The following is a 57,671-nucleotide window of genomic DNA, read 5'->3' on the forward strand; positions in this document are numbered from 1 at the left end:
CTTTGATTTGTCTCACGTTACGGGGTCAGTCCCCAAAGGAGAGGCCGGTTTTTAGTTCAAGCTATCCAAAATAATCTCCGACATATATTTGAGCAGTTGGTCACGAAGCTCGGGGTTTTCGAGGGCGTAGTGGATTGATGTCTTGATGAAACCTAATTTCTCGCCGACGTCGTGGCGGGTGCCTTCGAAGTGATAGGCTAATACCCGTTCCTTTTCACCTAGGCGCGATATGGCGTCGGTCAACTGGATTTCCCCGTTGACGCCGATGCGTTGGTTTTCCAGGATATCAAAAATAGCCGGCGTTAAAATGTAACGACCCATAATAGCCAGGTTGGACGGTGCTTTGCCGACTTCCGGTTTCTCCACCAACTGCTTTGCCTGGTAAACGCGGTCCCGAATCCCCACGGGATCAACGATCCCGTATCGGGATACTTCATCCCAGCCCACCGGTTGAACCCCTACGATGGAAGCTTGTTGTTCGTCGTACACCTCGATCATTTGCTTGAGGCATGGCTTGCCGGATTCAACGATATCATCGCCGAGCAGCACCGCAAACGGCTCATCGCCGATAAACTTTCGCGCGCACCAAATGGCGTGGCCGAGACCCTTGGGTTCTTTTTGTCGTATATAATGGATGTCCGCCATTTCCGAGGATTTGCGCACCTCTTCCAGCAGCTGATATTTCCCTTTTTCGTTCAGATTGTATTCCAGTTCAAAAGAGGTGTCGAAATGGTCCTCGATCGCCCGTTTGCCTTTCCCCGTCACGATAATGATATCCTCGATGCCGGAAGCGACCGCTTCCTCCACGATATATTGAATCGTCGGCTTGTCGACGATCGGCAGCATCTCTTTGGGCATCGCCTTCGTTGCTGGCAGGAAACGCGTCCCTAGCCCGGCTGCGGGGATGATCGCTTTGCGGATTTTCATGAAAGCATGACTCCCTCGTTCCAAGAATAATTTCACTGGTTCATTATACCATATCCCTGCCGGTGGTTAGCAAAAAGGACCCCGAGGTTCACCCCCGAAGTCCGACTGAAGTTATAGGTAAGTTAACAACGATTTAGTACATCGGATTTATTGGATCCAGAATTTCCGCCATGTGAAGCGCTGAGGAAGTTTTTCCTCGTTGCGGATCCGATTACCCGGTTCTGGCGTGTGCAGGAAACGTTCGGTGCCGAACTCGATTCTACGATATTCTTGTTCGCCGCCGAGTTCCAGCCGTCCTTGTACACGGGTCACGACCGACTGCATCTCGAGGAATCCTTCAAACATCACTTTCACCCTCCTAAAAGTTTGTGAGCGAAGCTAAAAACAGGTATTTTTGTCGATATCCCTTGCACTAACAAACCCGCTTCGCATCTCATTTGTTTACGCTTTCATTATAGCATATCAGCGATTTTTTGATAACCGATAAAGATCGGTTATCGCCCCTATCCATAACGAGTTCACAAACCTTCCACAAGTTGTATTTGATAGGAAAACAGGTGTCTTTATGGGGTGTAGTCGTCCTTCCGGGGAGGACATTTGTAAGCAGGTTTTGTTCTTTATAAAGAAGAGGATGGGCGGGGCATAGGGAGGATGGTGTGGTAACGGACCTGAGAGGCGTTATTTGCTTAAAGTATGGGGCTGCGGATTTGTAACGGACCCCAGAGACCTTATTTGACACGATATGGACTGAAATTCAACCTTTTGTACTGAATAAGGTCATCTGGGTCCGTTAGGATGGGAAATGTCCGGGAAATCGACGAATAGCGTCGATACAGTCCGTTAGAAGTGGGTGCGATGGCGGTGACGGTCATTGCATTGCACACAATGCAAAAAGAGAGCCCCCACGGCAAATCACTGACGTAAGGGCTCCCTTTGATCTTATTTCACCAGCTGTCCGCGCGTAACGCCGAGTTGGTTGGTCGCTTTGAGTGTTTTCCAGACCTGCGTGCCGCTGATTTCTCCGCGAAGCGCCTTGTTGTAGAGGTCGATGACCTCGTGCACCTGCTCCGGCGTTTCCTCGAGGAATTCGACGCGGTATTTCGCTACGCCGAGCTCGAGAAAATGGCTCAGGTACTCCGCGCCCGACTGCTCGATGGCGTTGTACACCGTGTTGCGGCAGCCTTCGTCTACGCGGACGGGATGCGACATGCCGATCCGGTCCTGCAAGGAAGCGCGATGCTCCTCGCACGGCCGCCCGCAGTTAGTGTAGTCGGTCCCCTCGCTGAGGAAGGTGCAGTACACGCAGTGCTCGGTGTGGAACATCGGCAGATGCTGGTGGATGACAACCTCCATGTCAGCCGTAGGGCTGACCCTGAGCAGATCGACCATCTGCTGGATGTTCAGGTCGTAGGACGGCGTTACCACGTCGCAGCCGACCTCCAGGAACAGCTCGGCCGTCTTGTGATTGGCGATGTTCAGCGAGAAATCGCCGATCAATTGCGGATGCACGGCCGACGGGTTCTCTTGCCGGTGGCGCAAGTAGTAATACAGCGCCCCGGTGTTGCGCACCAGCACCGCGTCGGGCTGGAGGCGCAGGATGTTGTTGTGGTAGCCGTTTTCGCCCGGCATGTGGATGCGCGGCGTCGCCAGCGCAATCCAGGCTCCGGCTGCGCGAACGGCGTCCACCGCTGCCGGGAACTGCTTGATAAACTCGAAGTCGGCGTAGATGTGTGTTACGCCGGCTTCCAGGGCAGCCTGCACCTGCGGCAGGCTGCGGCACAACGCGGCGAGCTGCGCCTCGCCGCGCTTCACAGGCGCTGCGGGCCCGCGGCCCTGCGCCTGCTGCGCCGAAGACGCCCCGCCCGTGGCAGGGGCGTCAACCCCCGCCGCCGCCCGTGCCCATACGGGCGGCTTCGGCCGCTCGGCGGCGAGCAGCTCCACCGCCCGCCGGCGGATGCTGTTCAGCTCTCGCATCGGCAGGATCACGTCGCCATAGAGCTCCGCATCCAGCTTCTCGAGCTGGAACAACGTGCCGCCGAGACGCCCGAACTGCTCTTCGAGCAGAGCGGCGTCCATCGGACGTTTTTGCGCGACCTCGAGCTCGAGCTCCGAGTCGACTTGCACCATCGTCCCCTTCTGCACATCGGTCCAGAAGGTCGAGAGCAGCCCGCCGGCGTGGCCCACCGCCCGCACCTGCACCGGGAAGACGCGGTACGGCTTCTCGGTCTCGTACGTTTGGCGCAGCCGCTTGTCGAGCGCCGGATCATTGGTCTTCCAGATCCGGTCGCCGACATGCACACGGCGCAAATCGACGTCATTCCGGCCCGGCACGATATCGACGATCCAGCCTTCCCCGGCTTCACCCTCCTGCTTCACGCCTTGACGGCGCAGGTCGTAGACGCGTCCGCCTTCTTCTTTTTGCGTCGGATCCCCGGCATCAAAGACGATCCCGTCCCCGCGTTTTAATGGGGCATCCAGCTTGCAGACCACACCGTCGCGCAGCACTTTCTCAACGCGGCCCAGGTACACGCCCCGGCTTTTCGGGAACGTCCCATCCAGCAGCTTCTTATTGTTTGTCCCCTCCAGGAAGCCATGCGTGAAGCCGCGCGAGAAGCTTTGCTGCAGCTCACGGATCTCTTCCTTCGACGGACGGGTATCATCCCCGTCAAAATAACGGTCAATCGCCTTGCGATATTTGCTCACCACGTTAGCGACGTACTCCGGACTTTTCATACGGCCTTCGATTTTAAAAGACGTCACCCCCGCCTCAATCAACTCCGGCATGATGTCGATCGCCGCCAAATCCTTCGGCGACAACAGGTAGGCTACATCGCCCATCGGCTTCTGTTCCCCGTCGACCATCAGGTCGTACGGCAAGCGACAAGCCTGCGCACATTCGCCGCGGTTCGCCGAGCGCCCGCCCCACATCTCCGACGTCAAACATTGACCCGAATAGGACACGCACAGCGCCCCATGCACGAATACCTCCATCGGCAGCTTGGCTTGCTCCCCGATCACCTTGATTTGCTTGAGGTTATTTTCCCGCCCCAGCACCACGCGTTCCATATTCCAAGGCTTCACGAACTCCACCGCTTCCGGAGATGTGATCGTCATCTGCGTCGAGCCATGAATCGGAAAATCCGGGGACAATTCACGAATCAGCTTCACTAGCCCCAGATCCTGCACAATGACCGCATTCACGCCACCGTTAATGCACGCCTCGATCAGTTCCTGCGCATCCCGCAGCTCGTCTTCAAATACGAGAATGTTGAACGTCAGGAAACCTTTGACCCCATAACTGTGTAGAAACGCCATGATTTCCGGCAACTCGTCCATGCGAAAATTATTCGCCCGCGCCCGGGCATTAAACTTCTCCACGCCAAAAAAGATCGCGTCCGCCCCGTTCGCCACCGCCGCCCGCATGCAATCCCAATCGCCAGCCGGCGCCAACAGCTCAACATCCTGCCGCGTTAACGTTGTTTTGCTCATATATGTCCTCCCAAGCCAGCTTCAGCCAGCGTCTATTCTACTTGATTCGGAAATTTCAAAATTAAAGTGTCAACCAACTTATATATTCTAGCAGACATTGCCCGTGCACTCTAGCTTTTCCATCCATTCGCAAGGAAAAACATGGGGTAACCTCATTCTCACTGTCCTCAAGCCCTCTTACGCTTCTTTCCGCGATTATCCCTTTCGTTCAGGAGGGGCCTAACATTCAATTTTCGAGTCGTCCATGACCTGATGCAACGGGATAATCGTCATAAGAGTTGGAACAGCTAGCCTGCCTGTCAAAAAAAGAAGCCGACCAGACCCACAAAGGTCCCATCGGCTTCTCCATGCATTATTTGCCCCGCTGTACCCGCGAAGTCTGAATGATCTCCGCCGCCTGGCGGATGATCTCGTCGAGCGATGCCTCGTCCGTTGCATCGTAATCATCGATGTTCAGTCTTAGCACCGGACAAGCATTAAACTCGTTGATCCAGTTCGCGTACCGTTCATGCATATGCTCCCAGTAGGAGACATCGGTTTGAATCTCCATTTCCCGGCCTCGCAACTGGATCCGGTTCAGGATGGACGTCAGATTCCCTTCCAGGTAGATCAACACATCCGGATGCGGAAAATACGGCGTCATCACCATCGCATCAAACAAACTGGTATACGTTTCGTAATCCGTCTTCGACATCGTGCCTTGATCGGCGTGCATTTTGGCAAAAATTCCGGTATCCTCATAGATCGAACGGTCCTGAACATATCCGCCGCCCGCTTCGACGATCGCTTTTTGCTCTTTAAACCGCTCCGCCAGAAAATAAATTTGCAGATGGAAGCTCCATCGCTCGAAATCGTGGTAGAACTTCTCCAGATACGGATTGGTATCGACCTTTTCCAGCGAGGTGCGAAAGCCGAGTCGGGAGGCCAGCGCGGTGGTCAACGTGGATTTGCCGACGCCGACGGTACCCGCTACCGTAATCAGAGCGTCCTGGGGGATGCGAAATTCATGATTCATCTCTATAAGTGCTCCTTTATTTTGGCAACGATCTGCTCGAAATGCTCCGGATGTTCAACAAAATCCAGCTCATTTCCGTCAATCGTAATAATGACCGTATCCGGTTCCTGCGTTCGAAGCTGCGTAATCGCCGTTTCATAATCCTCAATCAACCGCTCCAGATAACCTGGATCGATGTCCTGCTCAAAGCCGCGCCCGCGTTTTTCAATTCTTTTCAGCAGGGTGGCCAGCTCCGTTTGGATGTACACAATCACATTCGGTTTGGGAAGATCGTCGGTCAGAAGATGATAGATCTGCCGATATTTTTCCCGTTTGTCCCCATGCAGCGTGCGTTGAGCAAAAATCCAGTTTTTATAAATATGATAGTCCGACACGACCGGCAAACCCCGGGACACGTAATTTTGCACCGTATCCTCCAATTGCTTGTACCGGTTGCACAAAAAGAACATTTCCAGTTGGAAGGCCCATTCCTCAATATTTTGATAGAACTTGTCCAGGAACGGGTTCTCGTCCACGATCTCCTTCAACAGGGGATAATCAAACCGCTCAGCGAGCATCGTAGCTAGCGTGGTTTTTCCGGCTCCGATGGCGCCTTCCACGGCGATAAACGGGCATGGCTTCTTCACTTGATGGTCCTCCCACATCTCTCTTGCCTGAAAAAATAGACTTAAACATTGTAACATAGAACCGGCTTCATGGCCTTTTCATTTTTTGATGATAACGGTGGATCTGCGACGATTCGAAATAAGGGATAAACAGGTATTTTTAACTTTTTTTACAGGAATTTCTGGTATTGTGCCGAATTACTGAAAGGATCAGCTTAGTCGATGGGAGGTAAACCGATGAGAAGAAGAGGTATCGTTCGAGCATTGGATGAACTGGGGCGAATCGTATTGCCCATTGAATGGAGAAGAGTATTGGAAATCGAGGAGAAGGACCCCATGGAGTTCTTTATTGACCCCGAATCCCGATGGATCATGATTCGTAAATATCAGTCGCAGATCTGTATGTTCTGCCAGACGATGGATAACCTAATCTATTTCCATGAGAAGTTTATTTGTTCCTCTTGTATTCAGAACCTTCGGCTTCAGGTTGCCTTAGAGCTCAGCCCCTCACCTTTTACGCCGGGAACAGAGGAAGTGGCGGTAGCAGCTACCACCCCCACAAAGGACGTCGCATCCGGTCAATCCAACGACACCCCTCCTTTAAGGAGACGAGGCCGCAGACGTAGTAATGCCTATGAACTGTTGCTAGAAGCCATTCGCACCCATCCCAACTACACCCAAACCGAATGGGCTGGATTGATTGGCATCTCCCAAAGCCGGGTAAGTCAACTTCTCCAAGAAATAAGGGAATCCGAAAAAAACTCCTCCCCCATCAAGGGAAGGAGTAAATAATGCGATGGGCGGGGTTAGTGCGTCACCAGCGGCCGAAAATCATCCCGGCTCGACAGATCCGCATGATAAAATACTACATCCCCGTCTTTCAGCGCGTAGCGGCGCCCGTAAGGGTCCATCACGCTCCGCGCAAAACCTTCCATCCCGGCCCACTGGTTCATCAGCGGTGCACGGATGTATTGGAGATACGGCTTCCCGGTATCCCCGTTCCGAACGGTTTCGATGTTGAAGTTAACGACGATATAACCTTTTTTCAAAAAGATCGCCGAGCGATCCGTCAGCCCCCCATGCGTCCGTCCGTACTCAGCCACGTTCGTGCCCGCCGGAACGGCGTACAATTCGGCCGGAAGGCTGTATTCACCGTACCATCTTTGTACTGCGGCATTCACCCGCGCCGGATCTACGGCGAAGGGAATCCCCGTCTTCGGACCGATCAGTGTGCGTACCCCCGCCGGTAAACGCAGCAGGCTGAAGCTGCCGACCGGCGTTTTTTGCATCGAAGGCTTGTGGATAAACCACTGCACGAATTGACTGCGACCGATCCCGCCCACTTGGTCAAACGTATAGTCGTGATCGTATTGATAGAGCGCCGTATCCGTCAACTCCTCGACAGGCACGTTTCTTAGCCGCTCGTTCAAAATCACGTACCGCTGCACCTGGTCCGATGCCGAACCGATCCGCACGTAACTTTGGCTCCCGGTATGGTAATACAGATCAACGGGCTGCCGCGTTCCACTCGCTGCATCAATGAAATCAAATGAAGGAGTAATCGCGATTTGATCTAAAGGGCTAAACATATTCCCTTTCGTTTTGAGGTCGAATTTGAAATGGTACCCCGTTTTAATGACGGCGTTTTTGTACAGCGGGTGGCTCCCCGGGCGAATCGGCAACGTGTATTGCGTTGGATTGCCTCTTGGCGCCCCATCGATTCCGTTTAACCCGACCCAGTAAGAAGCTCCCGTAGGCGTTCGACTTCCGGTTGCTGACCGAAACACGCCTTCCCAATTGTAATCGACGATATCGGTTACCTGAAAATCATATACCCGCCCGATCACGTCAACCGGCACTGTGCCGTAGGCAATATGATGGCTGAGGTTCAAGTTGGCATTGGTTTGCTCCGTGGCTCCGGGCGGCGCGTTATGCGCTATGCTGCGAAACTCCACGGCATAAAACCCTTCATCCACCCAAACAGGCAGGTAGAAGGCAAATTGCTCCCGAGACTTGTCCACTTCAATCCAGGTGTTTTTGGGATGAAACGCCGCTTTCGTCCCCTCGTACACATCAAACGGGAAGCGAACCTGCTTGCTATCGATGTATTTGAGATAGTCGCGGTTGCCATACCCCAAATCATTCGTATGCTGGCCGCTGTTGGGCATCATCACCGTAAAAGGCCGGTCCAAAATAATCGCCGACCGTCCCGCCGCCGGAGTCGTCTTCTGATTATGAGCCCGATCGTCGGAAACGCCGGGGTACATGACCACGGGTGTATGTACGGTAACGCTGTTGATGCCGTAGATGGGGAAGCTTTTGTCAGATCCGCCATTGATATTGCCGCTCATGAGCCCATAATAAATCGTCCCGGTGCTCGGCTGATCCGCTTTGTTCGTCTTGCTGGTGGGAATGACATGTCCCGGACTGTAAAGCACGTTGTTGGAGATTTGCGTTGCCGTGGGGATCTGCCCCGGGCGTTGTCCAGCACGTTCCGTCTGGGAGCCGTTCATTACCGCACTTCCGTTGAAGGTGAGGCTGTCGTTTTTAACCTTGACCTCATCAACGGCGTCCTCGGCATAGGAATTCAGGTTTTCTCCGCTGACGTCCGGTTTCGTCTTCCCGCCCGACCTGCTTCCGGACGGCGCTTCTACTGTGCTCGGCGGCGATGGTGGAGTATATCCGCTGGATTTCGATGTAGCGTAGCTTGGCGGCGAGTACCCGCTGGGTGAAATCCGAATGCCGTTTCCTTCAAACGCATAGTTTTGCAGCGCTGCCTCGTTGATTTTGTAAACCTCCAGGTTATCAATAACCCAGAAGGAATACTTTCGCTCGATCGTATACGACTTCGTCACCGTTTCGCTGGCCGACTGCGGATCAGGTTCGGTGTGCTTATTCCCCTTCTCGTCCGTGACTTCCTTCCCGGGATCCCAGGTCAGTTCATACGTACGGTTCACCGTAATATCAAAGCTGCACGTCCCGCTCATTTCCACGAATTTATTTTTGGATAAGTAGCTTTTCGCAAGTACGTTTCCATACAAACTCTCCGTCGTCGGAATCCCGTCCAACACATTAAACCTCTCACTCCCTCGGCTGTCCGCCCGTATGACCGCGCTAACAGAGGGATCATTCAGCGGAACGTCGATGGAGTTGCCGCTGGGGGCGGGGGAGGTGCATTGGCTGGTAGGGTTACCCGGATCTCCGCCAGGCGGCGATCCCTGCTTATCATAATAGTAGTAGACGTAATAAGTTGAGAAATTCCCCTCATACTTGAACCCTTGCGGGTCCCCCTCATCCTCCGTTGGGCCTCCCTCCGGTTCTTTATCAATCCTTTTTTGATAGCCCATGTAGGTATAGTTTGGTGGAGGGGGATCCAGATGTTCGGCTTGAAAAGGCTGTTTCATAACGAGTTTATGCGTTTCATTCTTAAAGCCATCAACCCCGTCCAGCGGCGACCCGGTGGTGGTGAAGTATTTGATTACAGCTTGTCCTTCCTCCGGTTCTAAAGTGAACTCGAAGAGAATCGGGAAGTAGTAGCGGTAGGCTTTAACTCCGGCTCCAAATTCGCCAGGGCTGTGTTCTAGGGCTATTACGTCGTATATGTCTGGTGAATAAAGCCGGCCTGTAACACCTAAGCGAAAGGAAATATTACTTGTTCCTCTCCCCTCTATACCCTCAGCTGCTCCCACTGAGATGACTTGAGAAAAATAGTTTTCTAAATCATTCATATTTCCAGCTCTTGAGTTAGCAAAATACTCATTATGTTTCGGATTACTTGGCGAAAACTTTTGAATTTTTACATCCAATACTTTTCGTCCGGGAAAAGGAAAGTTATAGTTGTGAAACAACTCATCGCTACCGACGGTTTCCCCGGGGGCCTTAGTAATCCATTGCCCTGCGGAATTAGACCATATTTCGTAAGACATAAATCCGACGGCATATCGTTTGTTCGGATCACCTGATGGGTCTTTATATGGTGTAATGTGAGCATTACCGAAATCCGAACTTGATGCAGATTCAGCTCGTTCGGAAGAATTAAATATTGCGATCATTATAAATGTAAAAACAAAGCAAATAGCTTTCCAACCTATTTGCTTGAACAATATATAACACCACCTTAATTAGTTCCCAAATTCATTTTTGACAAAAACAGCAGCGTCCGAGTCGACATCTAGCCCAACATAATCTATATTTTTCAGCTTCAACTTTAAATAATTTTTTTCTCCAAGCAAATCTTCATCTTTTCTAGCTATAATTTGATGATATTTAATCCTTAAATCATTATCTTGGGTAGTTCTCTCCCGAAGTCTAACAACCTCCCCCCTATACTTTAGAGGCTCACCTTTTTGCAATAGATAATAATTAGTGCCTATTTGTGACTTGCTATCCGAAATCGAACGAATAAATTCTGTTTTATCAGTTAACTGAGCATAATCAATCCGATAAATAATTTCATTTTCGAACTGTATCGGAAAATCATCTTTACTTAGAATGCGAACCTGAGAGTAAGTGATATTGCCGAATTTCAGAACATATTCGCCCTTCTTAAACAAATCCAAATAAGGCTCAATAGACACCGGCTTTGCCACATCCTCCAATTTAGGGACTTCTGTGCTGCCGATCCATATGTACTGATTTACGCCATCCCATTTTATGGTTTCACCTAACGCCTGGCTGACAAAACGAAGCGGTACCAGCGTCCGCCCGTTGACGGCAACCGATGGAGTATCCAAGGTAACGGTTTCCCCGTTAACGGTCGCTGTTCTCCCTCCAATCGTCATGGCGATTTGGCGGTCACCTTTTTCTATCGATATGTTCTTTCCGGTTAACGTCAACTTACCGCCAAGTTTATCCGTTACAAATCGCAATGGTATTAGGGTAGTTCCATTATTGATTTGCGGACGGACATCCGGGAAGGCAACTCTGCGAGCATCAACCAGCACCTCAATGGACATGTTTTTTACTTTTGGAATATCTGCGGAAGCCGCATTAGTGACTTGTCCAAAGTTCAACCCTAAAAGAATGAAGCTACACAAACCTATTATTAGCTTTTTCTTCACTTCCATCACTCCCATGAAATTTTATTTCTTCACCCACTTCATAGTAATAGTCCCTATCACACTCCCCATTGCTCGCATAATTTTCCTGAGATACAATAAGGATAAAGAAGGGACGAGGCACATTCGCCCCTCCCGGAAAAGGATGTTGCCCTAACGTTTGCGGCGGTGGGAGCCATCCTTTTTTTTCTTTTGTCCGCAAACAGCATCTATTTAGGAAAAATATGCCTCCTCACTTATTCGCTACCCTCTTCTATACACCTCCTTTGTTCTTGCTTTTCTGATAAATTCATCCATTTAAGAAAACAAAAAAACACACCTCGCCATCGGATTGATGTCAAGGTGTGCTTCACCTGCCCTTTATTATAATCCATATCCTGTAAATTGAAAAGACACTCCATCCCTCCAAAAGGAATAAAGTGTCCTGGCTTATTTCATAGGATGAAATATGTATCCCTCGTTCTGGCTTAACTAAACCAAGTTTTGATCATAATTGCATCGGACGCCAAAAAGACCAACAGGCTGATGATCCCGAAAGCGATCGCGAACAAGTTCTTCTTCGGGCGCTGGGTCACCAAGCGGATGACGCCGATCAAAATGATGATCGTAAACAAAATCATAAAAATATCAAACCCGTTAAATGTCGTTGTTTTTGCCGTTTCTTGCGCTGCTTCGAGCAACATCGCGAAACCTCCTCTTGAAATCCACGAAATCACAACTCTTCTTCTATGTTATCTTCCCTCCGGTTCGGATGCAAGAGGAAAGACAAGTTTTTGTCAAACTTTTCGCTAAAAACATGCATTCGCCGTCGGTTTTAACCCTTATTTTGTGTTAGAGGTCATTGACATATGTATTATCATCAGATCTTTAGTTGTTCATAAGTAAGTTTTATGTCCAGAAGTCCCTTTCATTATTTACGCTATATCTCAACTATGGTACCATGAAAATTAACATTATTCATAGTTTTGTTGTCGGAATTAACAAGCTCAAGGAATCAAAGGGAGGTTATCGCATGGCGTATGAACCGATATGGACCGCAGAGCCGGAGAAACTCAACAAATTTGAATTCGTCAAATTGGAAAAAGACGGCCTGGACGTGATCCGTACGATAATTGAAGAGTATGCGGTTAAAGGGTTCGACTCCATTCCAGCGGACGATATGGACCGTTTCAAATGGGCCGGCGTATATCAGCAAAAGCCGAAAGACGGACATTTCATGATGCGCGTGCGCATTAATACAGGGATCATGACCACCGCGCAGGCGCGTGCCCTGACGGACATTGCCCGCTTATACGGACGTGACCTGGTGGACGTGACGACACGTCAAGCCATTCAATTCCATTGGCTGCGCGTGGAGCATTTACCGGATATTTTTAAGCGGCTAGATGAGGTTGGCTTGTATTCCTACGAGGCTTGCGGTGACTGCCCGCGTACGATCGTCGGCAACCCGCTCGCCGGAATCGACAAGGATGAATTGATCGATACGACGGAGATCGTCGAAGAGGTCAACCGATTTTTCCTGTTGAATCGGGACTTCTCTAATTTGCCGCGAAAATATAAGATGTCGATCTCCGCAAACGTCTATAATAACGCACAAGCGGAAATCAACGATTTGGCCTTAACACCGGCGATTAAAGTGATTGATGGCAAGGAAGTTATCGGGTTTCATGCCTTGGTTGGCGGCGGTTTATCCGCAAAGCCACATTTGGCCAAAACGCTGGACATATTCGTAAGACCGGAGGAAGTGCTAAAGGTAGCGATCGGGGTCACCACGATATTCCGTGATTACGGATACCGGGAGAAACGCCATCAAGCCCGCCTGAAATATCTGGTTGCCGACTGGGGACCGGAGAAATTCAAAGATAAACTAGTCGAGTTGGTTGGCGAGCTGGAATCTCGCGGGGAAGACAAAACCGTCGGCTGGCAAGCAGCCTACTTTGACGGAGTACATCCACAGAAGCAAGAAGGGCTTAACTATATCGGTCTCAACGTACCGGTGGGGCGGTTAAATGCCGATGAGCTGGAGCAATTGGCCGACGTGGCTGATCAATACGGTGACGGCAAAATCCGTACCACCATGTCTCAAAATATTTTGCTTAGCGGTATCCCTGACGACAAAGTGGAGGAAGCCCTTCAGGCACCGGTACTGCAACGGTTAACGCCGTTTCCGAAGCACTTTATGAGCCGGACCGTCTCCTGCACGGGCAATGAATTTTGCAACCTGGCCATCGTGGAAACGAAGCAACGCGCGGTCGAAGTGGCGGAGTATCTGGACGCACATGTGGCTTTGGACGAGAAGGTTCGAATCCACTTTATCGGCTGCCCGAATGCCTGCGGACAGAAGCACATCGCCGATATCGGATTGCAAGGCTCTTTGGTTAAAACGCCGGAGGGCATGGTCGATGCGTTCGACATTGCAGTAGGCGGTACCTTGGGTGGTGGAGCAAATGGTCCACAAGCCCAGTTTAACCAAGCACTGAAAGGACGCGTTAAAGGCGATCAAGTTGCCTATGTCCTTGAGCAGTTGCTGCTGTTCTACAAAACGAATCGGAATGCCTCCGAGTCCTTCCATGATTTCGTCCTTCGTGTTGGAGTCCCGGCGTTCCAAGAGCAATTAAGCCAGATCTTGGAGGCGGGAATCGCCTCGTAAACCATTTTAATTCATGCTGAATTTGTGATATTATGGGAATTAGAAGGATACATTAAAAAAGAGCGGAGATGCGCGAACATCTCCACTCGGCAACAGCCGCTTTTAAGGGCGGTTGACTGTGAACGGTTTTGTCTACTGAAATAGACCGGTACCTTGTTCGGGGCGGTCTATTTCTTTTTGCTTTGGTTCAGTGCCATGACGATCGTAACGATCAGCCCGATCAGTGCAACATGAAGCGCACCAAAGCTAATCATTAACGCCAAAGCATCTTTTACCTCCACAGGCATCACCTCCTTTACAGGAGACTAGCCGACCGCCCTTGCAGCCATTCTGTTGTTAGTGTAATTATACCATTATTGGAATATATTAATAGCCAAAGAAGCAGCCTCAATTTAAAGAGACTGCTTCTTTTTATCTTCTATACGACTTCCCGATCCTTCTCTTCCATTAAGCTTAATCCCGCGGTGCGCTTGGCATCCCGCTTAAGAATTGGAGCCAGGTAACGTCCGGTGTAGGAATTTTCGACCTTTACAATGTCCTCCGGCGTACCGGTGGCAATTATCGTTCCGCCGCCGCTGCCGCCTTCTGGGCCTAAGTCGATCAGGTAGTCGGCCGTCTTGATCACGTCCAGGTTATGCTCAATGACAAGGACCGTTTCCCCGGAATCAACGAGGCGATGAAGCACGTTGAGCAAACGATCGATGTCATCGACATGCAAGCCGGTCGTAGGCTCGTCAAGGATGTAAATCGTTTTGCCCGTGCTGCGTCGATATAATTCCGAAGCCAATTTCACGCGCTGGGCTTCCCCACCAGACAACGTTGTAGCCGGTTGCCCCAGGGTGACGTAACCCAAACCAACGTCCAGCAGCGTTTGCAGCTTACGATGAATCTTCGGAATGTTTTGGAAGAAGTCTGTGGCATCCTCGATCGTCATCTCGAGCACGTCGGCAATACTCTTGTTCTTATACTTCACTTCCAACGTCTCCCGGTTATACCGTTTGCCTTTGCAGACTTCACAAGGAACGTACACGTCGGGCAGGAAATGCATTTCAATCTTGATGATCCCGTCCCCTTTGCAAGCTTCGCAGCGGCCGCCTTTGATGTTGAAGCTGAAGCGTCCTTTCTTATAGCCGCGCACCTTCGCTTCGGTCGTTTGGGAGAACAGATCGCGAATGTCGTCGAACACCCCGGTGTACGTTGCCGGATTGGAACGTGGCGTACGACCGATTGGAGATTGGTCGATATCGACGACCTTATCCACATGATCAAGCCCTTTGATCTCCTTGTATTGCCCCGGACGTACTCTCGCTCGATTTAAATCACGAGCCAATGTTTTATACAAGATTTCGTTGACGAGGGTCGACTTGCCGGAACCAGACACCCCGGTCACTGCCGAAAATACGCCGATCGGGAATTTCACATTGATGTTCTTCAGATTGTTCTCCTTGGCCCCTTTGACCTCCAACCAGCGGCCGTCCGGTTTGCGCCGCGATGCCGGCACCGGAATAAACTTCTTGCCACTTAAATACTGGCCGGTCAGGGAACGTGGGTCATCCATGACTTCCTGCGGTGTACCTTGCGAAATCACTTGGCCGCCGTGGATACCGGCTCCAGGTCCGATATCGATAATATGATCCGCTGCCAGCATCGTATCTTCATCGTGTTCAACGACAATCAACGTGTTGCCGAGGTCACGCATGTGGTTCAGTGTGGAAATCAACTTATCGTTGTCCCGTTGGTGCAGCCCGATGCTCGGTTCGTCAAGGATATACAGGACGCCCATCAGACTGGATCCGATCTGCGTAGCCAGCCGGATACGCTGCGCTTCGCCGCCGGATAACGTGCCAGCCGCCCGGCTGAGCGTCAGGTATTCCAGACCAACGTTCACCAAGAACCCGAGCCGACTATTGATTTCCTTCAAGATCAGATTGGCGATGGATTTTTCCTTTTCCGTGAGCTCCAGTTTATCAAAAAACTCTCTTGCATCGCCAATCGACAAGGACGTCACGTGCGCGATGTTTTGGTTGTTGACCGTGACTGCGAGGACTTCCTTCTTCAACCGATCACCATGACAGGTACTGCAAGGTTTAGAGCCCATAAACTCCTCAATGAACTCACGAATGCCCTCCGAAGCGGTATCGCGATAACGCCGTTCCAGGTTTGGAATGACCCCTTCAAATGTCACATAGGCATCTCTACTCATACCGAAGTCATTCTCATAACGGAACCGAACCTTCGTATCGCCGGTTCCATACAGCAGCTTGTCCATCTGCTCCGCCGTTAGCTCGGAAACCGGAACATTTTGCGGAATATGAAAATGCTCGCAAACCGATCTCAAAAACTGTGGATAGTAGTTGGAGGTGCCACCCGCCCACGCTTCAAAAGCGCCCTCCTCAATGGATTTGGACGGATTGGAGACAAGCAAGTCCTTATCGATGATCATCTTCACGCCAAGTCCATCACACTCCGGACAAGCCCCAAACGGGCTGTTGAACGAAAACATCCGCGGCGACAGCTCCTCCATGCTAAACCCGCAAATCGGGCAAGCATAGTTGGAGCTAAAGCGAAGCTCCTCTTGGCCGATTATATCGACGAGGATTTGTCCGCCGGACATCTTAAGCGCGGTTTCGATGGAATCCGCTAGTCGGCTGCGTGCATCTTCCTTCACGACAATCCGGTCGACGATGACCTCGATCGTGTGCTTCTTATTCTTCTCGAGTTCAATATCCTCCGACAAGTCGCGTTGTTCGCCATCCACCCGAACCCGAACGAAACCTTGTTTGGCGATTTCACTGAATAAGCTTTTGTGCTCACCCTTTTTGCCGGAAATCACCGGAGCTAGAATCTGCAATCTCGTCCGTTCCGGATATTGCATAATACGATCAACCATTTGCTCTACGGTCTGCGACGTGATCTCAATGCCGTGCTCCGGACAGTGCGGATGGCCAATCCGAGCAAACAAGAGACGGAGATAGTCATAAATTTCCGTGACCGTACCCACCGTTGAACGGGGGTTACGACTTGTCGTTTTCTGGTCGATGGAAATGGCCGGGGACAATCCTTCGATCGAATCCACGTCCGGCTTATCCATTTGCCCCAAGAACTGCCGCGCATACGCGGATAGCGACTCAACGTAACGACGTTGTCCCTCCGCATAAATGGTATCAAAAGCAAGCGAGGACTTGCCGGAGCCGCTCAGCCCCGTAAGCACGACAAATTTGTCGCGCGGTATCGTGATATCTATGTTTTTCAGATTATGCGCTCTGGCGCCTTTAATGACGATACTCTCACTACCCAACAACTTCATCTCCCTTTTTTAGATGATGTTTAAAAATCGGCTTCCCATCACGATGTTATTCGTAGGAGCGTATTCGGCATCGAATCTTGAATTCAGTCGGTCGCTCCGTTGCTCACGTAGGTCTGTCTACGCTCCGCTACTCCCTCTCTCCTTCATCCAACCTTCTCGGTGCTGATAACCCGATTTTTAAACTTGATTGAACTTTTTCAAACCAACTTCCCATCACGATGTTATTCGTAGGAGCGTATTCGGCATCGAATCTTGAATTCAGTCGGTCGCTCCGTTGCTCACGTAGGTCTGCCTACGCTCCGCTACTCCCTCTCTCCTTCATCCAACCTTCTCGGTGCTGATAACCCGATTTTTAAACTATGATTGAACTTTCTCAAACCAACTTCCCATCACGATGTTATTCGTAGGAGCTATTCGGCATCGAATCTTGAATTCAGTCGGTCGCTCCGTTGCTCACGTAGGTCTGCCTACGCTCCGCTACTCCCTCTCTCCTTCATCCAACCTTCTCGGTGCTGAAAACCCGATTTTTAAACTATTATAGTAACCTAACGGAACGTAGAGACGTTATTCGATCATTTCCCGGATATTTCCCGGTTTAACGGAATACAGAGACCTTATTGGGCGTATATCTCTGCGTTTACGGTCAGCTCGAGTAAATAGCGTCTCCTCGTTCCGTTAGAATGAAAAACGGTAGTTCTTAGAGCTAATAAGGTCGCTCAGTTCCTTTACAATGGTTCGTGCCCCCTGGTCGAAGCCAACAACGGCGGAAGACGGCGACGACAGGATCCGGTCCGAGCGATCAAGGCCGGCCTTCCCCGCTCGAATCCGGTCAACGATGCTACCTACAGCAACCGGCTCGCGGCCAATAGTCACCCCCATTTAGAGGGGCAGCACTCTGACAGCCATCACTCAGCCCGCAGCTCTAAAATCGCGTCACGCAGCTCCGCGGCGCGCTCGAATTGCAGATTCTTGGCCGCTTCCTTCATCTCGACTTCCAGACGACCGATCATCGCTTCGCGGTCGCGTTTGGACATCTTGCCTTTGGCGTCGGCCAGATAATCGGCTTTGCTCTCCGCCACCTTAGTCGCCTCGATCACGTCGCGGACCTTCTTGCGAATCGTCTGCGGCGTGATACCGTGCTCCTCGTTGTAAGCGATCTGAATGCTGCGCCGCCGTTCGGTCTCCTTGATCGCCCGATCCATCGACTCCGTGATCGAGTCGCCGTACATTAGCACTCGGCCGTCCGAGTTCCGCGCGGCCCGACCAATGGTCTGGATCAGCGATCGCTCCGAGCGCAGGAAACCTTCCTTGTCGGCGTCCAAAATCGCCACCAGCGACACCTCCGGCAAGTCGAGACCTTCCCGCAGCAGGTTGATCCCAATCAGTACATGGAACGTCCCCAGCCGCAGGTCGCGCAAAATCGTCATCCGTTCCAACGTTTTGATATCGGAATGGAGATACCTGACTTTGATGCCGACTTCCTTCAGGTAATCGGTCAAATCCTCCGACATCTTCTTGGTCAGTGTTGTTACCAGTACGCGTTCATCTTTAGCGATACGGTCGCGGATTTCCCCGATCAAATCGTCGATCTGTCCCTTGGTCGGCCGTACCTCGATAATTGGATCCAGCAGACCCGTCGGACGGATGATCTGCTGCACCATCGTAGGGCAATGCTCCAGCTCGTAAGGCCCCGGCGTTGCCGATACGTAGATCAGCTGCGACGCTTTCTCTTCAAACTCCTCAAACCGCAGCGGGCGGTTATCCAGCGCCGACGGCAAGCGGAAACCGTGGTCCACCAGCACATTTTTACGCGCTTGGTCACCATTGTACATCGCTCGGATCTGCGGCAGCGTAACGTGGGATTCGTCGATGACGATCAGCATATCATCCGGAAAATAATCCATCAACGTATACGGCGTCGCCCCCCGCTCCCGGAAAGTTAACGGTCCTGAATAGTTCTCGATCCCGGAGCAGAAGCCGACCTCCTTCATCATTTCGATGTCGTAGCGCGTCCGCTGCTCCAGCCGCTGGGCTTCCAGCAGTTTCCCCTGCGCACGGAACACCTCCAGCCGTTCTTCCAGTTCACGTTCGATGTTCGTGATGGCGATCTTCATCGTCTCTTCTTGAGTAACGAAGTGAGACGCCGGGAAAATCGCGATATGCTCGCGTTCGCCAACCAGCTCTCCGGTCAACACATCAATTTCCGTGATCCGCTCAATCTCGTCGCCAAAAAACTCCACGCGTACCGCCTGCTCGCCCCGGGATGCCGGGAATATCTCCAGCACATCGCCGCGCACCCGAAACGTCCCGCGCACAAAGTTCAAATCGTTCCGTTGATATTGGATATCCACCAGCCGGCTCAAAATCTGGTTGCGCGGCTTCTCCATCCCTACTCGCAGCGACAGCACCAAATTACGGTATTCCATCGGCGAACCGAGACCGTAAATACACGAAACGCTCGCCACGATGATAACGTCCCGCCGCTCAAACAACGAACTCGTCGCCGAGTGACGTAATTTATCGATTTCTTCATTAATGCTGGAATCTTTCTCGATATAGGTGTCGGAGGAAGGAATGTAGGCTTCCGGCTGGTAGTAATCGTAGTAACTAACGAAGTAGTCAACCGAGTTATTGGGGAAAAATTCGCGAAACTCGCTGGCCAGCTGCGCCGCCAAAGTCTTGTTATGCGCGATGACGAGGGTGGGCCGTCCGAGCTTCGCGATCGTATGCGCGATCGTAAACGTCTTTCCTGTCCCGGTCGCCCCGAGTAACGTCTGGTGCTTCTTTCCAGCGAGTGTACCCTCTACCAGTTGTCGCACCGCCTCCGGTTGGTCCCCTTGTGGTGTATATTCGGAGATCAGCTCGAATTTATTGTCGCTAACCACGATTTCACTCATTGTCCAACATCACCCTATCGTCTAAAATGGAATACTAGAGGCGTCTCCGGTATTCGTTCTATCTATGCATGAGAGGTTTCCTCAAGATGTTCGTTTCTTCATCTAAACTAGGATCGTCATCATTCCGATGAATAAACCAAGCTTAACCTTTAAGCCCTTCCTAAATTTATCAAAATAGGAATGGGTGTTCCCATGTATTATACCTTTTTCATCCTATAGATGCAAACGGTAAGTCGAGAATAGGAGTTGTACACAATCCATGGATATTGCAACGCTGATAGGCATCATTGTCGGAATAGCCGCCTTGGTTGGCGGATTTATGCTGGAAGGCGGTCAATTGGGTGGTTTGCTGCAGATTACCGCCGCTTTGATCGTGTTTGGCGGCACCTTCGCCGCAGTGTTGATCAGCTTCCCCGTCGCCAAGCTGCGTACGGTGCCGAAGGCGTTGGCGCTGGCGTTTATGAGCAAATCTCCTGCACAGGATGACGTAATCGAGGATATTGTCGGGATGTCATCGATCTCCCGTCGCGAAGGCGTATTGGCCTTGGAAAAAAAGGCCGCTGAGCATCGGGATCCTTTTCTGCGCGAAGGCATTCAGCTTGTGGTGGACGGTACAGACCGCGCGATGGTACGGCAAATCATGGAGCTTGAAATCGATGCTGTATCGAAAAAATATGACGGCTACGCCAAAATATTCGAATCGGCCGGCGGGTACGCTCCAACGATGGGGATTATCGGCACCGTGATGGGGCTCATCCACGTGCTCGGCAGCTTGTCCGAACCGACCGCGCTGGGTCCTTCAATTGCGCTTGCTTTTACGGCGACGTTATACGGGGTGGCCAGTGCCAACCTGATCTTCCTTCCGATCGCCTCCAAAATCAAAGCGCGCTGCGATGACGAGATCGACCGGATGGATATGATGCTTGAAGGGATTTTGTCGATCCAAAACGGCGACCATCCTTTGCTCGTGCGACGAAAGCTGGAGTCTTTTACCGCGGAAACCACACGGCTTCTGCCTGATAGCGAACCGGAGAAACCGGCTGGATTCGAAATCGGCTCCCGCATTCGCGGCTCTGAGGAGAATGAGCGATGAGACCGTCCAGCAAATCGGGCAAGAATTCGGGACCGGAACGTTTACTGCGAGAACCCCGCAGGCGCGGACGCCGTGCGGAGCGCAACGAAACGAAGGACCGCTGGTTGATCACCTATGCGGATTTGATTACGTTGTTGTTGATTTTTTTCGTGATGATGTATGCCATGAGCCGATTAGACGTGGAAAAATATGAAGTCGTGACCTCCTCCCTCCAGCAGACATTCAAAGGCGGGGATTCCATCCTGGAGCTGGGCAGCGGGATTACCGGGATGGAGGGAAGGTACAACCACAAGAATCCGCCGGCTTCAGCCGATAACGGCAGCAAGCAAGGCGAAGGGAAAGGCACTACGGGGCAAGCGGACAGTACGGGCCAAGGGCCGTTGACGGAGCGGGAGCTCGCTTTTCGCAAACAAGAGGAAGAACTCGCGAATTTAATGAAACTGATCGAGGCTTATGTCAAGGACAATTCGCTCGAGGATCAAATCCGTGTGACCGACTTGCCGAAAGGCATCTCGATCACGTTAAGCGACCGGTTCCTGTTCGACACCGGACAAGCCGATCTGAAGAGCGGTTCGGCCAAAACGCTAGCCAAGCTGGCCAGCTTGTTCCGGCAGCTCAATACGGTGATCAGCATCGAAGGCCATACCGATAGCCTGCCGATCGTGTACGCGTCGGAATTCAAGGACAACTGGGAGCTGTCGGGGGCCAGAGCGCTCTCGGTGCTGCGGTTCTTCGTGGATAAGGAGAAGCTGGACCCGCAGCATTTCCAATACGCCGGTTACGCCGACACTCGCCCAGCCGCCGATAACGACACCCCCGAGGGCCGCCAGAAGAACCGCCGGGTGGAGATCACGGTGTTACGGCAGTTGCAGAAGTAGGGGGCGCGTCGTCGGGTGTGTATCCGCGCCGATGGCCCGGGCCCTTTCCCGCGAGCCTAGCTCTAACGGACCTCAGTGACGTTATTCGCTATTTCCCGGCCTATTTCCCCAGCTAACGGACTGAAGAAGCCTTATTGGCTAGTTCATCGGCGCTAATGCTCGAATTTGCACCATATAACGTCTCTGGGGTCCGTTAAAATCTACAACTGATGTTTACGGACTAAATAAGGGCCACTCGGTCTGTTAGCAGTAACAATTGGTAAGGAACAGCCTACTGAACCATTGCCAGCAGACACTAAAAGCGATAAACTATGCTCAAACAGGCCGTGAAGCACACGCCGTCTTGATCCTTCTACCCTTTATTGGTGGAATGGGATCGGGGCGGCGTTTTTGTTTTCACCATATGGAGGAAGGATGAGTTGAAATGAAATTTGATCAAGCCTTTAATGCGTGGATGGCACGCCAAATGGAGGAAGAGAAGAACCCTAGACGGTTGGAGCTCCTCACAAAGGGATTGGGACACGGCACCATGGAATTTTTGCGGCTCGTCTGGTACCCTGCCGTAGGTCAATTCGATTTCTTATACGCGGAATGGGAGGTGCGGGACTTCAACAACGGTTACCGATACTTGGACCTCGCTTATATCCCTGGGTCAGGATCGGTGAAAGGGGCTATTGAAATTCAGGGCTACGGCCCCCATGCAAGAGATCTGGACGTACGGCGCTTCAAGGATTTATGCTGGCGGCACAGCTTACTGGCGTTAGATGGCTGGACGTTACTCCCCATCGCTTATTTGTCTATCGTGGAGGAGCCGAAGCAATGTCAGCAGTTGGTCTTGTCGTTTATCGGAAGGTTTATGACTACAGCGATACAACCCGACTTGGATTGGCTGGAGGCGGAAACGGTACGATTTGCACGGCGGACAGTACGGCCCTTTAGCCCACTCGAGCTGTCGGAGCATTTACGGATTACGGACCGTCACGCCAGACGTATTTTGCATGGGTTGGCTCACAAACAGCAACTAGTTGTTGCCAGCGGAACGAGTCGTTATCGGACTTATCGTCTTGCTCGTTAGGGTCTTGGAAATTCCCGCACTTTCCCGCACTTTCCCGCACTTTCCCGCACTTTCCCGCACTTTCTCGCACTCCCGACCCAGGTTCTAACGGACCCCAGTGACCTTATTTGCTATTTCCCACATCATTTCCCGCTCTAACGGACTGAGGAGCCCTTATTTCAGGTAAAATGGCATAGTTAGACCGGAATCTAGTCAAATAAGAGCATCTGGGTCCGTTAAATCCCCCATAGCTGCGTATCCCATGTAAATAGCGGCATCTAGGTCCGTTAAGCAACCAAAAACCCGCCGGGGAGAAAAACTCCCAGGCGGGTTTTGTTATCCGCGCTGCGCCGAGGCGTAGGGTGCCCCCGGCCCGCGCGCTCCCTACGCCTCGGCGGCCGGCCCATCGGCCGCCGCCGGCGCACCGCCGCCCGCCCGCGCTTCGCGCTGCGGCGCGGGCGTGGCGCCCCGAGCGCCACGCACCGCGCGGGCGCTCGTGCGCGGGCGCAGTAGCTGCAGCAGCGATAGCGGCTGCAGCCTTACCGCCGCCGGCGCCAGCTCATCCGGCGCGAGGATCGCGCCGAGCTGGTGGTGATCGCCGGCGTAGATGGCGCGCTGGAGGAATTTACTCTCGCCCGCGAGATTCAGCACCTCCAGCTTGCAAAAAGCCGGGTTGATCCGCAGCGCTGCATGCAGATCCTCCTTGGTTGGCACCGGCACGCCGTTGACCTTCACGATCGACTCGCCAGCCCGGATCCCAAGCTCTTCCGCCGGACTGCCCGGCAGCACCGCAAGCACCTTCAGTCCCCCCTGCGGATGGACGAACAACGGGCTGCGTTGCTGCTCTTCGAAACGGCTCAGCCAAATCAGCGCTTCGTGCAGCACAAACGCCGCGAGTGCGGCTACCGGCAGCAGCGGGCTCCACCACGCCGTTAACAGCGCCAATACCGTGATGACCGCGCCGTAACCTAACAGCCGGCCGGACGAGATGCGGGCTTTGTCTTTTGGCAGCAGCCCCATCGTCATCTCCGAGAACCCAAGCACAATCGGCAGCGCCATCAATCCAAAGCCGCCTTGCCACGCATCCCCGCCGAACAACGGCGTCCACGGCAGCACCCCGCCCGTGGTTTGAGCCGGAATAAGCAGGAATAACGGCACCGGCCACAAGCTTTGCATTTGGTACCCGCCGATCAGCTTGCCCCGCTTCCCTTCGTAAAACAACGGTCCGGCAAACGACGCGCCCTGCCACCGTACCAGCATGCCCTCAACTAGATGCAGCAGCCCAACAAGACAGAGCAGCGCCGGGATGTCCAGCTCTCGGACGATACGCACGACGTCGCCCACGAAGCCGCTGCCCGCAAATCCCGGGAACAAATTCAACCCGAACTGAATTAACCCGAGTATACCCACGGAATAGGCCAGGCATAAATAGCGTATGCGGAACAGCATCAGCACGATCGTAACCGCCCAGAGGCAGAGGATCCCCTCCATCGTCAGATTCATTCCCAGGAATACGAAGACGACGGAAACCGCCAGACCCGCCAACAAGCCGGCAAGAACGGTACGCCAAGTCTGCAAGCCCCAGCTGTGCAGGCGAACATGGAACAGACGGCGCTCCAGCACAACCTGCCTGCGATAGATCAGCAGGACGACGATGATCGAAATATAGTAAAACGGCTGCAGCAACAGCTGCACCCCTGCTTCCGCCAGACTCCATAATCCTTCCAGAATGAGATCCAAGAGGTACTCACGCTCCTTTATGTTAACTTATACACTTCCGCTAATCAGAAAAAAAGAGGGCCGGATTTCAGCCCTCTAAGGGATTCGACAATTATGAGGTGATTTCCTTCCGTACAACCTCGAGTGCGCGATTTAACTGCGCATCGTTTTTCGGATCGCGGATTTGTTTAATGACGCTGCTCTCCAGCGCCTCGGCTGTTTTCGCATCCAGTACGCCGTTCACCGTGAGCTTTTGGTCGGTCTGGAATTTCTTCAACGCCTTCTCGGTATTTTTATCGAAGTAACCGTCCTTCCGGCCCGGAGCGTATCCGAGTCCATCCAGCATCGTTTGGGCGCTTTTGATATCTTCGCCGAGCATATCGTATTTGTACGTTTTTTCTTTATTGATTGGGGCTACCGTAAAATAGTCCGGTTGAGACACCGCAATATCCGGCTTGATCCCCTTCTTGTGAATCCATTCGCCGTTTGGCGTCAGCCACTTGGCGATGGTGATTTTCAGCAGGCTGCCGTCCCCCATCTCCTGGCTATAGCTCGATTGCACTGTACCTTTACCATAGGTGGCTTCGCCAACCAGCTTCGCTCCCGCGGACTCCTGCAACGCTCCCGCTAGGATCTCCGAGGCGCTTGCGCTGCCCTTATTAGTGACGACAACGATCGGATAGGATTTGCCGCTTCCTTTGGAAACCGACTGTTGCCGGCGTTTGTACTTATCTTCGATTTGAACGATGGCTTTGCCCTTCGGCACGAACACCTCGGACATCGCTTCGACGACGTCAAGCACCCCGCCCGGGTTGTTCCGAACGTCGATTACCAGACCCTTCATGCCCTGTTTCTCCAAGGCAGCCAGCTCTTTTTTGAAACGATCGGCCGTATTCAAGGAGAACTCGGTAACCTCGATGACTCCGACCTTTCCTTCCTTCATCTCCGCATACACGGTCTCTAGGGCGATGTCGTCACGAACGATTTTAAATTCCAGCGTGCTGGCTGTTCCAGCCCGTTTGACCTTAACCGTGGCTGTTGTGCCTTTCGGGCCGCGAATTTTGGCCACCGCTTCATTCAAGCTCAATCCCTCGAACGATTCGCCGTTTACCGACAGCAGGATATCCTTCGGCTGAATGCCTGCCTTTTCCGCAGGAGAGCCTTTGATCGGGGACACGACGACCACATTGCCGTTCTCCATGGAGACCTCTGCCCCAATTCCGGTAAAAGAACCCTCAATCTGCTCCGAAAATTGCTGCGCCGTATCAGGCGCCATGTAGGAGGAGAATGGATCCTCCAATGCATTCATCATTCCATCAATTGCGCCATCAATCAATTTGTTCGTATCCACGTCTTCGACGTAGTTTTTCTGGACGAGCTGCAACGCCGTCTCGATTTTTTTGATGTTTTGCTTCGAGCCGGTGCCGGCCGTGTCGGCAAAATTTCCGCTGCGCAGCGGTCCCGTACCGGCAAAGCTCCATTCCCCTGTCAGCGTTAATGTCAACAAGCTGCTAACCAGCATGGCTGCGACAACGAGCAGGGTTACCGTACGACCTTTAAACATCCTAGATCACCGCCTCTGAAAAATAGTCGTTATCAAATTGGTGCTAATAACCCCATTTGATAACTCTCATCTAAACAACGTGCCGGGTCCTACCGGCCCGTCCGATTTTGAACGTCCCATAGTATATGTCCCGCCCATGAGAAATATTTACAATATAAGGTTGTTTTCAAATCGGCTCCTTAGCACGATGTAACTTCATGGGGGTCATTTCGACGTCGAATCTTGAATTCAGCCGAGCCTTCCGTTGCTCACGTAGCCTACGACTACGCTCCGCTACTCAGTCTCTAGCTTCATCCAACCTTCTCGGTGCTAATAACCCAATTTTAAAACTTTCATCCAAGCCAGGTTGTTTTCAAATCGGCTCCTTAGCACGATGTATCTTCATGGAACTAATAACCTTGATCAAACGGGGAAAACGGACCCTTGCCCCAAAAGAGGCGGTATCCGTTTTCGCTCGAACACTATAGCTATTTTATTACAAATAAGGCATCGGGTCCACCGGATTTCCGTTAATCCGGACTTCAAAGTGGCAATGCGGGCCGGTCGAGTTACCGGTGCTTCCCACTTCGGCGATTTTTTCGCCTTTCTTGACTTGCTCGCCTTTTTCTACTTTAATTCCGCCGTTGCGGATATGGCCGTAGAGCGTCCACACGTTGTCGCCGTGGTCGATGATCACCGTATTACCGTACCCACTCCACCATTCTGCAACGATGACGACGCCGTCCTCAGCCGCATGGATATCCGTACCTTGGGGGGCCGCGAAATCCACGCCGGTATGTTTCTTTTTCACGCCGGTAATCGGGTGAATCCGCGTACCGTAACCGGAGGAGATTCGTGCACCGTCCACCGGCAGACCAAACGAACCGCCGTTGCCTTTGAAACCGCCCGAACCGTTAGAACTCTTTTTATATTTATAAACCTGAGCCGCCTTCAGCTTGTTCTTCTCTTGCTCCAAAGCGGCCCGTTTCGTTGCCAGTTCAATGAGGAGCGCTTCCTGCTCTTCGCTAATGTCTTCGGATTGTTCAATGTCGGCGTTGTATTTCGCGATCAGTTGCTGCTTCTCGTTCTCTTTAGATTCCAAATCGCTCTTGCGCGATTCAGCATCCGCGTAAAGCTGTTTCACTTTTGCATAATCTTGCTTCAGCTGTTGCTGCTGCTGCACGATCAGTTCCTTGTCCCGTTTGTGCTCATCCAAAAGAACATGGTCCTGGTTGGCGATCGCCTGTAAGGAGTCTGCCCGTTCCAGGAAGTCGGTAAAGCTAGTGGAGGACAACAGCACGTCCAAATAGGAAACGACGCCATCCGTATACATCAACCGGACACGGGTATCGAGCAAATGTGAGCGTTCCTCGATCCGCGCCTGGGTCTGATCCAATTTCTCCGCGGTCGTCCGCAGGTCCTGCTCGGTCTTATCAATGTCTAGCGAAATTTGGGTCAACTCGTTGCTGACAACTTCGATCTGCCCCATCAATTGTTTCAGGTAATTGGTGTTTTTATTGACGTAATGCTGCGCTTCTTGTTTCTGGTTTGCGGCATTTTCCTGTTGCTTTTTGGCCTGCTTGGCCTGTTCCTGAAGCTGCTTCAGCTCTTTGTCGATCTGGCTGATGGTTTTCGTTTTGGCGAAGCCTTCGGTAGGTTGGAAGATGAAAGCGGCTAATGCAACAACGGTGATCGTGGTTATCCATTTCTTCAACTTCGTTTCCCCATCCTTCGTATAAGGTAGTTAAAAATACGGCTTTTGATCGCGATGTAATTCTCCGAAGCAACTCGACGTCGAATCTTGAATTCACCCAGTCGCTCCGTAGCTCACGTAGCCTCCAGCTACGCTCCGCTACTCACTCCCTAGCTTCATCCAACCTACTTGGCGCTGAAAAGCCGGATTTTTAACCTCATTAAATTTATTAAGTTCAGCTTTTGATCGCGATACACTATACCTTCAGAAACTTCCGGATCGACATCGTGCTTCCCCAAACCCCGATCAAGAATCCCAGCCCAACGAGTAATCCGCCCAATTCCAGGCCAATCTCGCTTAACGGAACCAACTGAAGGGCCAGGGTGACGTCGGCTTTCACCGAGGATACCAGTTCGTTGTAACTGAAGAACAACACGCCAACGGTGATCAGGGAACCGATCAAACCGATCATTGCGCCTTCCACGAAAAACGGCCACCGAATAAAGGTATTCGTCGCGCCGACCAGCTTCATGATACCAATCTCACGGCGACGGGCCAAAATCGTAACTCGGATCGTATTGGAGATGAGGAACATCGCCATCAGCCCTAGGCCAGCCACAAAGGCAAAGCCGATATTGCGGATCGCCCGGGTGATTTTGAATAATTTCTCCACCGTGCCTTGTCCGTAATTGACTTTATAGATCGGCTTCTCCTCGTACTTATCATTTAGCGCGGTAATTTTGCTTGCTACATAAGGCGCGGTCGTCGGCTCGATGACCTGCACTTCGAACGTGTCGGGGATCGGATTCGTCGTTTCGTCGTAACCCTCCAACAAGTCCTTGCCTTCCTCGCCAAGCTTTTCCCGGAAATCCTTCAAGCCTTCGGCTTTGGGGATCAGCGTGACTTTGCTGACTTCTTCCATCGAGCCAATATCGTTATAGACCTGATCGCGTACCGCTTCGGTTACATTTGTGTTCAGATAGGCCTTGATCTGCACTTGGCTGTCCGCCTCATCGGCAAACGAATTGACATTCAGCACAAGCAGGGTAAACACGCCTAAGATCAGCAGCGAAACGATAATCGAGGTCACGGACGCCACCGACATCCAGCCGTTACGGAACACGCTCTTCGCGCCCTCCCGCAAATGCCGCAAGAAGGTGCTAATATTCATAACCGTATTCCCCTCTCAGCTGGTCTCGCACGATATTGCCGTGTTCGATCGCGATGACGCGTTTGCGCATCGTGTTCACAATCTCTTTGTTGTGGGTAGCCATAACGATGGTAGTTCCGCGGAAATTGATTTCATCCAACAGCTGCATGATCCCCCAGGAGGTCTCGGGATCGAGGTTCCCCGTGGGCTCGTCCGCAATAATGACGGACGGATTATTCACGATCGCCCGGGCGATCGCCACACGTTGCTGCTCTCCGCCGGAAAGTTGGGAAGGATCGCGGTTGGCTTTATTTTTCAGCCCGACGAGGTCGAGCACTTCCATCACGCGTTTCTTGATGATCTTCTTGGGGGCTTCGATGACCTCCAAAGCAAAGGCGACATTCTCGTAGGCCGACAGCTTCGGAAGCAGCCGAAAATCCTGAAAAATAACCCCGATATTTCGGCGCACATAGGGAATTTTGCGAGGTTTGAGCTTGCCAATGTTAAAGCCATTGACGGAAATCTGCCCTTTGGTAGGCACTTCTTCCCGGTAAATTAGTTTCATGAAGGTCGATTTCCCTGCACCGGAGGGACCAACTAAATACACGAATTCATTACGGTCGATTTTGATCGAAACGCCTTTAAGGGCGTGGGTTCCATTCGGATACGTCTTCCAGACATCCTGCATTTCTATCACTTAATCACGTCCTAGATCTATGATTCCGTTCTATAGATGACCCTTTTTTACATTCGACATGTTCCTGCCAAATCCTTTAAAACCTGAGTAATTTCCTTGAAGTCCGATTTTTATTGTAACAAAGATGTTACCTTTTGAGTACCCGAAAGTTTCCGACATTTTGATCATACATATGGTTGTACCACGTTCTTTTCTATTAAATATAGGTCTTTAGATAAAGGAGCCGGTTATGAAAAAGAAACATTTGGCAGTGATCTTCCTAGGTGTCGGGCTCCTCGGCACGGCGTTTTGGGGAGCGTTAACTTTATATGTCTCGCAGGACAGCTTGCCGTCAGGTACCCTTGTGGCCGGATTGGAGTTGGGCCGACGCCATCGGGTGGAAGCCTTGCAACTGCTCGACCAGGAAATCGCCGCATTAAGCCGAAAGCAAGTAGTGTTTGCGGTGGACGGCAGTGTAAAAACGATGACCTGGGCGGAGGCTGGGGTTACGTTTGGAACGGAACCGTTTAGGGAGGAGGTGCGTCGGCTGGGAGAGGGATCTTTATGGGAGCGGCTGCAGACCAGAAGGAATTTTGATCGGCAGTCGATGCTTACCTTAACCTTTGATCCTCGGAAACTGCAGGCGGTATTTACCCCTGAATGGGAAAAATCCCAGTTTGGCTCTCCGGTCAACGCCGTGCGGACGATCACCACGGACGATCAGATCCGTTATCAGCCGGGAACCGCTGTGAAACGCATCGATTGGGACCGCTTGTTGGAGATCGTACCGACGCGGCTCGGGGAGGAAGTGCGCCGACTGGAAAGTAATTCATGGCGTAAACCAATACCGACACAGGAAACGTTGTCGTTGTCTTTGTCGAAACAGCTTCCAACTCTGCGATTTACCGTGCCGCTGAAAACCGTGCAGCCCAAGGTCACCTTAGATCTGCTCAAAAAAGAAGGCATCCGCCGCAAAATCGTCCAATTCTCCACCAGTCTGCGGACTAGCGGGGTCGGTCGGGTACATAACGTCGACTCGGCGGCCCGCAGCATCGATGGGACCGTGCTGGCCCCGGACGAGATTTTCGATTATGGCGAAGCGATCGAATATGCCGAGAAGACGTTTGGGTTCCAGGAAGCCCCGGTTATATTTGGGGGCAGGCTGGTGCCCGGGGTCGGGGGCGGGATCTGTCAGGTGTCGAGCACGCTCTACAATGCGGCAGTTCGAGCCGGGCTGTCGATCGTGGAGCGGCGGAACCATTCCCTGCCGGTCAGCTATTTGCCTAAGGGGCAGGACGCGACGTTCGCTAAAGGCTACATTAACTTCCGCTTCAAGAACACCTCCGGCCACCATCTTCTGATCCGCGCCACGGTGGAAAATAGCCAACTCACCGTTAAACTATTCGGCGATATCCCGGGGAACATCAGCTACTCGCTCGAATCCCGTACGACGGAGATCATCCCTCCACCAAACAAATATGTGGCGAATACCTCCCTCCCAGCCGGAAGCCGTCAGGTGCTCGTACATGGAAAACAGGGGTATGTCGTTGAAACGTATCGGATCAAAATGGTGAACGGCCGCGCGGTCGACCGCACGCTGCTCTCCAAGGATACGTACCCGGCTCAGCCGACAGTGATCGCCGTGCGCGATACGAAGGGTGGCGCGGCTGGCGGCGGCAACTCCAACAATAGCAATAGGAGCGGTCATCCCGAGGGTACGCCGTCGGAGCGCCCTCCCAAACAACTTTTAGAGGACGGCGTGAACGGTCCGAATTTTCGGTAAGCTTAGGTGGGGGGCTCTCCCCCCTCCTTTAACCCACTCGAAGAAGGAATAACGTTAAAATATCATCCTATTTTGTCGTTCCTGCGGAATTTGCGTTAAATAGCGTTAATATATAACGCTAATCCACCGTGTTTCAGCAAAATCAGGGGCTTGTGAGGAGAATAGCGACATTTTATCACTTTATTTCCCCGGAAATTGTCTTTCCAACTCAGATAGAGCCAAAAAATCACTCTATTTAATACAAGCTAAAGCGAACTAACCGACGATCTTCCTCCCTCGTTCATCCAATAGGTATGTTCTTACACGTTCTGACCCGCTCGCCGGTTGAATCCACTCTTTGCCCATCAAATGACGGAGCCACTTTCTTGCCGTTTGATTCTTCATCCCCAAACTGCGAGAAACATCAGATGGAGTGATGGGCCCTTCAGCACGTAGAAATAAGCGTAGGATTTCCCTCTCGATGAAATGCACCGCATCGATGTTCTCCCCCTCCCCCAACCATCTTCCCATAAACTGCTGTAGTGTCTGTTGGCAGTAGCGAGGGTTGTCGCTGACGTCATCGTAGGTAAAGCGCAGCACTTTCCAACCATCCAGAATCAGGTCGTTTTGCCGCCGACATTGATCCGAGAAGCGGTCACGGCTGATGTTTCGTAAGTGAGGGCCAAACCCGTCGATTTCGATCGCCAGTTGCACTCCCGAGCGAAGGTAAGCAAAGTCGAGATATCGCATCCCATCTTTAAAGTCCTTCACCTCATATTCGGGATGAAGATGGCGGAAATGCCCGAAGGCGGGCCACCACACTTTTTCGACAAATGCCTTCTCTGCGTGCCCATGGCCCTCCCGCAGCCTCCGTTCCCTCTCGCCTTCCCGATGACTCCAATGATTGCTAAGCCACAATGCATACGTCTCCTGAAACCCCATCTCATTAACCTCCTCCGCAGAAAATAAAAAAGCCTTTCGTCGACGGATATTTCATCCGACAACAAAAGGCGTGTGCTTCACGACTAGTTTACTTGTTCTATGTCCCATTCTACCACAAGCCTGCGAAATCCTTCCACTTCTCCATTAGTTAGTTTACTCGTAAATAGCTGTAGTTCCCCGCGCTGACGTCTGAGTTGCCGCACAAAGTAACTTGAAGTATACTGAACTGCGTCTGACGTATCTCGTCAAGTCAGCGATCAATTCACTGCATAAAATAACCTTTCAAATCTCTAAACTAGAGTAACAGAGCGAAGGAGGCTTCCTTTCATATGAATAAAACGATCGTCCCCGCCTTGCCTCGGGAACGCGGCGCCTCCGTTTGGCTACTGGTCACCGCGGTTCTGCTAACCGCCGCCGCCTTGCGGTCCCCTATCACCGGGGTTGGCGCCATCATCGGCGAGATCGAAGCGGCCACGGGCTTGTCGCACACGCTGTCGGGTATGCTGACGACGCTCCCGCTGATCGCCTTCGCGGTGTTTGCGTTGGCTGCGCCGGGCTTGTCCGCGAAGTTCGGTATCGAGCGAACGTTATTCTTCAGCATGATCCTGATGACCGGCGGTATTCTCGTCCGTTCGCTGCCGTCCGTGACCGCGTTATTTGCCGGTACCGCGCTAATCGGCATCGCCATCGCCATCGGCAACGTGCTGCTGCCCGGGCTGATCAAACGCGATTTTCCGCAACAAGTCGGGCTGATGACCAGCCTGTTCACCACGTGCCTGACCTTCTGGGCGGCGATCTCCTCCGGGATCAGCGTGCCGCTGTCCCAAGGCCCGCTCGGGTGGCGCGGCGCGTTAACTATTTGGGTTGCGTTGACAGCGGTCGGCGCCCTCGTCTGGCTGCCATTGCTCCCACGGCCTGACAAAGCATCTGGGCGCAAGGGCCAGACCGCGGGCGTAAGCCACTCCCGCATCTCAGAGGTGGCAGGGGCTACAGATCCGGCGAGCCGCCCATCGACCCCAGACGAAGCCGGCGGCACACGCCTCCGCATATGGCGCTCTCCGGTCGCTTGGCTGGTCACGATGTTTATGGGCTTCCAGTCGATCCTGTTTTACGTCAGTATTTCCTGGCTGCCGGACATCCTGCAGGAACGGGGGATGAGCGCCGAACAAGCCGGCTGGATGCTGTCGCTCATGCAACTGATCAGTATGGCCGGCTCGTTCGTGATGCCGCTGCTTGCCACGCGGTCCGACAGCCAGAAATGGCTGACCGCCGCCACCGCCGCTTTATGCGTGATCGGCTTCGGCGGCATCTGGGCAGGGCCGGTGTCGCTGGCCGCTCTCTTCATCCTCTTGCTCGGGATCGGCTCCGGCTCAACCTTCGGCCTTGCGATCGTCTTCTTCTCGCTTCGCTCACGGACGACGGAGCAGGCCAGCGCCCTGTCGGGGATGGCGCAATCGGTCGGTTATGTACTAGCCGCGTTCGGGCCTACACTGTTCGGCTATCTCCACGACTTTAGCGGTAGCTGGGATACGCCGCTTGCCGTGATTACCGGAGTATCGATCTTAACCGCCCTGTTCGGCTACGCCGCCGGCCGCAAAGGATATGTCGACGCCACATAGTCGTAGACATTGAACCGACTGACCGATCACTCGTCCCCGCGGCCCTGTCAGTTGTCCGAATGTTGCATTTTAGTCAACATTTCAGTCCCAATTCGCCTGGTCTTCCGGTAAATGTTGTATTTCATGCAACATTTTCCGAACTCCAAGGCGCCTTAGCCCCTAAATGTTGCACCTTTTGCAACATTTCGGCCGAAACCCTGCGGGCCGCACGAAAATGTTGCACTTTCTGCAACATTCCGCCCCCCCTTCACCCCACCCCAACGCAAAAAAGCTGTCCCCGGACGGAGCCCTATTACAGGACCTCCGAAGGACAGCTTTTCTTTACCTCCAAACCTCAGCTCGTAGGCTGTTCGCCCAACTGCGGCTGTTGCTGCAGCGTCGGCTTATGTTTGAAGATCGGCACCAGAATCATCGCACCTAGCAACATGATAATGCCGGATACAGCGTAAATTCCGACGAGCGGGAAGATGGTTTTCAGCACGCCGGACAACGACATCATGATAACCATCATCCCCATGAACATCGGACTCAATACACCGTTGACGCGGCCGACATAAGACTGTTCCGTCCATTGCAGGATCATCGTGTTGATCCCGATCTGGATGCAAGGGAACGTCAGACCGTTCAGGAACTGCAGCACCAGGGTTAACGGAACACTGGTCGACAGCCCCATGCCTACGATACAGACGGCGCTAACCGCCATCCCGAAGGCAAGCAGGACTTGGGGGGGAACTTTTTTGGCCAAGCCCATAATTGCACCGCCGCCAATCAACATTGCTACACCGTTAACCGCCAGAAGGAATTGCAGGAACTCCTTAGGCTGGCCCAACCGTTCGGTGACGACGAACAACCCCAGCGTCTGGATGATCCCAACGGAGAAGCCGGCGATCGCGAACGTCGCGCCCAGCACTTTCAATACCGGGCTGCGCCATACATACCGGAAGCCGTCCGCCAGTTCTTTGCGGATATTTCCGGTTTGCTCGCGCTTTGCCTCCTGCTCCTCATCCGCCGGAAGCCGGAACAGCACCAAAGCGGAGATCAGGAACGCCACGCCCATAACGCCAATCGACACGTAGATCCCAAACTGGTGGTAAGAGAAAATCCCCAGCGACGGCCCAATAACCATGAAAATGGCTACCAGCGACTGGAACAACGCCATTCCCTGTTGCACCTTCTCCGGATGAACATGCTGTTTGAACAGCTTCATCACCGATGGCTGCGAGAACTGCGACAGAATCGCCGAGATGAAGGTCGCAAAATAGACCGCTTCCCACGATTCATACAGCAAGGTTAACAGCACGGCGAATACCGAGATCGCGGACAGGAAGTCGCACCAGATCATCGTCCGCTTCGGCTTCCACCGGTCGGCGAACGCTCCGCCTATGAAGGAGAACACGAAAATCGGTGCAAATTCGACGACAGAAATCAGCGAGATCGCGAGCGGATCGTTGTTGGTCTGATCTGTTACGAACATCAGAATCGCAAAGTTGCGGACCCAGATCCCGATCTGCAAAAACAGATTGGAAATTAGGATCGTCTGGTAGAACCGGTTCCGGAACAAACTGCCGGAAGCGGGTAAAGCCTGTGAATCATGACTCATCTTCTAAACACCTCATTACTTCTTTACTTGCTAGGATGAACTATAGATTATCCATATTTCATAGAGGGATGTCAAATGTTTCTTCAACCCCTCGTTTTAAGTAAAAATCACTCCGACGACGCCGTCTTAACTTCCTGTCGACTCGGGGCTCCCGGTCCGTACCCCATCATTTTGGCGTTGCCCATAAAGCACACCGTGATCAATGCCAGCACAGCCGGCACTAGCGTCCACCAAAACATCGTCGTGATCGACGTCGACAAGCCGCCCACAATCTGCTCCAGAACAGGAGCCGGAATCGCCTTGCGCGCTTCGGAGGCGAGCAGCGTCCGAGGATCGTCCATGGATGGCAACCCTTCCGCCCCGCTGCCCATGGCGGACAGCGAATCGCTTAACCGGTTCGCAAACAGGTTGCGCTGCACAATCCCGAACACGGTAATTCCCACCGTCATCCCAAGCGAGCGAATGAATGACATCGTTGAGCTGGCCGCTCCCCGCTGCGAAGGTCCGAAATCTTGAATCGCGGACATCCCCAGCACGGAGAACGAGAACCCGACGCCAAATCCCGCAATCGCCATATAGATTGACAGCAGAGTTTTGGTCGTGTCTGGCGTGATCGTCGCGAGCAAAGCAATCCCTGCCATAAAGATGACCGCCGACAACACCATAACGTTGCGGAAGCTGGTGCGCTGCACGAGGAAGCCCCCGACCTGGGAAGCGACCACGGAACTCAGTGTCATCGGCAGCAAGATTAAGCCAGAATTGGTTGCCGTACCGCCTGTCACCCCTTGCACAAACAAGGGAATATACACGGAAGCAGCGATAAACGAAGCGCCGTAAAACAATCCGGCCAGGTTACTGCTGGCAAACAGACGTTTGCGGAACATCCCGAAGGAAATGATCGGCTCCTCCGCCTTGCGCTCGACCAGCAGGAATGTGGTAAACAGCACGGCAAAGGCCGCGAACAATCCCAGAATCTGCCTGGAATCCCAGGCGTACAGCTGCCCGCCCAGCTCCAGCGCAAACATTAGAGCAACGATCGAGCCGATTAAGGTCAATGCGCCCCACCAATCGATCCGCTGCTTGGCATGAACGGCCGATTCCCGGTAAAAGGCCAAAATCAGGAACAACGCGAGGATGCCAAGCGGGATATTGATGTAAAAATTCCAGCGCCAGTTCAGATGGTCGGTGATAAAAGCGCCAAGCAGCGGGCCGGCAAGACTGGAGATCCCAAACACCGCGCCAAACAAACCACCCATGGCGCCGCGTTTTTCCACAGGGAATACGTCAAACACGATGGCAAACGCGATCGGCATCAACGCCCCGCCCCCGATCCCCTGGATCGCGCGGTAGATGCTGAGCTGCACGATGGTGTCGGCCGTACCGCATAACACGGATCCCAGCAAAAACATAGCGATGCCAAAGACAAAAAATCGTTTGCGTCCATACATGTCGGACAGCTTACCGAAGATCGGCATCGCCGCCATTTCGGCGACCATGTACGCCGAGGTGACCCAGACGTATTTGTCCAGGCCGCCCAGTTCGGATACGATGGTTGCCATTGCGGTGGACACGATGGTATTATCCATCGCGGCCATTAAAATGCCGAGCAGCAGACCGGCGACCACGAAGCCGAGACGGCTGTTTTGTTGCGCGTTCATCCCTCGTTCCTCCAAACGTTCAGGTGTTCCCCCACTTCCGCGTGCGGGTCCTGATGATAGTGTTTTGTATATTCGACGAGCCGGATCCGGCAGCCGGGACCAATCGAGACGTCCCCGCCGCGCACGATATCGGCTACGGTATTTTCTAAACGAATAACATCGCCTTCGATGATGCTCGCCTGCATTCCCGGCGTCCCCCAGGACTTGAATAGCGACACCCACTTCCATGTCGGATGCGGGGCGATGCGAATCTGCCCGCCGACGATTTCGCTCGTCTGACTACGGCCGAACATCGCGATTTCAACGCGCTCGGCATTGATCGTTCCTTGGGATTGTATGGCTCCTTTTAGGCGTAAACGCTCAGCTTGGCAGTCGCCCGTCAACTCGCAGCTCCCATACAAGCCGATGTCCTCGCCGATGATGCCGCCATCAATGCGGATCTCCCCGTTGAGCCGGGCTTTGTCAGCGTGCAGACCCCCCAGGACATTCAGATTGCCGGTCAGGTTCAGTTCTTCACCGCCCATCGGACCGGACACAACGATTGTGCCCGTGGCCTTCACCGTCCCGACACGTAAACCGCCGTCGACCTCCAGCGTTCCCGTGCAGGTCAGGGTTCGGCAATCGACATCCCCGTTGATATCGCCTTCGCCGACGATTTTGATCTTATTGAACATTCCGCCGTTTGACGTCCCGTTGCCAACAATCTTCAAATCGGCACTGCGGTCACGGTCATCCTGTACTTGTACGGCCATCCCCGTTCCCTCCTGTTTCATCATCGATTTATTTCTGCTCCGTGCGTCCCACCGAGGCCTGCGGCGAAACCTCATAACGTTCCTTATATTCCACAAGGCCAATCTCGCAGCCCGGTCCGATCACGACCGAATTGCCACGGACCACATCCGCCTTTGTGCCTTCCAGTTGAATGTCGTCCCCTTCGATCACGCCTGCCGTTAACCGGGAGGCTCGCAGCGAGGACAGATAGTCTAGCAGCCGTTTGCCCTTGCGCTGCCGCACGACGATGGACTCCCCACCGATCTCTTTGGCGTGGCTCGGGCCTTCCAGGTCGATCGTCAATCGTCCGGCATTCAGCATGCCGCCAACCTGAAGCTGACCGTAAACCTCGGCTTCCTCGAACTCGGCACTGTCTTCTAGCTTTAAGGCGCCATCCACCTTGGCCGTCTCCCCGGTAACGGAACCTCCGACCTTGAGGATCCCCCGGACATGTAACCGAGAGAACCGTACGTCCCGGCCGACTTTAAACATCCCGTCCAGCTCGAACCTTACGCCTCGCAGTGACTCTTCCGATGAGCCGGTGCCGTTCAGCCGAAACTCACCCGCATCGATCGTCCCTTTGATCTTCAGCGTCCCGTTAGCCCCCAACGACTCGCAGGTGATATCTCCGTTCAACGTAGCAATCCCTTCAGCCTGTATTTTTCGATACGCGCCGCCGGACGCCTGACCCACCCCGTTGATTTTCAAATCCTTGACGCTTCGTTCCGCCATTACCCTTCACTCCCGCTCACCAATAGTTTCAATTCCTCCGTGCAGCGCGCCAGTGAAAGACGGGCCACCATCCTAACGCTGCGGTCCATATAAAGCTCGACATCCCCCGGCACTAGGATAAAAGCGGCCACCCCCATTTTACGAGTGAGACGAACGCCGCATTCCTGACCGGCCAAGCCCGGTAAATATTCTTCCAGTGTCTGAATCAGTAAACGCCCTTCCTCCAGCGAAATATCTCCGCTTTGCAGCAGCTTGTCGAGCACGTAAACGGTCAAAATCTGGTCAAAGGTATACAGCGACTTCCTCTCGGCCGACCCTATGGTCTCGATATATAAATTCAAAGATGTTGACGTAACAATGTTTCGGTCGAGCAAGTCACCTGCGCTCAGACGAATATCCCCCGGACTCGGTGAAAAGACGTCCGCCAATGCATCCAGCGATAAATCGTCCTTCATGCCCAGAATTCGGTCGATACGCTGCAGGATTTTCTCCCTTGGAAAAAACGTCTCCTGTCCCGTAAAAGACGACTTGCGGATAAACCAGTGCTCCGGGATCAGGTTTTTACGCTTCCAGCGGTATAACTGCCCATACGAAATGCCCGTCAGATCAAGCAATTCCTTCTTGGAGATCAATTCCTCACTCATTGTCATGCTCCTTTCTCGCTCCAACAACGTAACATAACATTGTTACGTTGTAAAGCGGGCGTGAGCGGATATCGAGCCAGAGCGTTGCTGCTATTCATCTTAATCAACTTCCCTGCGACCTCCATCCGTCTCGAGGCGGATTTCTGTGCCCGGCCCAAGGTGGAAATTGAGCAAATAAATAACCCCCTTCGCCAATGATTATGGCTCTGGGGGCTAGAACTATCTCTATAGGTTATAACTTAAACCGATCGATCTGGGCATGCATGTCCGTTGCCATTCGCGCCAGGCCTTCCGATGCGGAGGAGATCTCCTCCATGGAAGCCAGTTGTTCTTCGGTTGCAGCCGTTACGCCTTGGAAGCTTTCCATGCTGCTGGCCGAGGTCGCTGCGATCTGTTCGACAGAATGGGCAATTTCATCGGCACTAGCCGACATTTGCTGTGTTATGGCCGACACCTCGTGAATCTGCTCCGAGATGTGCTGCGTGGAACGCTCGATCGCTTGGAAAGCCGTTTGCGCCTCCTCAGTCACCAACATCCCTCGCTCCACATTGGCATTCACTTTGTGATTCATCATTTCATATGCCTTGCCCGTGAGCTCGGTCATCCGCCCAATGTTCTGTTGAATCATTTCCGCCGTCGATCCAGACTGTTCCGCCAGTTTACGCACCTCGCCCGCAACAACCGCGAAGCCACGTCCCTCTTCTCCGGCACGTGCCGCTTCGATCGCCGCATTTAACGCCAGCAGGTTGGTTTGATTGGCAATCTCCGTGATCGCGCTGCTCATCCCGGCAACCTGCCCGCTGAGCTCGTTCATTTGCTGCATCAGTTCCGCCGATTCCAACGTCGATCTGCGGATTTCCTCCATTTGCAAGCCAACGAGGTTGACCTTCTCGCTTCCATCTCGGACATCCCCTACCGTCTGCATGGACGACTCAACGATCATGCCGGACGCTTCAGCGATTTTCCGGATACCCTGAGACATTTCATCCATCGTATCGGCACTTTCCGCCGAAGTGGAGGCTTGTTTCTCCGCCTGATCGGAAGCGTTCTGAACCAGCTCGGCGACATATTCCACCGCCTTGGCGTTCTGTTCCGTTCCCGCGGTTAGTTCTTCGCTGGAGGCAGCAAGTTGGCTTGCCGTCTCGGACATCTCCCGCACCATTTGCCGCAGGGAGGCCAGCATCCCATTATAGTTCGCGGCCAATTGTCCGATTTCATCCTTCCGCTTCGTGCTTACATCCTCGTTCAAATAACCTTCACTAACTCGTTTAGCCGAATGGTTCAACTGCTCGATTGGACGCGTGATATTAAGGATGACGATGAACAACAGGACACCGGCAACCACTAAGGAGATAGCCAGAACAATCAGGGAGGTCCACATAATCGGCAACGACGCGTCACTGAATTCCTGCACATCCAGAACTCCTACGATTTTGAAACCCGTTAGCTTATTTGTCGTAAAAAACGCGCTTTCCTCCGTCCCGGATACCGGGTCGATATATTTCATGTAGCCCGATTCCGCTGCACGAATTTGAGAAAGATGGTCACCGACGGCCTCTTCGCCGACCGCGCTAGTTGGGTGCGTGACAAACTTGTTCGTGCGGTCCACGATATAGACAAATCCGCGTTCTCCCAGGCGAATGGCACTAACATCCTGGTTCAGATTCGCAAGGTCCAGGGCGACCGTGATCGCTCCTTGATGGTCCTTCAGCGCACGGCTGATATACAGGTTGTAATTTCCGGTCGTTGCGGATTTGAACGGATCGATAATGACCGTTTCCTCCGGTCTTTCCAGCGAGGCTTTGTACCAATCCCGCTCCCGGGGATCGTAATCCTGCTTGCCGGGATCAGGTGCTTTCATCCAGGCTCCGTTCTGATTCCCGACAACCATAATTTCGAGTTCGGGGTGTTTCTCTACGAACAAATCGATTAATGTCCGCAGCTCGGGGGAATGGGAATCCACCTGGGCCGATTCAATTTGCTGGACCAATTGCTCTACATTTCGAACCTCCGCCTCCACGATCTGCGTGATCGAATCGTTGAGCAGATTCACATTCGATTGCGTGCTGGCGTCCATTTTCTCATGCAATTGCTCACTGGCCCGATTATAGCTGGTGTACGAAATCACCAGATTGGGTACGACCAGCAGTACAGCAAAAATAATCAACAGCCGGTTGCGTAGTGTCCTGACTTCCACCAAATTCCGAATCCTTGTAAATAGTTGCTTCATGATTTGTTTTCTCCTTTTATTTTAATGGGGCATCCTGTCGGCTCTTGCTGTGTGCCAGGGGTTGATCAACTGCAAAAACGGTACCGGGATGTCAACCAATTCTGATTTAGTCAGCGTTCATACAATAGATTTTCCGCGTTGGCAGTGATGGATCTTACATCTATTTCGACAAATTACGACCATATCTTTAGTTGTTTTCAGAAAGTTTCGTCAAATTTCGCGAAATTTCTTGTGATTTCCTGACAATTTCAAATTTTGGACATACTCTTCCCAACTGGATCGAACACCGTCGGTAGAACACAAAAAAAACAGCCGTTCGCCCGAGGGCGATGGCTGTTTCCGAAATGTGCGGAAGCTCTGAAGGAGGGTCTACCGCTTATTTACTTTTTTCTGCGTACTCTTGTGTCCAGGTACGTCCCGCTTCCAGCTTACTCTCTGCACGCTCGATCGCCGCCGTGACTTGAGGAGTCGCCGTCCCGCCGTACACGTTACGGGCATTCACGACGCTCTCCGGCTGCAGCACTTCATAGATGCTGTCGTCGAACAGCGGCGAAAACTGCTTGAATTCCTCCAGCGTCAGGTCCAGCAGATATTTACCGTTCTGGATGCAATACAGCACGGTTTTGCCGATGACCTCGTGGGCCTGTCGGAAAGGCAGACCCTTGTTCGCCAGAAAGTCGGCGATGTCGGTCGCGTTGGAGAAGTCCTGATTCACCGCCTCGCGCATCCGCTCCTTATTCACCTTCATCGTGGCGATCATCGGCGCAAAGAGCTGCAACGCTCCCTGCAGGGTAGCGACCGTATCGAACATGCCTTCCTTGTCCTCTTGCATGTCCTTGTTGTACGCCAGCGGCAGTGACTTCAGCACAGTCAACAACCCCATCAGGTTACCGTACACGCGCCCTGTTTTGCCACGAACCAGCTCCGGCACGTCCGGGTTTTTCTTCTGCGGCATAATACTGCTGCCGGTGCAAAACGCATCGTCCAGCTCGATGAAGCGAAACTCCGTGCTGCTCCATAGGACCAGCTCCTCGCTGAGGCGCGAGAGATGCATCATCAGAATGGAGGCGTCGGCAAGGAACTCAACGATAAAGTCGCGGTCGCTGACCGCATCGAGACTGTTCTCATACACGCCGTCAAAATGCAGCTGCTCGGCCACGAAATGGCGATCGATCGGGAACGTCGTTCCCGCCAACGCCCCCGCGCCCAGCGGCAGTACATTAATCCGCTTGTAGCTGTCCTGCAAGCGTTCGATGTCGCGCTGGAACATGGACACGTACGCCAGCAGATGATGGGCGAACAGGATCGGTTGCGCCCGCTGCAGATGGGTGTACCCTGGCACAATCGTGTCGAGATTCGCTTTGGCTTGTCCGAGCAGCGCCTCCTGCAACTCCTGAAGCAGGCCAACAAACTCCACCACCCGCTTGCGCAGGTAGAGGTGCATATCCGTAGCCACCTGGTCATTGCGGCTGCGTCCGGTGTGCAACTTCCCGCCGACCGAACCAACCTCGTCGATCAGTTGCTTCTCGATGTTCATATGGATGTCTTCGTCCGACACGGAATATTCCAGCTCGCCGCGGCGGATTTTGAGCAGGACCTGATGCAGGCCTTCCTTAATCTTCTCGACGTCCTCTTCCGGCAAAATCCCGCATTTGCCTAACATGGTGACATGCGCGAGACTCCCCTGCACGTCCTCCTCCGCCAGCGCTTTATCAAACCCGATGGAGGCGGTATACTCCTCAACTAAACGGTTGGTCTGCTTCGTAAAGCGGCCACCCCACAGCTTGCTCACCTGACCCACTCCTTAACTCGAAACCTGCTTGTTATCCGTCAACCCGAAGAAATATATTCGATTATTTGAGTACATTTCCTCGTAAACGTCCGAAATTGTAGATTATATTCGAAAAATCATACAGATTCCCGCCTAAGCCTCGCATAATGCACCATTATATACGAAATTTCATGCATATGAAGGTCCAAACACCGGGTACCGGCGAATTGTATTCGATTTTTCGAATAGATTTAGAAACTCGAAATTCGAAACTCACTTTCGCTTACTTGCCGCTATTCTGTGCAACACCCGTGCCGACCTTCAACCGGAGCGCGTTCAAATGGATGAAGCCCGTTGCGTCGCCTTGGTCGTACGCCTGCGTCGGATCAGCCTCCATCGTGGCGATGTCCGGGTTGTACAAGCTGACCGGGCTCTTCACGCCAGCGGCGATGATGTTGCCTTTGTACAGCTTCACGCGCACCGTACCGGTCACGTTCTTCTGGCTCTCCGTCACCAGCGCCTGCAGCGCCAGACGTTCCGGCGCAAACCAGAAGCCGTTGTAGACGAGCGTGCTGTAGCGGGTGATCAGGCTGTCGCGCAGGTTCATGACCTCGCGGTCCATCGTCAGCGACTCCATTTTGCGATGGGCCGTGAACAGGATAGTCCCGCCCGGCGTCTCATAGACCCCGCGACTCTTCATGCCGACGAAGCGGTTCTCGACCATGTCGACGCGGCCGATGCCGTGCTTGCCGCCCAGCTCGTTCAGCTTCTCCATCACCGCGAGTGGATTCAACCGATCGCCGTTCAGCGCAACGCAGTTGCCTTGCTCGAACTCCAACTCCAGATATTCTGGCTGATCCGGCGCATCCTCCGGCGATGCGCTAAGCAGGAACATGTCTTTGTTCTCCGGCGCGGACGCGTCGAACCATGGATCCTCCAGCACGCCGCTTTCATAGCTGATATGCAGCAGGTTACGGTCCATCGAATACGGCTTCGCCGCTGAGGCCGTAACCGGGATGCCGTTCGCTTCGGCATAAGCGATCATTTCCGCCCGTCCCGGGAACCGGTCGCGGAACTCGCTCAGCCGCCAAGGCGCGATCACGCGGATCTCCGGCGCCAAAGCAGCCGCAGCCAGCTCGAAGCGCACCTGGTCGTTACCTTTGCCGGTCGCGCCATGGGCGATGGCCGTTGCGCCTTCTGCGCGGGCGATCTCCACCATCCGCTTCGCAATCAGCGGGCGGGCAATACTGGTGCCGAGCAGGTATTGACCTTCATACAAAGCGCCCGATTGGAACATCGGATAGATGAAGTCCTTGGCGAATTCGTCGCGCAGGTCGTCGATATAGACTTTGGAAGCCCCGGTCGCGAGCGCTTTCGCTTCGAGTCCGTCGAGTTCTTCCTTCTGACCGATGTCCGCCGTAAACGCGATGATTTCCGCATCATAGGTCTCTTTTAACCACTTTAGGATCACGGACGTATCCAAGCCTCCGGAGTACGCCAGTACGATTTTTTCCTTTGCCATGATTCCTAGTCCTCCCCCAATAATTATCCTATCAAAGCGGCCATCAGCGCTTTTTGCGCGTGCAGCCGGTTCTCCGCCTGGTCAAAAATAATCGAATGCTCACCGTCGATCACGCCTTCGCTCACTTCCTCGCCCCGGTGGGCCGGCAGGCAGTGCATAAATACATAATCCGGCTTCGCGTGCCGCGCCAATTGCTCATCAACCTGATAATCGCGGAAGGCCGCTTCGCGCGCCTTCTGCTCGGCTTCGAAGCCCATGCTCGCCCACACGTCGGTGTAAATGGCGTCCGCGTCTTGCACCGCCGCCTTCGGATCGCGAACCACCTCTATAACCGCCCCCGTCGCTTTGGCGATTTCTTGCGCATCCGCCACGATTTGCGGGTCCGGTTCATACCCTTCCGGGCTGGCAACCGATACATGTACGCCAAGCTTCGCTCCGCCGATCATCAACGAGTGGGCCATGTTGTTGCCGTCCCCGATGTAGGCCAGCTTCAGCCCTTGCAACGTACCCTTATACTCGTACAGCGTCTGATAGTCAGCGAGCACCTGGCATGGATGCGCCAAGTCGCTAAGACCATTGATCACCGGCACAGTTGCGTAGCGGGCCAGATCAACCACTTTATCATGACCGAAGGTCCGGATCATGATGCCGTCCAGGTAACGCGACATGACTCCTGCTGTATCGGGGATCGTTTCGCCGCGTCCGAGCTGGATATCATTTTTGCTGAGAAAAAGAGCGTGGCCCCCCAGCTGATATGTGCCAACTTCAAAGGACACCCGCGTCCGCGTCGACGATTTTTCAAAAATCAATCCGACGGTTTTCCCTTTCAACGGCTGGTACTCCTCGCCATTCTTCTGCTTGCGCTTCAGTTCGATAGCCAAATCAATCAAATAGTGGATCTCTTCGGTTGTGTAATCCGTGAGTTCTATAAAATCACGGCCGCTGAGATTCATGCTGCTGCGTTTCGATGGTTCCAGCAATGTCATGGGTTTAGTTTCCCTCCTTGGCTAAATAGGCGGCGATAACCTCGGCCAAGATCGCCACAGCCTGGTTGATCTCTTCCTTCGACACCTTGAGGTTTGGCAGCAGGCGAATCACATCCGGGCCGGCGGTGACGAACAGCAGTCCGTGTTTTTGCCCGAGCAGGACAATGTCGCCAACCGGGCCGGCGCATTCGATGCCGATGAGCAAGCCTTTACCGCGCACCTCTTTGACAAACGACTCCTCCTTAAACGTCTCCTTCAGGTGACCCACCAAGTAGTCGCCCATCTCCGCGGCATGCTCCGGAATGCGCTCCTCCTGCATCGTCTCCAGTGTCGCGATGATCGCCGACGTTACAACGGGGTTCCCGCCAAACGTAGAAGCGTGGCTGCCCGGAGGAAAAGCTTCGCGCAAATATTCCTTGGCTAGCATCGCCCCGGCCGGTAAGCCGCTGGCAATTCCTTTGGCCGAGGTGAAAATATCCGGCTCGATGCCGTAATGCTGATGCGCAAACCAAGCGCCCGTACGTCCCATGCCGGTTTGCACCTCGTCGATGATCAGCAGTAGGCCTTGTGCCTTGCACAGCTCGGCCAGCTCCTGCACGAACGCCTGCTCGACCGGATACACGCCGCCTTCGGCCTGCACCATCTCCAGCATGACCGCCGCTGTTTGCGGGCCGATCGCGGCTTTGAGCGAGGGGATGTCATGCAGGGGCACGGTCTTGAAGCCTTCGGGGAGCGGCAGGTAGCCGTCCTTCACCTTTTGCTGGCCGGTGGCAGTCAGCGTGGCCAGCGTCCGGCCATGGAAAGACTGCTCGAATGTAATGATCTCGTAGCGGTTCGTCCCTTTGACCTTCTGATGGTAGCGCCGCGCCAGCTTGATCGCCGCTTCGTTCGCTTCGGCACCGCTGTTGCAGAAGAAGACGACGTCCGCACAGCTGATCTCCGTTAGCTTCCGCGCTGCGGCTTCCTGCTGCGGGATGTGGAACAGGTTGCTCACATGCCATAGCTCATCCATTTGCGCCTTCACCTTGGCCGCTACCTTCTCCGGGGCATGCCCCAGGTTGGCGACCGCAAGGCCGCTCATGAAATCAAGGTAGCGGTTCCCCTTGTCGTCCCACAGCCAGCTGCCTTTTCCTTTGACCAAATGAATCGGGTACCGAGCATAACTTGGAAACAACGCGCTGGGGTTGCTCCCTTCCGCGGCGGCTGCCGAAACCGTTGCGGCTTCTTTCAGATCGCTTTGCGCCATCGTATCTTCCACTCCCATCTTCTTCATGATTAATGATTAATATAACATATCTGTACCCACCGATTGCTACGCCATGCGTACAATTCGAGTCCCGATGCGTTCGCCGGACAGCACTTTGCCGAGCACGCCAGGTTCGCTACCGCCTACAATGACGGCTTCCTTCACACTGCCGCTGATGCAGGCCACTGCAGCGCGCACCTTCGGGATCATACCGCCGTAAATTTCTCCGGTGGAGATCATATCTTCGATTTGCTGTACGGTGATCGAATCAAGTACCTTTCTTTCGGTACCTGTCATTTTCAAAATCCCAGGCACGTCCGTCACAACGATCATCCGTGAAACGCCAAGTGCGGAAGCGACAGCACCCGCGGCTGTATCCGCGTTGATGTTATAGCGCTGCGCGCCGTTGGCATCGATGCCGACGGGGGCAATGACCGGGATATAGCCGAGGTCAAGCACACCGCCGATCAATTCGTCATTGACGTCAGTTACGTCGCCAACGAGTCCTACCTCTTTGTGGTTCGCGACTGGCCTTGCTTGCAGCAGACCTCCGTCCACGCCGGACAAGCCGATCGCTTTCCCGCCGTTCTGGGCAATGCGGCGCACGATCATTTTGTTAATGCTGCCCGCCAGAACCATTTCCACGACATCCAACACTTCTTCCGTCGTATATCGCAGCCCGCCAACAAACTTGCTCTCGATCCCCAACTTGCCGAGGTTCTCCGAAATAGCGGGCCCGCCGCCGTGCACAATCACTGGCTTTACTCCGTCCTTCTGCAGTTGCACCAGGTCGGCAAAAAAAGAATTCGGCAGCTCCGCGAGCGTGCTGCCGCCACATTTCATCACAAACATTGCTTGGTTGTCTCCTTTCCGGAGTCGGAGTTTCTCTCATCTGATTAATGATTTATCCGATGAAGTCGTTAGGTTCGATAAGCCGCATTGATGCGGACATAGTCATAAGTCAGATCGCAGCCCCAGGCGGTTGCTTCGCCTGTGCCGTTATGCAGGTCGACGGAGATGGCCACGGTGTCGCCTTTTAGATAGGCGAGCGCTTCTTCCTCATCGAAACGAATTGGGCGTGAACCTTCCAGGACGACGATGTCGCCCAGCTTGATGTCCACCGTATCCGGGTTGACCGGCTCGCCTGCACGGCCGACCGCAGCGATGATGCGACCCCAGTTGGCGTCGGCGCCAAACACCGCCGATTTCACCAGACTTGAGCCGACGATCGTCTTGGCGATCGCGCGAGCGGAGTTGTCGGTCACCGCACCGCGGACCGTCACTTCCACGAGGCGCGTTGCGCCTTCGCCGTCGCGGGCAATTGCCTTCGCCAGCGTCTCGCACACGTGGCGAAATGCGGCAGCGAACGCGTCCCAGTCGGCATGCCCGGTCGACAACTCCCGGTTGCCGGCCAGCCCGCTGGCCATCGCCAGCAGCATATCGTTTGTACTCGTGTCGCCGTCGACCGTGATCATGTTAAACGTCACGTCGGTCGTCTGCCCGAGCAGGCTTTGCAGCGCCTGCGGCTCAATGGCGGCGTCGGTCGTGACAAACGCCAGCATCGTAGCCATGTTCGGGTGAATCATCCCCGAACCTTTAGCGGCCCCGGCGATCGTCACCTCGCGGCCGTCCACGTCAAGCTTCACGCATACCTCTTTCTTCACGAGGTCCGTGGTCAGAATCGCTTGGCAGAACTGCTCGGCCCCCTCGCCGTTCGCCGCCAAAGCCGCCGGCAATCCAACTATGCCGGCGTGAACGCGATCCATCGGCAACAACTCGCCGATGACGCCGGTGGAAGCTACGGCGACTTCGTCTTCGCCGAGCCCAAACGCTTCCGCCGCCGCGGCGCGCATCGCGTACGCGTCGGCTTCGCCCTGCGCGCCCGTGCACGCGTTGGCGTTGCCGCTGTTCACGACGACGGCCCGCAGCCGCCGCCCTCCCGACGCGACGCTCTCACGCGTCACTTTCAAAGGCGCGGCCTGGAATACGTTCGTCGTATATACGGCCGCGGCCACCGCCGGCACCTCGCAGAGGATCGCGCCGAGATCGTTGCGCGTCGTCTTTTTCAGGCCGCAATGCAACCCGCCAGCCTGGAACCCTTTGGGCGAAGTGATACTCCCCTCCGGCGCTGTACGAAATAAACTAACCACTCCCATGACGAACTCCTTTCACAAGCCTGTATAAGATGAATAAACCTATGGATAAACTGGCGTTAGTTTCAAGCCGGTCGTTTCCTCCCAGCCCATCATCAGGTTCAAGTTCTGAATCGCCTGACCCGCAGCCCCCTTGACCAGATTGTCGATCACGGACACGATCGTCAGCCGTCCCGTGCGCTCATCCGCCGCAAAGCCAATGTCGCAATAGTTGGAGCCGAACACTTCTTTGGTCGCCGGCCATTTGCCTTTGTCTCGGATTCGGACGAACGAACGCCCTTCGTAATACTGACGATAAAGCTGAACCAAATCTTCCTCCGTATAAGCACCCTTGAGCTGGGCGTACATGGTGCACATAATCCCCCGCGTCATCGGCACCAAATGCGTCGTGAACGTCACCGTCACCGGCTCACCGGCGATATGGCCTAAGGTTTGCTCGATCTCGGGGATATGCTGATGTTTGTTCACTTTATACACTTTCATATTTTCATTGATTTCCGCGTAGTGGTTTGTCAGGTTCATGCCCCGGCCCGCACCGGACACGCCAGACTTGGCATCGATGATGATACTCGCCGGATCAATCCAGCCTGCGCTCAGCGCCGGGATCAGGCCGAGCAGCGTTGCGGTTGGATAGCAACCCGGGTTGGAGACCAGCTCCTTGCCCCTCACCTCGTCACCATAAATTTCGGCTAGGCCGTACACGGCCTGGGTAAGCCATTCATCCGCTGGGGCTTCGTGTTTATACCAAGCCTCGTATTCACGGCCGTCTTTGAGCCGAAAATCGCCGGACAAGTCAATCACCTTCAGCCCCGCCTCAAGCAGTTGGGGCACCAGCTTAGCGCTGACCCCGGACGGCGTTGCGGTAAACACTACATCGACCTTCGCCGCAAGCTCCTCCGGATTCAAGCCGTCCAACGGTTGAACGATAATCTCCGACAAATGCGGGAATCCGTCCGTCAATGGCTCTCCGGCGCTGGAGACGGATATGACCGACACGATCTCGGCATGCGGATGTCCCCATAAAAAACGAATCAGCTCCACGCCCCCATACCCCGTGGAACCGACGATGGCTACTTTTACTTTTTCCCCATTCACGACGTTTACCTCGCTTTCTCTCCCGATGGATAAGCCTATGAAATCAACAATATGCATTATTCCGAAGTAAATATGTATTATTATACGGCTGAACTTATATAAATACAACAACTCTCGCAAAAAAATTCCCCTCCCATGTCAGGCTTCCCATCGCCGGCTTTTATTGCAGGGCCCGAATCAAGTATAGTAAGAGGGAGTCCTTATAGACCGCAGATGAAGGAGGAGATGCAACATGACGACCGGTAAAACCATCGCATTCGTATACGCTCATCCCGATGATGAGACATTTGGCTGTTCTTATCTAATCCGGCAAATCGCCGATGAGGGGGGCACCGCCGTCCTGCTGACGGCGACTAGGGGAGACGCCGGTAAAACCGGGCATTTAGGAGAAATGACACGCGAACAGCTGGCTGCCCGAAGAGACAAGGAATTGGACAAAGCTGCAGCGATCCTGGGCATCTCTGTCGTTGAGCAGTTGGGGCTGCCCGACGGTAAGCTGAAGGAGGCAGACCCGGCTATGCTGCAGGAGAAGATCGCCGACTTTCTGCAACGGCATCAGGTCGAGGTGGTGGTCACGTTTCCAGAGGACGGCCTATCCGGACATCCGGATCATATCGTGATCCATCATGCCGTGAATGAGGTCGTGTTTGGCGGCCAAGCGCCTTCCGTACAGAAGCTGTACTATAACCAATTGGGATCGTATACTTCGGATCATTCCAGCGTATTACGTGTGGAAGCCGGCGATCGTTGGGAAGCCAAACGTCAAGCGCTGGCCGCTCATGAATCGCAAATCTGGAGCGTGGAGCGGGTGTTTGGCGTTTTGGGGCCGAAGGTGCCGCCCGGCCACCAGCTCGAGTCGTTTGAGTTGGTCTGGGAACGAGGCGTAAAGTATCCGCAAAAAAACGAGTCCTCGATCTACGACGGCTTGCTATAACAAAAAACCGTCCGAGCTTCTTCGGACGGTTTTTTCCATTTTTCGAGAGGTATATGGCTTACTGTACGGGAGCTTTGCACGATTATCCCGTTCGCTCAGATCTCAGTGCAACCGACAAACTCGGCTTGTTATATCTTCTCCTGCTCCATTTCCCTTAACGAAAGGGATAATGGTGCAAAGGAGCGATAAGAGACTCTCCCACCGTCTTGCCCGCCTCCAATTATCGCCAGGGGGACCAGGTGATGTCACTCGCCCTTCACTCTTTTGAACCCTTCACCTAACACCTCATGAGCATTTGTAATGATTACAAAAGCGGTCGGATCCAGTGTTTGCACCAGCGTCTTCAGCCGCGTCACTTCGCTTTGCCCTACGACGACCATCAACACGGTCCGCGCATCCCCGGTGTAACCGCCGCGACCATCTAGCTTGGTGAGCCCTCGGTCCAGGTGGGTCAACACCGCCTGCGAAATCTCCTCCGTCCGCTCCGCAATGATGTAAGCAACCTTCGTGTAATTGAAGCCCATCTCAATTGCGTCGATGATTTTGCCCGTGATGTACAGGCCGATCAAGGCGTACAGCGCTTTTTCCGGGGACAGCAGAAACCCCGCCAACGCGATCACGATCCCGTCCATCATCACGACGCAGACGGAGAGGCTGAGACCGCTGTATTTTTGGATAATTTGCGCCAAGGTGGACAACCCGCCGGTGGATCCCCGGCCCCGGAACACGATCCCCAACCCAAGCCCTACGCCGATGCCTCCATATAAGGAAGCCAGCAGCGGGTCTGTCGTTGGCACGGGCATATCTCTCGTCAAAAAGACGAAGAAAGGCAACACCACAGTGCCAAGCAAGGAACGGATGGAATAATCGCGTCCGAGAAGCAAGTAGCCCGCGATAAAGAGCGGGATGTTCAGCGCCCACTGGGTGTAGGCAGGCTCGATGCCTAACAGCGACTGAACGATGATCGAGATCCCCGATACCCCGCCCGAGGCAATGTTGCTGGGCACCAGAAACAGATTGAATGCCAAGGCCGTAATTAACGAACCTACGATAATCATCACCGTGTCCAGTGTGTGGCGAACCGGCCCGGTGACCGGAATATATTCTTGTAATCGGCGTTTACGAACTTTCGGCGGCATTCCTGCCCCTCCTTACATGTGGGATGCGTTGGGTGCTCCCGCCGATTAGCTCTCCGTCTTAATCTGGCTGCGCAGATAGCCGTCGATAAAAGCGTCCAGATCCCCGTCCATCACCGCGCCGACGTTACCCGTCTCCACGGAAGTCCGGTGATCCTTAACCATGCTGTACGGGTGGAAAACGTACGAGCGGATCTGGCTGCCCCAGGCGATATCCGATTGCTCGCCGCGGATTTCGTCCAGCTCGCGCTGTTGCTCCTCGATTTTGCGTTCGTACAGCTTGGAGCGGAGCATTGTCATCGCCCGTTCGCGGTTCTTGATCTGCGAGCGTTCGTTCTGGCACGTCACGACGATCCCCGTCGGAATGTGCGTAATCCGCACCGCCGAGTCGGTCGTGTTGATGTGCTGACCGCCCGCGCCGCTGGCGCGGTACGTGTCGATCTTCAAATCCTCCGTGCGAATGTCGATTTCCACGTCATCGCTAATCTCCGGCACAACGTCGCAGGAGACGAAGGACGTATGCCGGCGTCCGGAAGCGTCGAACGGCGAGATCCGCACCAGGCGGTGCACGCCCTTCTCCGCCTTCAGGTAGCCGTAGGCGTTGTATCCCTTGATCAACAGCGTAACGCTCTTGATCCCGGCTTCGTCGCCCGGCAGATAGTCCAGCGTTTCGACTTTGAAGCCACGTTTCTCCGCCCACCGGGTGTACATCCGCAGCAGCATTTGGCCCCAGTCCTGGGACTCGGTGCCGCCGGCGCCGGGATGTAGCTCGAGAATCGCGTTCATTTTGTCGTAGGGCTGGTTGAGCAGCAGCTGGAGTTCAAACTCCTCCAGCTTCTTCACAAGCGAGGTGACGGAGCTGCCGATCTCCGCAGCCAACGATTCGTCGCCTTCCTCGTCGGCGAGCTCGGCCATCATTTCCAGCTCGTCGTATTCGTTCTGCAACGCCGTGTACTGGTCCACGGAGGACTTCACCGCATTCATCTCGGCGATGAGACCTTGGGCTTTATCGTTGTCGTCCCAGAAGTCGGGCGCCGCCATTTTCTCCTCATAGTTGGCGATCATCTCTTGCTTCAGATCTAAGTCAAAGAGACCCCCTAAGGTTGGTTAATTTCTTCGCGATTTCGCGCATGTCCTGTTTCACGTTTGGATCGATCATACGTTGGATCCCCTTTCTTTCTTCGAATTCGCAGCCCAAACGGGCAAAAACGGGCGACCCGGGGATTCCCAGGCCACCCGCTAAATCTTGCTTCCTACATACCATACCTTACTTCGTGATCAAAAGATGACATGACTTTTATGCGTTTTGGCCGTGGCAGTGTTTGTACTTCTTCCCGCTGCCGCATGGACAAAGGTCGTTACGTCCGATGGTGTCGCCGCGTTTGACCGGACGTTTCTCAGCCGGTTCGCCGCTTGTGGAGATTTTGTCCTCGTCCACAACCGCTTGACGTTCCTGGTTGGATTCGACCTGTGCCTTCATGATGTAGGTCGCAACCTCTTCCTGGATGCTGGCGATCATCGCGTTGAACATCTCGTAACCTTCAAATTGATATTCCCGCAGCGGATCGGTACCGCCGTAAGCCCGAAGATGAATCCCTTGACGCAGTTGATCCATCGCATCGATATGGTCCATCCACTTGCTGTCTACGGAGCGAAGGGCGATAACTTTCTCGAATTCACGAACCATTTCCGGACCGATGGCTTCTTCACGGGTATCGTATTTAGCCAATACACGCTCAAAAATATACTCGACCATCTCGTTTGGTTCCTTGCCCCAAAGATCGTCTTTGGTTACGGCGCCTTCATCCAGCAGCTTGCTGTTCACGTAATCGGCAACCTCTTGCAGTTCCCAGTTCTCCGGCAGCTCGTCAGCGGTATGCGCTTCAACGACCCGCTCGATAACCGGCTTGATCATATCGAGAATGATCTGCTTGATGTTATCCGATTCTAGCAGCTCGCGGCGCTGCTTGTAGATGATCTCGCGCTGTTGGTTCATCACGTCGTCATACTGCAGGACGACTTTACGTACGTCGAAGTTATTGCCTTCAACGCGTTTTTGCGCGGATTCGATCGCGCGGGTGATCATCTTGCTCTCGATCGGTTGGTCCTCCTCGAAGCCAAGGCGGTCCATCATGTTCAGCACGTTATCCGCACCAAACCGCTTCATCAGCTCGTCGCCAAGCGACAGGTAGAACTGCGTGGAACCCGGGTCGCCCTGACGGCCGGCACGACCGCGCAGCTGGTTATCGATCCGGCGCGATTCGTGACGCTCGGTACCTATGATATGCAGGCCACCTAAATCGGCCACGCCTTCCCCAAGCAAAATGTCGGTACCGCGGCCCGCCATATTGGTGGCGATGGTCACAGAGCCCGGTTCCCCGGCGCGGGAGATGATTTCGGCTTCTTCCGCGTGATATTTCGCGTTCAGCACTTTATGCTGAACGCCTTTGCGTTTCAGCATTTCCGATACGCGCTCGGAGTTCTCGATGGAGATCGTACCGACGAGCACCGGTTGATTTTTCTTATAGCGTTCTACGATTTCTTCTACGACCGCCTTGAACTTTCCGTCGACGCTCTTATAGACGACGTCCGGCATATCCTGGCGCTGGTTCGGCCGGTTCGTCGGCACCTGCAGCACTTCGAGGCCGTAGATTTTCTTGAATTCCTCTTCCTCCGTCTTCGCCGTACCGGTCATCCCGGCCAGCTTGCGGTACATCCGGAAGTAGTTCTGGAAGGTAATCGTCGCCAGCGTCATGCTCTCGTTCTGAACCTCGATGCCTTCTTTGGCTTCAATGGCCTGGTGCAAACCGTCGCTGTAACGGCGGCCTTGCATGATCCGGCCAGTGAATTCGTCGACGATCAACACTTCGTCTTCCGTCACAACGTAATCCACATCGCGGCGCATGATGACGTTCGCTTTGAGCGCCTGCACGACGTGGTGGTTCAGCGTAACGTGTTTATGGTCATACAGGTTATCAATGCCGAAGACGCGCTCCGCTTTGGCGACCCCTTTTTCGGTCAGCGAAACGGCCTTGACTTTAATGTCTACGGTGTAATCTTCTTCCGGCGTCAGAGTCTTCACGAATCGGTCCGCTGCATAATACAGCTCGGTCGATTTCTGAGCTTGGCCGGAAATAATGAGCGGCGTCCGCGCTTCATCGATGAGAATGGAGTCCACTTCGTCAATGATACAAAAATAGAGCGGCCGCTGTACCATCTGTTCTTTGTAAAGCACCATGTTATCACGCAGGTAGTCGAACCCGAATTCGTTGTTCGTTCCGTACGTGATGTCGCAAGCATAAGCTTCTTGCTTCTGCTCATGCTCCATGCCGTTCAGGTTCACCCCAACCGTCATGCCGAGGAAGTTGTAAATCTGCCCCATCTGCTGGCTGTCGCGTTGTGCCAAATAGTCGTTGACGGTAACGACATGCACGCCTTTCCCCAGGAGCGCATTCAAATAAACCGGCAGGGTTCCGACCAGCGTTTTCCCTTCACCGGTTTTCATTTCAGCAATTCTACCTTCATGAAGCGCCATTCCCCCGACCAACTGCACGTCGAAGTGACGCATACCCAGCGTACGCTTGGAAGCTTCCCGTACCGTGGCAAAAGCTTCCGGCAGCAGATCATCCAGCGTTTCGCCTTTCTCGATCCGTTCCCGGAACTCGGCGGTTTTCGCCTGCAACTGCTCGTCCGAAAGTGCCTCAAATTGCGGCTCCAATGAATTAATATAATCTACCGTCTTCATAAGACGTTTGACATCACGCTCGTTCGTGTCGCCAAAAATCTTCTTTACTATTCCCAGCATGATTTACCCCTTTCACGCATAAACAGATGATTTGCCTAAATTGTAACAGTTTGTAAGGCATGCCGCAACACGCCCCATCACGTCTGCACTGCGGTAAAGCGCCTTTGTATACGAATAAAGAGCCCTATCCGCGGGCGGATAAGGCTCGTTTCCTTTGCGTTAGGATCACAGGAATTACCACCTGGTTCAACCCATCGTCATCAATGTACGATCCGTTGGGAGTTAATCCTGTTCAATCAAACCGTATTTGCCGTCATTCCGTTTGTAGACGACGTTGACTTCCTTGGTGTCGATGTTTGAGAAAACGAAGAAATTGTGTCCTACCATATTCATTTGCAGAATCGCTTCCTCGACGTCCATCGGCTTCAAGGTAAAGCGTTTCGTACGGACCACTTCCAGCTCTTCATCGCTTTCATCCAACGCCACGGAGCCTGCAGTCGCGCCTTCTACAAAAAGGCTGTTCTTGGCGCCTTTCTGGCGCAGCTTACGGTTGATTTTCGTTTTGTGCTTGCGGATCTGACGTTCAAGCTTGTCCACAACAGCATCCATGGATGCGTACATATCGTCGCTGCGGTCCTCCGCGCGAAGCACAACGCCGATCAGAGGAATCGTAACCTCGACCGCGTGCAAACCTCGTACCACACTTAATGTGACAGTACCGTCTGAGGTGGGGGGTGCATCAAAGTACTTGTCAAGCCGGCTGAGCTTCTTGTCTACGTAGTCACGCAAGGCCTCAGTCACTTCAATCTGCTGTCCTCGAATACTAAAATTCATAGGGCACTCCTCCTTTGCTTTGCACCTTCATTATACCATGGCGTAAAGGCAAAGTAAAAAGTGTTAAGGGGCCGTAAAGCACCCCCGGCATCACTTAAAAATGCTTGCAATTCAGCAAATGTCCCGTACTGTCAGGCTCGGCGGCGTTTGCCGGCTCCCCGCCAGCGATTCAACAAAATCGTGAACGAGGCGCCGCACGCTGCCCCGATCGTATCCAACACCACATCCTGCACCATCGCCGTCCGTCCCGGAGTAAAGCTCTGGTGCAGCTCGTCCGTGCAGGCGTAGAGAAACGCGATCAGAATTGCGTAGAAATAGCGCCGTCCGCCGTTGGCCCATGTATTCCTGCTCAGGGCGTACACGAGTAGAGCGGCCAGCAGAGCATAACTGCCAAAGTGCGCGGCTTTACGGATAAAGAACTCGATGAAGCTCGCCCCACCCACGCTATCCACGCTGATTTCATGCCCGCCGTAGCTAAACCGGATCCCGCCGAACCAGTCGGAGATCGATTGGTCGGAGGTGTTTTTTTCGATATCGG

At 53.6% G+C, this 57,671-nt stretch carries 43 protein-coding genes (1 of these 43 running past the window's edge); 8 read left to right on the forward strand and 35 right to left on the reverse strand.

The annotated features are described in order from the left end of the window. Positions 1 to 51: 51 nt before the first annotated feature. The 5 genes from galU to IM700_RS16180 all read right to left on the reverse strand — a co-directional run bounded on the left by galU (position 52) and on the right by IM700_RS16180 (position 6,057). A complete protein-coding gene (gene galU, locus IM700_RS16160; RefSeq protein WP_155608180.1) occupies positions 52 to 927 on the reverse strand; it encodes a UTP--glucose-1-phosphate uridylyltransferase GalU in 876 nt (291 codons plus the stop codon). Between the two features lie 147 nt (positions 928 to 1,074). After that, positions 1,075 to 1,272, reverse strand: coding sequence for a hypothetical protein (locus IM700_RS16165; protein ID WP_155608181.1), 198 nt, complete (start codon positions 1,270 to 1,272; stop codon positions 1,075 to 1,077). A 594-nt stretch (positions 1,273 to 1,866) separates the two neighbouring features. Next, positions 1,867 to 4,416: a U32 family peptidase gene (locus IM700_RS16170; protein ID WP_193417874.1), complete on the reverse strand. Its 2,550-nt coding sequence runs from the start codon at positions 4,414 to 4,416 to the stop codon at positions 1,867 to 1,869. 352 nt (positions 4,417 to 4,768) lie between these two features. Next, on the reverse strand, positions 4,769 to 5,431 hold the full coding sequence (locus IM700_RS16175; RefSeq protein WP_193417876.1) for a deoxynucleoside kinase: 663 nt from the start codon (positions 5,429 to 5,431) through the stop codon (positions 4,769 to 4,771). A 2-nt stretch (positions 5,432 to 5,433) separates the two neighbouring features. Then, positions 5,434 to 6,057 (reverse strand): deoxynucleoside kinase, encoded by a 624-nt coding sequence (locus IM700_RS16180; RefSeq protein WP_244868382.1) that lies wholly within the window; start codon positions 6,055 to 6,057, stop codon positions 5,434 to 5,436. 216 nt (positions 6,058 to 6,273) lie between these two features. On the opposite strand from IM700_RS16180, the gene IM700_RS16185 reads away from it, so the two are divergent. Next, entirely contained in the window at positions 6,274 to 6,828 is a 555-nt protein-coding gene (locus IM700_RS16185) for an AbrB/MazE/SpoVT family DNA-binding domain-containing protein (RefSeq protein WP_193417878.1), read from the forward strand. Between the two features lie 14 nt (positions 6,829 to 6,842). Here IM700_RS16185 and IM700_RS16190 read toward each other — a convergent pair whose 3' ends face one another. From IM700_RS16190 to IM700_RS16200, 3 genes are all read right to left on the reverse strand, one after another. Next, entirely contained in the window at positions 6,843 to 9,764 is a 2,922-nt protein-coding gene (locus tag IM700_RS16190) for a DUF5704 domain-containing protein (protein WP_239483972.1), read from the reverse strand. Between the two features lie 393 nt (positions 9,765 to 10,157). After that, positions 10,158 to 11,096, reverse strand: a complete 939-nt coding sequence (locus IM700_RS16195) for a stalk domain-containing protein (protein ID WP_193417880.1) — start codon at positions 11,094 to 11,096, stop codon at positions 10,158 to 10,160. A 464-nt stretch (positions 11,097 to 11,560) separates the two neighbouring features. After that, on the reverse strand, positions 11,561 to 11,776 hold the full coding sequence (locus tag IM700_RS16200; RefSeq protein WP_155608185.1) for a hypothetical protein: 216 nt from the start codon (positions 11,774 to 11,776) through the stop codon (positions 11,561 to 11,563). 329 nt (positions 11,777 to 12,105) lie between these two features. Between IM700_RS16200 and IM700_RS16205 the strand changes: the two genes are divergently transcribed. Continuing rightward, positions 12,106 to 13,743, forward strand: a complete 1,638-nt coding sequence (locus tag IM700_RS16205; RefSeq protein ID WP_193417882.1) for a nitrite/sulfite reductase — start codon at positions 12,106 to 12,108, stop codon at positions 13,741 to 13,743. A gap of 167 nt (positions 13,744 to 13,910) precedes the next feature. Here the strand turns inward: IM700_RS16205 and IM700_RS23265 are convergent, their stop codons facing one another. The 3 genes from IM700_RS23265 to uvrB form a co-directional block, all read right to left on the reverse strand. Next, positions 13,911 to 14,024 carry a putative holin-like toxin gene (locus IM700_RS23265; RefSeq protein ID WP_244868384.1) on the reverse strand — a complete coding sequence of 38 codons (114 nt, stop codon included), beginning with the start codon at positions 14,022 to 14,024 and terminating at the stop codon, positions 13,911 to 13,913. Between the two features lie 137 nt (positions 14,025 to 14,161). Next, positions 14,162 to 17,041 carry an excinuclease ABC subunit UvrA gene (uvrA, locus tag IM700_RS16210; protein ID WP_193417884.1) on the reverse strand — a complete coding sequence of 960 codons (2,880 nt, stop codon included), beginning with the start codon at positions 17,039 to 17,041 and terminating at the stop codon, positions 14,162 to 14,164. 914 nt (positions 17,042 to 17,955) lie between these two features. Beyond that, positions 17,956 to 19,947 (reverse strand): excinuclease ABC subunit UvrB, encoded by a 1,992-nt coding sequence (uvrB, locus tag IM700_RS16215; protein WP_193417886.1) that lies wholly within the window; start codon positions 19,945 to 19,947, stop codon positions 17,956 to 17,958. A gap of 259 nt (positions 19,948 to 20,206) precedes the next feature. Between uvrB and IM700_RS16220 the strand changes: the two genes are divergently transcribed. From IM700_RS16220 to IM700_RS16230, 3 genes are all read left to right on the forward strand, one after another. Next, positions 20,207 to 21,040 carry a flagellar motor protein gene (locus IM700_RS16220; protein WP_193417888.1) on the forward strand — a complete coding sequence of 278 codons (834 nt, stop codon included), beginning with the start codon at positions 20,207 to 20,209 and terminating at the stop codon, positions 21,038 to 21,040. Further along, the gene (locus IM700_RS16225; RefSeq protein WP_193417890.1) at positions 21,037 to 21,918 is read left to right on the forward strand and encodes an OmpA/MotB family protein; all 882 of its coding nucleotides are present in this window, start codon (positions 21,037 to 21,039) and stop codon (positions 21,916 to 21,918) included. Before IM700_RS16220 ends, IM700_RS16225 begins: the two co-directional genes overlap by 4 nt. A gap of 424 nt (positions 21,919 to 22,342) precedes the next feature. Continuing rightward, a complete protein-coding gene (locus IM700_RS16230) occupies positions 22,343 to 22,993 on the forward strand; it encodes a transcriptional regulator (RefSeq protein ID WP_193417892.1) in 651 nt (216 codons plus the stop codon). A 363-nt stretch (positions 22,994 to 23,356) separates the two neighbouring features. Here the strand turns inward: IM700_RS16230 and IM700_RS16235 are convergent, their stop codons facing one another. From IM700_RS16235 to ftsE, 5 genes are all read right to left on the reverse strand, one after another. Continuing rightward, positions 23,357 to 24,712: a PDZ domain-containing protein gene (locus tag IM700_RS16235; RefSeq protein WP_193417894.1), complete on the reverse strand. Its 1,356-nt coding sequence runs from the start codon at positions 24,710 to 24,712 to the stop codon at positions 23,357 to 23,359. Between the two features lie 91 nt (positions 24,713 to 24,803). Further along, positions 24,804 to 26,255 carry a S41 family peptidase gene (locus IM700_RS16240; RefSeq protein WP_193417896.1) on the reverse strand — a complete coding sequence of 484 codons (1,452 nt, stop codon included), beginning with the start codon at positions 26,253 to 26,255 and terminating at the stop codon, positions 24,804 to 24,806. A 475-nt stretch (positions 26,256 to 26,730) separates the two neighbouring features. After that, entirely contained in the window at positions 26,731 to 27,948 is a 1,218-nt protein-coding gene (locus tag IM700_RS16245; protein ID WP_155608194.1) for a murein hydrolase activator EnvC family protein, read from the reverse strand. A gap of 235 nt (positions 27,949 to 28,183) precedes the next feature. Next, complete coding sequence (gene ftsX / locus IM700_RS16250) at positions 28,184 to 29,098, reverse strand: permease-like cell division protein FtsX (RefSeq protein WP_193417898.1); 915 nt, start codon at positions 29,096 to 29,098, stop codon at positions 28,184 to 28,186. Next, a complete protein-coding gene (gene ftsE, locus IM700_RS16255) occupies positions 29,088 to 29,774 on the reverse strand; it encodes a cell division ATP-binding protein FtsE (protein WP_193417900.1) in 687 nt (228 codons plus the stop codon). Before ftsE ends, ftsX begins: the two co-directional genes overlap by 11 nt. 229 nt (positions 29,775 to 30,003) lie before the next feature. Between ftsE and IM700_RS16260 the strand changes: the two genes are divergently transcribed. Next, entirely contained in the window at positions 30,004 to 31,536 is a 1,533-nt protein-coding gene (locus IM700_RS16260; RefSeq protein ID WP_193417902.1) for a VanW family protein, read from the forward strand. A 255-nt stretch (positions 31,537 to 31,791) separates the two neighbouring features. Here IM700_RS16260 and IM700_RS16265 read toward each other — a convergent pair whose 3' ends face one another. Further along, on the reverse strand, positions 31,792 to 32,457 hold the full coding sequence (locus IM700_RS16265; protein ID WP_193417904.1) for a DNA-binding response regulator: 666 nt from the start codon (positions 32,455 to 32,457) through the stop codon (positions 31,792 to 31,794). Positions 32,458 to 32,786: 329 nt separating this feature from the next. Here IM700_RS16265 and IM700_RS16270 point away from each other — a divergent pair, with 329 nt between their 5' ends. Further along, a complete protein-coding gene (locus IM700_RS16270; RefSeq protein ID WP_193417906.1) occupies positions 32,787 to 34,076 on the forward strand; it encodes an MFS transporter in 1,290 nt (429 codons plus the stop codon). A 334-nt stretch (positions 34,077 to 34,410) separates the two neighbouring features. Here IM700_RS16270 and IM700_RS16275 read toward each other — a convergent pair whose 3' ends face one another. The 13 genes from IM700_RS16275 to argC form a co-directional block, all read right to left on the reverse strand. Next, complete coding sequence (locus tag IM700_RS16275; protein WP_193417908.1) at positions 34,411 to 35,676, reverse strand: MFS transporter; 1,266 nt, start codon at positions 35,674 to 35,676, stop codon at positions 34,411 to 34,413. Between the two features lie 107 nt (positions 35,677 to 35,783). After that, positions 35,784 to 37,334: a DHA2 family efflux MFS transporter permease subunit gene (locus IM700_RS16280; RefSeq protein WP_193417910.1), complete on the reverse strand. Its 1,551-nt coding sequence runs from the start codon at positions 37,332 to 37,334 to the stop codon at positions 35,784 to 35,786. Continuing rightward, the gene (locus IM700_RS16285) at positions 37,331 to 38,086 is read right to left on the reverse strand and encodes a hypothetical protein (RefSeq protein ID WP_193417912.1); all 756 of its coding nucleotides are present in this window, start codon (positions 38,084 to 38,086) and stop codon (positions 37,331 to 37,333) included. Before IM700_RS16285 ends, IM700_RS16280 begins: the two co-directional genes overlap by 4 nt. Positions 38,087 to 38,114: 28 nt before the next feature. Next, a complete protein-coding gene (locus tag IM700_RS16290; protein ID WP_193417914.1) occupies positions 38,115 to 38,837 on the reverse strand; it encodes a hypothetical protein in 723 nt (240 codons plus the stop codon). After that, on the reverse strand, positions 38,837 to 39,481 hold the full coding sequence (locus IM700_RS16295; RefSeq protein WP_193417916.1) for a YhbD family protein: 645 nt from the start codon (positions 39,479 to 39,481) through the stop codon (positions 38,837 to 38,839). Before IM700_RS16295 ends, IM700_RS16290 begins: the two co-directional genes overlap by 1 nt. Before the next feature lie 232 nt (positions 39,482 to 39,713). Beyond that, a complete protein-coding gene (locus IM700_RS16300; RefSeq protein ID WP_193417918.1) occupies positions 39,714 to 41,711 on the reverse strand; it encodes a methyl-accepting chemotaxis protein in 1,998 nt (665 codons plus the stop codon). Positions 41,712 to 42,087: 376 nt separating this feature from the next. After that, positions 42,088 to 43,503, reverse strand: coding sequence for an argininosuccinate lyase (argH, locus tag IM700_RS16305; RefSeq protein ID WP_193417920.1), 1,416 nt, complete (start codon positions 43,501 to 43,503; stop codon positions 42,088 to 42,090). Positions 43,504 to 43,765: 262 nt separating this feature from the next. After that, on the reverse strand, positions 43,766 to 45,004 hold the full coding sequence (locus IM700_RS16310; RefSeq protein WP_155608206.1) for an argininosuccinate synthase: 1,239 nt from the start codon (positions 45,002 to 45,004) through the stop codon (positions 43,766 to 43,768). Between the two features lie 23 nt (positions 45,005 to 45,027). Further along, positions 45,028 to 45,990 carry an ornithine carbamoyltransferase gene (gene argF / locus IM700_RS16315; RefSeq protein WP_193417922.1) on the reverse strand — a complete coding sequence of 321 codons (963 nt, stop codon included), beginning with the start codon at positions 45,988 to 45,990 and terminating at the stop codon, positions 45,028 to 45,030. A gap of 4 nt (positions 45,991 to 45,994) precedes the next feature. Further along, positions 45,995 to 47,236 (reverse strand): acetylornithine transaminase, encoded by a 1,242-nt coding sequence (locus tag IM700_RS16320; RefSeq protein ID WP_193417924.1) that lies wholly within the window; start codon positions 47,234 to 47,236, stop codon positions 45,995 to 45,997. Between the two features lie 66 nt (positions 47,237 to 47,302). Continuing rightward, the gene (gene argB, locus IM700_RS16325; RefSeq protein ID WP_193417926.1) at positions 47,303 to 48,088 is read right to left on the reverse strand and encodes an acetylglutamate kinase; all 786 of its coding nucleotides are present in this window, start codon (positions 48,086 to 48,088) and stop codon (positions 47,303 to 47,305) included. Between the two features lie 68 nt (positions 48,089 to 48,156). Further along, the gene (gene argJ, locus IM700_RS16330) at positions 48,157 to 49,392 is read right to left on the reverse strand and encodes a bifunctional glutamate N-acetyltransferase/amino-acid acetyltransferase ArgJ (protein WP_193417928.1); all 1,236 of its coding nucleotides are present in this window, start codon (positions 49,390 to 49,392) and stop codon (positions 48,157 to 48,159) included. Between the two features lie 39 nt (positions 49,393 to 49,431). After that, entirely contained in the window at positions 49,432 to 50,484 is a 1,053-nt protein-coding gene (gene argC / locus IM700_RS16335) for an N-acetyl-gamma-glutamyl-phosphate reductase (protein WP_193417930.1), read from the reverse strand. Positions 50,485 to 50,716: 232 nt separating this feature from the next. Between argC and IM700_RS16340 the strand changes: the two genes are divergently transcribed. Then, positions 50,717 to 51,418, forward strand: coding sequence for a PIG-L deacetylase family protein (locus IM700_RS16340; protein WP_193417933.1), 702 nt, complete (start codon positions 50,717 to 50,719; stop codon positions 51,416 to 51,418). Positions 51,419 to 51,663: 245 nt separating this feature from the next. Here IM700_RS16340 and IM700_RS16345 read toward each other — a convergent pair whose 3' ends face one another. The 5 genes from IM700_RS16345 to IM700_RS16365 form a co-directional block, all read right to left on the reverse strand. Further along, complete coding sequence (locus tag IM700_RS16345; protein WP_193417935.1) at positions 51,664 to 52,557, reverse strand: YitT family protein; 894 nt, start codon at positions 52,555 to 52,557, stop codon at positions 51,664 to 51,666. A 45-nt stretch (positions 52,558 to 52,602) separates the two neighbouring features. After that, a protein-coding gene (prfB, locus tag IM700_RS16350) for a peptide chain release factor 2 (protein ID WP_155608213.1) occupies positions 52,603 to 53,713 on the reverse strand; the annotation gives its coding sequence in 2 pieces (ribosomal slippage) (positions 52,603 to 53,640 and positions 53,642 to 53,713; 1,110 coding nt in all). A gap of 138 nt (positions 53,714 to 53,851) precedes the next feature. After that, positions 53,852 to 56,359 carry a preprotein translocase subunit SecA gene (secA, locus tag IM700_RS16355; protein ID WP_193417936.1) on the reverse strand — a complete coding sequence of 836 codons (2,508 nt, stop codon included), beginning with the start codon at positions 56,357 to 56,359 and terminating at the stop codon, positions 53,852 to 53,854. 222 nt (positions 56,360 to 56,581) lie between these two features. Next, positions 56,582 to 57,133, reverse strand: a complete 552-nt coding sequence (gene hpf, locus IM700_RS16360) for a ribosome hibernation-promoting factor, HPF/YfiA family (protein WP_193417938.1) — start codon at positions 57,131 to 57,133, stop codon at positions 56,582 to 56,584. A gap of 131 nt (positions 57,134 to 57,264) precedes the next feature. Next, positions 57,265 to 57,671 carry the 3' portion of a VanZ family protein gene (locus IM700_RS16365; protein ID WP_193417940.1) on the reverse strand. The gene runs 103 nt beyond the window's last position, so 407 of the gene's 510 nt are visible here — the last part of the coding sequence; its start codon lies beyond the right edge, outside the window — the gene reads right to left on this strand; its stop codon occupies positions 57,265 to 57,267.

The sequence above is a fragment of the Paenibacillus rhizolycopersici genome, from assembly GCF_014947195.2.
Lineage (GTDB): Bacteria > Bacillota > Bacilli > Paenibacillales > Paenibacillaceae > Fontibacillus > Fontibacillus rhizolycopersici.

What these genes read in the sequence shown, in the direction of transcription:
- galU (WP_155608180.1), bottom strand. Translation starts at nt 927, where the DNA reads ATGAAAATCCGCAAAGCGATCATCCCCGCAGCCGGGCTAGGGACGCGT.
- IM700_RS16165 (WP_155608181.1), bottom strand. Translation starts at nt 1,272, where the DNA reads ATGTTTGAAGGATTCCTCGAGATGCAGTCGGTCGTGACCCGTGTACAA.
- IM700_RS16170 (WP_193417874.1), bottom strand. Translation starts at nt 4,416, where the DNA reads ATGAGCAAAACAACGTTAACGCGGCAGGATGTTGAGCTGTTGGCGCCG.
- IM700_RS16175 (WP_193417876.1), bottom strand. Translation starts at nt 5,431, where the DNA reads ATGAATCATGAATTTCGCATCCCCCAGGACGCTCTGATTACGGTAGCG.
- IM700_RS16185 (WP_193417878.1), top strand. Translation starts at nt 6,274, where the DNA reads ATGAGAAGAAGAGGTATCGTTCGAGCATTGGATGAACTGGGGCGAATC.
- IM700_RS16190 (WP_239483972.1), bottom strand. Translation starts at nt 9,764, where the DNA reads ATGAATGATTTAGAAAACTATTTTTCTCAAGTCATCTCAGTGGGAGCA.
- IM700_RS16200 (WP_155608185.1), bottom strand. Translation starts at nt 11,776, where the DNA reads ATGTTGCTCGAAGCAGCGCAAGAAACGGCAAAAACAACGACATTTAAC.
- IM700_RS16205 (WP_193417882.1), top strand. Translation starts at nt 12,106, where the DNA reads ATGGCGTATGAACCGATATGGACCGCAGAGCCGGAGAAACTCAACAAA.
- uvrB (WP_193417886.1), bottom strand. Translation starts at nt 19,947, where the DNA reads ATGAGTGAAATCGTGGTTAGCGACAATAAATTCGAGCTGATCTCCGAA.
- IM700_RS16220 (WP_193417888.1), top strand. Translation starts at nt 20,207, where the DNA reads ATGGATATTGCAACGCTGATAGGCATCATTGTCGGAATAGCCGCCTTG.
- IM700_RS16225 (WP_193417890.1), top strand. Translation starts at nt 21,037, where the DNA reads ATGAGACCGTCCAGCAAATCGGGCAAGAATTCGGGACCGGAACGTTTA.
- IM700_RS16230 (WP_193417892.1), top strand. Translation starts at nt 22,343, where the DNA reads ATGAAATTTGATCAAGCCTTTAATGCGTGGATGGCACGCCAAATGGAG.
- IM700_RS16240 (WP_193417896.1), bottom strand. Translation starts at nt 26,255, where the DNA reads ATGTTTAAAGGTCGTACGGTAACCCTGCTCGTTGTCGCAGCCATGCTG.
- ftsX (WP_193417898.1), bottom strand. Translation starts at nt 29,098, where the DNA reads ATGAATATTAGCACCTTCTTGCGGCATTTGCGGGAGGGCGCGAAGAGC.
- IM700_RS16260 (WP_193417902.1), top strand. Translation starts at nt 30,004, where the DNA reads ATGAAAAAGAAACATTTGGCAGTGATCTTCCTAGGTGTCGGGCTCCTC.
- IM700_RS16265 (WP_193417904.1), bottom strand. Translation starts at nt 32,457, where the DNA reads ATGGGGTTTCAGGAGACGTATGCATTGTGGCTTAGCAATCATTGGAGT.
- IM700_RS16270 (WP_193417906.1), top strand. Translation starts at nt 32,787, where the DNA reads ATGAATAAAACGATCGTCCCCGCCTTGCCTCGGGAACGCGGCGCCTCC.
- IM700_RS16275 (WP_193417908.1), bottom strand. Translation starts at nt 35,676, where the DNA reads ATGAGTCATGATTCACAGGCTTTACCCGCTTCCGGCAGTTTGTTCCGG.
- IM700_RS16280 (WP_193417910.1), bottom strand. Translation starts at nt 37,334, where the DNA reads ATGAACGCGCAACAAAACAGCCGTCTCGGCTTCGTGGTCGCCGGTCTG.
- IM700_RS16285 (WP_193417912.1), bottom strand. Translation starts at nt 38,086, where the DNA reads ATGGCCGTACAAGTACAGGATGACCGTGACCGCAGTGCCGATTTGAAG.
- IM700_RS16290 (WP_193417914.1), bottom strand. Translation starts at nt 38,837, where the DNA reads ATGGCGGAACGAAGCGTCAAGGATTTGAAAATCAACGGGGTGGGTCAG.
- IM700_RS16295 (WP_193417916.1), bottom strand. Translation starts at nt 39,481, where the DNA reads ATGAGTGAGGAATTGATCTCCAAGAAGGAATTGCTTGATCTGACGGGC.
- IM700_RS16300 (WP_193417918.1), bottom strand. Translation starts at nt 41,711, where the DNA reads ATGAAGCAACTATTTACAAGGATTCGGAATTTGGTGGAAGTCAGGACA.
- IM700_RS16310 (WP_155608206.1), bottom strand. Translation starts at nt 45,004, where the DNA reads ATGGCAAAGGAAAAAATCGTACTGGCGTACTCCGGAGGCTTGGATACG.
- argF (WP_193417922.1), bottom strand. Translation starts at nt 45,990, where the DNA reads ATGACATTGCTGGAACCATCGAAACGCAGCAGCATGAATCTCAGCGGC.
- IM700_RS16320 (WP_193417924.1), bottom strand. Translation starts at nt 47,236, where the DNA reads ATGGCGCAAAGCGATCTGAAAGAAGCCGCAACGGTTTCGGCAGCCGCC.
- argB (WP_193417926.1), bottom strand. Translation starts at nt 48,088, where the DNA reads ATGTTTGTGATGAAATGTGGCGGCAGCACGCTCGCGGAGCTGCCGAAT.
- argJ (WP_193417928.1), bottom strand. Translation starts at nt 49,392, where the DNA reads ATGGGAGTGGTTAGTTTATTTCGTACAGCGCCGGAGGGGAGTATCACT.
- IM700_RS16340 (WP_193417933.1), top strand. Translation starts at nt 50,717, where the DNA reads ATGACGACCGGTAAAACCATCGCATTCGTATACGCTCATCCCGATGAT.
- IM700_RS16345 (WP_193417935.1), bottom strand. Translation starts at nt 52,557, where the DNA reads ATGCCGCCGAAAGTTCGTAAACGCCGATTACAAGAATATATTCCGGTC.
- secA (WP_193417936.1), bottom strand. Translation starts at nt 56,359, where the DNA reads ATGCTGGGAATAGTAAAGAAGATTTTTGGCGACACGAACGAGCGTGAT.
- hpf (WP_193417938.1), bottom strand. Translation starts at nt 57,133, where the DNA reads ATGAATTTTAGTATTCGAGGACAGCAGATTGAAGTGACTGAGGCCTTG.